Origin of the sequence: Brevibacterium limosum (assembly GCF_011617705.1) — a bacterium.
GTDB classification, from domain to species: Bacteria; Actinomycetota; Actinomycetes; order Actinomycetales; family Brevibacteriaceae; genus Brevibacterium; species Brevibacterium limosum.
Genome location: NZ_CP050154.1, coordinates 1,670,215 through 1,727,885 on the forward strand (window position 1 = coordinate 1,670,215; position 57,671 = coordinate 1,727,885).

A 57,671-nucleotide genomic window follows, 5' to 3' on the forward strand; every position below is an offset into this window, starting at 1 on the left:
TCGTCGGAATCTTCATCGCCCGCATCTCCCGTGGACGCACCATCCGACAGTTCGTCATCGGCGTGCTCGCTGTGCCCTCCGCGTTCTCGGTGCTGTGGTTCGGCATCTTCGGCTACGCCTCCTTCGACATCGAGCTCAACCAGGGTGGGGGACTGGTCGACCGAGTCGTCGACCAGGGAGATATTCCGGGTGCGCTGTTCGCGTTCCTCGACCACTATCCGCTGGCCGGGCCGATGTCGGTGATCGCGATCGTCCTCGTGGTGATCTTCTTCGTCACGTCGGTCGACTCCGCTGCGCTCGTCGTCGACACGATGAACAACGGCCACGAAGACTTCAACCCGCTGCCGCAGCGGATCTTCTGGGCGCTTGCCGTCGCCGTCGTCACCGCCGCACTGCTGGTGTTCTCCGGTTCCGGCGGACTCGAAGCGCTGCAGTCGACGATCATCCTCGTCGGTCTGCCGTTCTTCATCATCGCCTACTTCCAGATCTACGCCCTCATGCGAGCCCTGCGTGAGGACGCCGGCATACTGCCGCGTGTGCGCATGCGCCGCTGGAAGAAGGTCCTGCCGCCCGAAGAGGTCGAACGCCGTCAGGGCGGTGACGAACAGTTCGGCCACGAATACGACGAGCACGAGGAAGTCGTCACCGAACCTCAAGCGGTCGAACCGGCACCGGAGTTCCGGGATCCCTATATCGAGGCGCACGGGCATAAGGGCCGTCGCGAGGGGACACTGGCCAGCCGCACGGGCAGCCGCTCGACCAGTCGCAGCCGAGAAAAGGGCGACGACGCCGGCTGAGGCGGACGAGTCCCGAAGCGACAGTTGATTGTCGCAGCTGGGCATGACGAAGGGGGCGCTGCAATCGCAGCGCCCCCTTCGTTGATTCAGCTCAGGTCATCGAGTCAGCTCAGGGCCGCCTCGGTGATCTGAGCATCAGACGATTCGATGATCACTGACCGTTCTTGATCATCTCCGCGCACTTCTCACCCATCATCATCACGGTGATGTTCGGGTTGACCGTGGTGATCTCCGGCATCGCCGAGGCATCGACGACACGCAGACGGCCCACGCCCTTGACCCGCAGCTGAGGATCCAGCGGCGACGTCTGGTCATCGGCAGCACCCATGCGTACCGAACCGACCGGGTGGTAGACGGTGTTGTGGGTCTTGCTGATGTACTCGGCCAGGTCCTCATCGGTCTGGACGTCCTTGCCGGGGAACAGCTCCTCGCCGGCCCATTCGGACATCGCGTCCTGCGACACGATCTCACGCGCCTTCCGGATGCCGGCGATCATGACCTTCATGTCATAGCCCTCCGGATCGGTGAAGTAGCGGGGATCGAACTTCGGCTTGTCACGGAAGTCCTTCGACCGCAGACGCACCGTGCCCCGCGAACGGGCATGGGTGACGTTCGGGGTCAGGCAGAACGAGTTCTCCGAGGTCTTGAAGCCGTGACGCAGAGTGTGCATATCGAACGGCACCGAACCGTAGTGCATCATCAGGTCCGGGCGGTCGAGGCCGTCCTCGGTGGTGGAGAAGATGCCGATCTCCCACCACTGGGTCGACTCCTCGACCATCGGCTTCTTGGCCTCCCACGAGATGACACCTTCGGGGTGGTCGGCGAGGTTCTCGCCGACTCCCGGCGAATCCACGCGGGCCTCGATTCCCACCTCGGCGAGGTGATCCTTCGGACCGATCCCCGAGAGCATGAGCAGCTGCGGGGTGTTCACGGCACCAGCGGAGACGATGACTTCCCTCTTCGCTTCGATGCGGGTGGTCTTGCCGAAGGCGTTGTTGACCACGAGCACACCGGTGCAGTTGTCCGCATCATCGAACTCGAGCTCCTTGGCCTGGGTGTCGGTGAGGATTGTGAGGTTCTCACGATCGAGGACCGGGTGCAGGTACGACACCGAGGAGGACGAACGGGTGCCGTCTCCCTGACGGTTGATCTGGAAGAAGTTCGCACCCTTCGTGAACGTCTCGCCCTCGTTGAACTTAACGCGGGGGATGCCGGCCTGCTCACAGGCGTCGAGGAGGGCGACACCGCAGGGATCGGCCGGGGGCACATCCATGAGACTCACCGGACCGTCGTGTCCGTGGTGGTCACCGGGGCGCTCGTTGTTCTCGAGCTTCTTGTACAGGCCGAAGGTGTCCTTCGAACCCCAACCGGCGGCGCCGTGCTCGTTCTCCCAGTCGTCGAGATCCTCACGCGGGGCCCAGAAGGCGATGCACGAGTTGTGCGAGGAGCAGCCGCCGAGGACCTTCGCACGCGCCATGCGCATGAACGAGTTGCCGTTCTCCTGCTCCTCGACCGGGTAGTCCCAGTCGAAACCGGATTCGAGGAGCTCCATCCACCGGTCGAGGCTGAGGATGACGTCCTCATCCACATCGGTCGGGCCCGCTTCGAGCAGTCCGACGCTGACCTCGGGATCCTCGCTCAGGCGGGCGGCGACCGCGGCTCCTGCAGAGCCTGCGCCCACGACGACGTAGTCAAAGCTGTGAGTGGTCTTCACTGTCATTTCTCCTTATTCTGCGAAGTTCGTCTGCCGGGTCACCGAGTCACTTGGTGTGGTCGGGGAACCAACCGGTGACTGCCGGTTCGAGGTTCTGGTAGATGTGCTTGGCCTCCTGGTACTCGGCCAGACCCGTGGGGCCGAGCTCGCGACCGAAGCCGGACTGCTTGTAACCGCCCCATTCGGCCTGCGGCAGGTAGGGGTGGAAGTCGTTGATCCAGATGGTGCCGTGGCGCAGACGCTGAGCGACCAGCTGGGTCTTGCCCGCATCCTGGCTCCACACGGCTCCGGCCAGACCGTAGTAGGTGTCATTGGCGATCTCGACGGCCTCGTCGATCGTGGAGAAGGTCTCAACCGTGACGACAGGACCGAAGGCCTCATCGGAGACGACGGACATTCCGCGCTCGACCTGGTCGAGCACGGTGGGCAGGTAGTAGAAGCCGTCAGCCAGATCGCCTTCACCGAACGTGCCGCCGCAGCGCAGACGCGCACCTTCGGCGACACCCTTCTCGACATAGGCATGCACCTTGTCGCGGTGTGCTTCGGAGATGAGGGGACCGGTCTCGGCATTGTCATCGAAGGGACCGCCGAGGCGGATCTGCTCGGCACGCTCGACGAGGCGGTTGACGAATTCCTCGGCGATGGATTCCTCGACGATGAGTCGGGCACCGGCCGAGCACACCTGACCGGAGTGGACGAAAGCGCCGTTGAGCGCATTGTCCAGGGCCGCCTCGAAATCGGCATCGGCGAAGATGACGTTGGGGTTCTTGCCGCCGAGCTCGAGAGCGATCTTCTTGACCGTGTCGGCGGCGTTGCGCGCCAGCAGACGACCGGTGACCAGGCCGCCGGTGAACGAGACCATGTCGATGTCCTCATGGGTCGACAGCGGGGCACCGGCATCGGCACCCGCACCGAGGATGAGGTTGCCGACACCGGCCGGCAGACCGAGCTCTTCGAGCACCTGCATCGTGAGGATCGCGGTGTGCGGGGTCAGCTCGGCAGGCTTGAGGACGAAGACGTTGCCGGCGGCGATGGCCGGGGCGATCTTCCATGCGGCCTGCAGCAGCGGGTAGTTCCACGGCGTGATGAGCGCGCAGACGCCGACCGGTTCGTGCACGATCTTCGAGGCCACGGTGTCGGTGCCGGCATCGACGACACGGCCGGCGTCGTTTCCGGCGAGCTTGCCGAAGTAGTCGAAGCAGTTCGCGATGTCATCCATGTCGATCTGCGACTCGACGAAGCGCTTGCCGGTGTCCAGCGACTCAGCACGCGCGAATTCGTCCTTGCGCTCACGCAGAACGGCAGCGAACTTCAGCAGCAGGTCGCCGCGTTCGCTGGCAGGAACGGAGGACCAGACGCCGGAGTCGAAGGCACGGCGGGCGGCCTTGATCGCCAGCTCGGTGTCCGCGGGGCTGGCTTCGTCCACCTCGGCGACGAAGCTGCCGTCGGCTGGGTTGTGGATCTTCCGGGTTCCACCGTTGACGGCTGAAACCCACTGTCCGTCGATGAAGAGTGTGTTGGGCACGATTTCTCCTTTTCCTAGCGGGTGAACGATCATGAGCGATCATGTGATCTGAAGGGCCGAACGCGCAGTCGCGCCAGCGGGGCATGTGGTGTCACTGCGTTGCCTGGCGGCTGCGAATCTGCGTTCTGACCTGCGTTGCGAACTGCCTCGGCGGCATTGATTCGCATGCTTCCGGCAATCACAATAGGCGAAGTCAGGGACCGAATGCGCAATCGGATGATGCTGGTCACACAGGCAGGTGATATTGGTCATCACCTGCCGAGGGACTGCCGCTGACGGGGATGTGCCGTCGGTCGCGAACGACAGGGCGCCTCTCGTCAAAGACAGGGCGACCCTCGCGAGGGACAGAGGGGCGGTGGGGCCGGAAATTCTGCTCGTGGAGTCGCGGAGACGTCCGTCATCCGCACAATGGGCTTCCACGTCAGGTGTCATTCATCCCCTGGTGTCGAGGCGGCGCGGACATCCGCTGCCGCCGAACCTCTTCGAGGCCGTCGGCCGTTCCACTGGATTCGCCTTGATTCTAACAGAGCGCTGAAGCGGTGACCTGGGCATTGACTCACCGAGCAACGGGTGCAGCAACGGGCGGAATTCCTATGCTGACGTGTCCCCGCCCACAAGGCGACTCGGCGATGAGTGGACTAGAATAGAGCGGAACATCGAAAAGACTTCATAGGGAGAATCGTGGCCCAAGGGGATTCGCGAGACAGCCAGGACAACCGCCGCGCAGATGGCGGTCACCGCTCAGATCGCGACAACAATCGCAACCGTCGACCGGACAACCGGGGCGGCCGCGGGCCACGCCAGTCCGACCGCCGAGGCGGCTACCAAGGCAACCGTCGGAACGACGATGATCGTCGGGGCGGTTTCAACCGAGACCGCCGTGACGGCGACGACCGTCGTGGTGGTTTCAACCGAGACCGCCGGGATGGCGATGAGCAGCGCGGCGGATACCAGGGCAATCGCCGGAACAATGATGATCGCCGAGGCGGCTACGGCCAGAATCGCCGTAATGATGATGATCGTCGGGGCGGTTTCAGCCGGAATCGTCGTGACGGCGACGACCGCCGAGGCGGCTACCAGGGGAACCGTCGCAACGACGATGATCGTCGTGGCGGATTCAATCGCAATCGTAGGGACGACGACCGGCGTGGAGGCTTTGGTCAGAACCGTCGGGATGACGATCGTCGTGGCGGATACCAGGGCAATCGCCGCAACGATGACGACCGTCGCGGTGGGTTCAACCGGGACCACCGCGACGGCGACGATCGCCGGGGCGGCTACCGCGGAAACCGTCGGGACGACAATCGCGGCGGATACGGACGCAACGACAACGATCGCCGCGCATCCCGCAAGACCGACACCGGCGAATACGCACGCGACCAACGCGCCCGCCGTCCGCGCATTCAGGAACCCGAGATCCCCGAAGGCGTCACCGGCCGCGAACTCGACAAAGAGATCTCATCGCAGCTGCGTTCCCTCGACAAAGAGAACGCCGCCATGGTCGCCAAGCACCTCGTCGCCGCAGGCGGTCTGCTCGACCTCGACCCGGAACGCGCCCACGAACACGCCAAGGCCGCCATGGCCAGAGCCGGCCGTGTCGCCGTCGTCCGCGAAGCACTCGGTATCGCCGCGTACTACGTGGAGAAGTACGACGAAGCCGTCCGCGAGCTGCGCACCCACCGTCGCATCTCCGGCTCGAACGACAACATCGCGCTGATCGCCGACGCCGAACGCGGCCGCGGCAAGCCCGAGAAGGCCCTCGAACTGCTGAAGAACTCCGAGGAGCTCGACCTCGACCTCGACACCCACACCGAACTCGTCATCGTCGCGGCCGGAGCCAAGTCAGACCTCGACGACATCGCCGGTGCGCGCCGACTCATCGAGGCCGAGGACTTCACTCAGAAGCCCAGCGGCGGACTCGTCCGTCTCATGGCCGCCTACGCCGAGGTGCTGCGCATCGACGGCGAAGCCGAACTCGCCGACAAATACGAAGAGCTCTCCCGCCGAACCGCCAAGGCGACCGGCACACTCTTCGGCGATGAAGAGCCGGACCTCAACGCCGGCGTCGAAATCGAGACCGTCGAAGAGATCGAGGACGAGCCCGAGGCTCCCGAAGCCGAAGAATCCCCGGCCGAAGCCGACGCCGCTCGCGAAGCAGAAACTGCTCCCGAAGCAGGCGCAGCGTCGGAAGAGACAGGTGCGACGTCCGACGAGCCCGCCGCAGCTCCGAAGTCGAAGACACATGTCTCGGCGAAGGAACTGAAGTCAGTCACAATCACCGACGACGAAATCGAGTCCGAACTCGACGAGATCCTCGCCGAGGCCGACGGAGACAAGTGACACTGGCAGCCGAACAGAACCACTCAGCAGATGGGGCCACGCCCGAAGCATCGGGCGTGCCCATCGACTGTGTCCTGTTCGACCTCGACGGAGTCGTCTACCACGGCAGCCACGCCATCGACGGAGCCGCCGACGGCATCAACTGGCTCCATTCCCAGTCGATCCCCGTCAACTACGTCACGAACAACGCCACCCGCACACCCGAAGCCACTGCCGAGAAGATCACCGGAATGGGTGTCGACGCCTCGGCAGACGAGGTGACCACCTCGGCGCAGGTGCTCGCCGAACGTCTGGCCGAACGATTCGGACCCGGCGCACGCGTCCACCTGCTCGGCACGACCGGGCTGCGCACCGCGCTCGACGACGCCGGACTCGAGATCACGGACTCTCCGGAGGCGAATCCCGTCGCCGTTGCCCAGGGGCTCGACCCGGAGATCGACTACGCGAAGATCGTCCGCACCTGTGACATCATCCGCTCCGGTGCCGAATGGTGGGCGAGCAACCCCGACTACTCCCTCCTCACGGAGACCGGGAAAGTCCCCGGCAACGGTGCCTTCGTCGACCTCATCTCCCGACTCACCGACACCACCCCCGTCATCGTGGGCAAACCCGCCCCGCACATGATGGACTTCGCGGCCGGCCGTCTCGGTGCGCGTCGACCGCTCATGGTCGGCGACCGACTCAACACCGACATCGAAGGCGGCTGTGCCGCCGGCATCGACACGGCCCTCGTCCTCACGGGAATCCACGACATCCACGACGCCCTGCGCGCCGGAACCGAGAGCCGACCGACCTACATCCTGCCGAACCTGTGCGGACTCGAAGCCCTCATCACCGGCACCGACCGCGGCGAGTCCGCCCGGATCGAAGCCGAACTCCGTCGTGCCTGGGCGGCCATCGACGCGGGGGAGACCGACGCCGAGGCGGTCCTGGCCGAAGGACACCTGCCCCATCGGATCGGGGAGAACTCATGAGCGAGACCCCGACTCCGAGGCCCGGACCGAACCACGTGCCGAATCCAGGGGCGACTCCCGGCCCGACCCCCGCCTCGGTGAGCGGGGAGGTGCCGGTCGAAGCCTGGCGGGCCAGCCTCGCCGAAGCCAAAGCGGCACCGGCTGCCGAGCGCCACGAACGACTGAACTCCCTGCTGGGCGACCTCGACGCGCAGGTGGGCTCCTTGTGAGCAGACTCGACCGGGCACTCGTCGACCGCGGGCTGCTGAACTCCCGCTCCCGCGCGGCCCGCGAAATCGCCGCCGGCCGCGTCAGCATCAACGGCCGTACCGCCGCCAAGGCCTCCCACGAAGTGACCGACACGGACGAACTCACCGTCACCGAACCCGACCCCTGGGTCGCCCGCAGCGCCCACAAACTCCTCGGCGCACTCGACGCCTTCGACCTCACCGACCGACTGGGCCGGCTGACCGCCCTCGACGCGGGCGCCTCCACCGGAGGCTTCACCCAAGTCCTCCTCCATCACGGCGTTGACGAGGTCTGGGCCGTCGACGTCGGCCACGACCAGCTCGCCCCCGTCCTCCGCGACGACCCGCGCGTGCACGTCCGCGAAGGACTCAACCTCCGCGAACTGGCCGACTCCGACGTGCCCACCGTCGACCTCGTCGTCGCCGACGTCTCCTTCATCTCCCTGCGCCTGCTCATCGGCCCGCTGCTGACCGCCACGGCGGCAGCCGGGGAGCTCCTCCTCATGGTCAAACCCCAGTTCGAACTGGCACGCGCCTCCCTGGACAAACACGGAGTCGTCACCAGCCGGGACAGTCGCCGCCGCGCCATCGACTCCGTCCTCGAGTCCGTGAACGACAACGACGCCCGCGTCACCGACATCGCACCCTCACCGTTGCCGGGCCCCAGCGGGAACCGAGAGTACTTCCTGCGTGTTCGACGAGGCCGAACACATGACCAGTCCGATAGGCTCGACCAAGCAGACATCCCCGCCCACCTGGACGAAATGATGAGAGGAGAGTCGTGACCAGACACATCATGGTGCTGCTGCACCCCCAACGTGATGAGTCGGCCGTGGCCGCAGTCAGCGTGTGCAAGGCCCTCCTCGACGACGGAATCACCCCCGTCGTCCTCGCCGACGAGATCGTCGGCATCCGCGCCCGCCAGGCCGAAGCCGTCGACGACGAGCCCATCCTCCACCACTGCACCATCATCGACCCCTCCGAACTGGGGGAGTGGAAGGACGCCTGCGAACTCGTCATCGTCCTGGGCGGAGACGGCACGATCCTGCGCGCCGCCGAACGCTTCCACGGCTCCGGCGCCCCGCTCATGGGCGTCAACCTCGGCCACGTCGGCTTCCTCGCCGAAAGCGAGAAGGAAGACCTCGCCGAGGCGGTCCACCGTGCCTCCCAACGCGACTACTCCGTCGAGGAACGACTCGCCCTCGACGTGTCCGTCTGGCACGAGGGCGAGAACATCTTCAACGCCTGGGCGCTCAACGAGGCGACCATCGAGAAGACCTCGAAATCCCGGATGATCGACGTCGTCCTCGGCGTCGACGCCCGCCCCGTGTCCTCCTTCGGCTGCGACGGCGTCATCCTCGCCACCCCCACCGGTTCGACCGCGTACTCGTTCTCCGCCGGCGGACCCATCATCTGGCCCGAGGTCGAGGCACTCATCCTCGTCCCGATCTCCGCCCACGCCCTGTTCTCCAAACCGCTCGTCGTCAACCCGACCTCCCGCCTCGGCGTGGAGATCTCCCCGACGAACCCCGAATTCTCCGCCGTGCTGTGGTGCGACGGCCGCCGCGCCCTCGAACTGCCCTCCGGGGCCCGCGTGGAAGCCACCCGTTCGAAGTCGCCGATCCGACTCGCCCGCCTCCACACCGGCCCCTTCACCGACCGACTCGTCGCTAAGTTCCGCCTGCCCGTCTCCGGCTGGCGAGGACCGATCAAGGAGGCCTGAATGATCTCCGAACTGCGCATCTCCCACCTCGGCGTCATCGCCGAAGCCGCCGTCGAACTCGACACCGGCTTCACCGTCGTCACCGGTGAGACCGGTGCGGGAAAGACCATGTTCGTCTCCGCCCTGTCCCTGCTCATGGGCCGCAAGGTCGGCTCCGGAGTCGTGCGCAAGGGGGCGGAGAAAGCCGAAGTCGAAGGCATCTTCACCGGTGTCGCCGAGCCCGTGCGCGAACGCATCGAAGAGGCCGGCGGCAGCGCCGACGACGAAGCGATCATCTCCCGCACCGTGGCGCTCAAGGGCCGCGCCCGCGCCACCGCGGGCGGTCGCACCGTGCCGATCTCCGTGCTCACCGACATCTCCTCGGACCTCATCACCCTCCACGGCCAGTCCGAACAGCTGCGCCTCAAGGGCGCCGCCCAACAGCGTCACCTCCTCGACGCCGCCGGTGGGCCCGCGCTGACCGAGGTGGCCGACCGCTACCGAGCCGCCTTCGAGAACTGGCGCGAGACCGAAGCCCGCGTCACCCGCATCAAAGACTCCACCGCCGCCCGCCGCGAACGCATCCTGTGGCTGCGCGGCTGCCTGGAGGCCATCGACAAGGTCCGCCCCGAACCCGGGGAAGACGAGACACTGGCCGCACAGTCGGCGAAACTCGGTGCCGCCGCCGAGATCACCCGCGCCGTCGGCACCGCCCACGACCTGCTGCTCGGTTCGGAGATCGACGACGCCGGGGCCGCCGTCGACCTCGTCCATCAGGCCATCAGCACCATCGCCGATGTCGAGAATTCGGACCGAGAACTCGTCACCATCCGCGAAGCCCTGGGCGACGCTGTGCTGCGCCTGTCCGACTCCGCCGCGGAACTGTCGAACTACCTCTCCGGGTTCGACGAACTCGGCGAGACCTCGCTGGAAGAGACCGAAGCCCGGCGAGCGGAACTCGGCACTCTGGCCCCCTACGGCCAGGACGTCGCCGAAGTCCTCGACTTCGAAACCCGATCGGCCGCGGAACTGGCCGAACTCGAAGCCGAGGACCGCGACCTCGACGGACTCGACGCCGAACTCATTGAGGCCCGCGAGACCATGGAGCAGGCCGCCTCGGCGCTCACCGAGATCCGCCGGGCCACCGCTGACGAATTCTCCGCAGCGGTCAGCGACGAACTCGCCGCCCTGTCGATGCCAAAGGCGTCGGTCGCCTTCGAGATCTCCGACCGCGAACCCACCACCCACGGGGCCGACGAGGTCCGGCTGACGTTCGCCGCCCACGAATCCTCCCTCCCCGACGATATTGCGAAGATCGCCAGCGGCGGCGAGCTCTCCCGCGTCATGCTCGCCATCGAAGTCGTTCGAGCCGCCAGCGAATCCATCCCCACCTACGTCTTCGACGAAGTCGACGCCGGCGTCGGAGGCAAAGCGGCCGTGGAGATCGGCCGCCGACTGGCCAAACTCGCCCGCAATGCCCAAGTCATCGTCGTCACCCACCTGCCGCAGGTCGCCGCCTGGGCGGACACCCACGTGACCATCGTCAAGGACGATGACGCCGAGACCGTGCGCTCGGGCGTACAGGAACTGTCCGACGAGGACCGCGTCATCGAACTCTCCCGCATGCTGGCCGGAATGGACGACTCCGCCTCGGCGAAGGCCCACGCGGCCGAACTGCTCGACAATGCACGGCAGGTCAAGGACGCAGTCATCGGCGGCACATGAGAGGTCAAGGACGCTGTCATCGGCGGCACATGAGAGAATGGGCGGACCATGAAAGTGCGTAGACACCGCGAGAACCTCACCGCACCGACTCGGTCCGGTCCCGCCCCTGCCCGCCTGGACCGACGCACAAAAAATCTGACGAAACGCCTCCAAGCGGGCGACATCGCCATCATCAAACACGCCGACATCGACCGCATCTCCGCCGAAGCCCTCGTCGCCTGCCGGCCGGCCGCGGTGATCAACGCCGACAAATCGATCTCCGGCCGCTACCCGAACCTCGGCCCGAGCATCATCGTCGACGCCGGCATCCCCCTCATCGACGCCGCCGGAGCGGAGATCTTCGACACGGTCGACGAAAACGCCGAGATCTCCATCGAGGGCGCCACCGTGTACTCGGGTGACACCGAGGTGGCCACGGGGGTGCTGCAGACGGCCGAATCGATCGCCGAGGACATGCACGCCGCCGAAGCCGGAATGAACTCCGTGCTCGTGGACTTCATCGACAACACGATCGAATACATCCGCAAGGACTCCGACCTGCTCTCGGCCGAACTCGTCGTGCCCGAGGTGAAGACGACGTTCACCGACCGGCATGTGCTCATCGTCGTCCGCGGGTACCACTACAAGGAGGACCTGGCGATTCTGGCCTCCTATATCCGCGAATACCGGCCGCTGCTCATCGGCGTCGACGGCGGAGCCGATGCCATCATCGAAGCCGGCTACCGACCCGACATGATCGTCGGGGACATGGACTCCGTGTCCGACACCGCCCTGACCTCGGGAGCCGAGATCGTCGTCCACGCCTACCGCGACGGCACCGCCCCCGGCACCGAACGGGTCGAAGCCCTCGGCGTCGAATGTGTGGCCTTCGCGGCCTCGGGCACCAGCGAAGACATCGCCATGCTGCTCGCCGACGACAAAGGCGCCGAACTCATCGTCGCCGTCGGCACCCACGACACCGTCATGGAGTTCCTCGACAAGGGACGCAAGGGCATGGCCTCGACCTTCATCACCCGCCTGCGCGTGGGCTCGAAGCTCATCGACGCCAAGGGCGTGTCCCTGCTCTACCGGCAGCGCATCTCCAGCCTGCAGCTGGCCGTGCTCATCATCGCCGGGCTCGTCGCCCTCGGGGTGGCGATGACAGCGACCTCGGCCGGACAGACCTTCCTCGGCCTCATCGGCGCCCAACTCGACGGCCTCTTCGGCTGGATCGGCTCCCTGTTCGGCGGCGACCCCGCAGCATCGGCCGTCTCCGCCGGCCCCATCCAAGGACTGACTCGTGATTGACTTCCGCTACCATCTCGTCTCCCTCGTCTCGGTGTTCCTCGCCCTCGCCGTCGGCATCGTCCTCGGTGCGGGGCCGCTGAAGGAACCGATCGGGGAGTCCCTGCAGAGCCAGGTCGATGCCCTGCGCTCGGACCGCGACAATCTGCGGTCGGACCTCGATGCGGCCAAAGGCAATATCGACAAGCAGAACGAATTCGTCACCGCCGCGGCCCCGGAACTCATCGGCGGCATCCTCGACGGGCAGGAGGTGAGCATCATCGCCGGCCCCGAAGCGGACTCGGAACAGGTCGAAGAGGTCAGCAACCGGGTCAAGGAAGCCGACGGCACCATCGCCGGCGACGTCTCGTTCGTGCCGAACACGCTCAGCCTCGCCGATTCGAATCAGTTCCTCAAACAGTTGCGCACCCTCGTGCCGAACCTGCCGAAGGACGACTCGACCGCTATCCGCGCCGCCCTCGTCATCGCCCTGACCGGTGACGCCTCGATGCTCGAGGACGAAGAGGACCAGACCGAGGCGGAGAAGCAGGCGGCGAAACTCTACGACGCCTTCGTCGAAGCCGACCGTCTGCGCACCGACACCGACCACAAGACGACCTCGCTGTTCATCGTCATCGACGATGAGAACTCGACCCTGGCCGAGGACACTCAGCCCAGCCCGCAGGCCACCGACGACAAGGGCACCCGCACCCTCATCACCGACTTCATCACCGCACTCACCGCCGAAGCCACCTCGGTGGTCGTCGCCGGCGACGCTGGATCGGCCCAGAACGGACTCGTCAACGTGCTGCGGACGGAGAAATCCCGCGCCAGCACCGTCGACGGGCTCGGCCTCGGAGCCGGCCCCGTCATCACCGTGCGCGCACTGTCCGTCGGGGAAGCCGGAAGACACGGGCACTTCGGATTCGCCGAGGACGCCGAAGGCATCCTGCCGGCCAAGACCGAAGAGAAGCAGTCCGACGAGTCGAAGAAGGAGGATCCGCAATGATCCGCTCCATCGTCAGCACCGCCGTCGCCGGACTCGCCGGCTTCACCGCGACGAAGGCCGTGCTCAGATCGCGGCTGCGCACCCATGAGGCAGTGGTGCGCACCAACCACGCCGGGCACGAGGTCTCGCTCGCCGAAGGCCCCGCCGTCGCCGCGGGACTGCTGGCCGGCAGCCTGCTCATCGAAGACCCCCGCCAGCGGACGGCGAGCCTGCTGGCCACGGCCGCGGCGGGCGGCCTCGGCGCCGTGGACGACTTCTGCGAATCCGGATCCTCCAAAGGACTGCGCGGGCACCTGTCCGCCCTGGCCCGCGGGGAGATCACGACCGGGACGATCAAGGTCGCCGGCATCCCGCTCGCCTCGATCGCGGCCGCCGCGATCCTGCGCAGCCGAACCCGCCCGACCGGGGTCTTCGGCCGGAAAGCTGACCGTCCCTGGTACGCGGCGGCCGCAGATGTCGTCGTCACCGGGGGAGTGATCGCCGGATCGGCGAACCTGTTCAACCTCCTCGACCTCCGGCCCGGCCGGGCACTCAAGGCCGGAGCACTGACCCTGGCGTTCACCGACCACGATCGCCGTGTGTCCTGGGCTCCATCCGGAGCGATCGCGGGAGCCACGGCCGCAGCCTGGTCCGACGACCTCGCCGGTGACGCGATGCTCGGCGACACCGGGGCCAACGCCCTGGGCGCGGCGATCGGCGTGATCCTCGCCGAAACCGCAAGCCCCGCACAGCGTCGCCTCATCCTCGCCGTCCTCGCCGGACTCACCCTGGCCAGCGAGAAGGTGTCCTTCACCTCCGTCATCGAATCGACCCCGGGCCTGAGGGAGATCGACTCGTTCGGCCGCGAGGGCGTGTGAACAAGCTCGTTCGAGTCCTCGCCTCCACGGCGCTACTCGTCTCGATCATCACCCTGCTGACCCGACTGGTCGGCTTCCTGCGCTGGCTGGTGTTCTCGGCCACCGTCGGCGCCGGCACCGTCGGCACCGCCTATCAGAGCGCGAACCAGGTTCCGAACATCCTCTTCGAGGTCGTCGCCGGCGGGGCCCTGGCCGGAGCGGTCATCCCGCTGCTCGCCGTCCCCCTGGCCAGAGCAGACCGGGAGACCGCCGGACGCATCGCCTCCGGCCTGCTGACCTGGGCGATCAGCGTCACCCTGCCCCTGTCGATCCTCCTGGCCGTGTTCGCCCCGCAGATTGCGAACCTGCTCGTCGACACGAAGACCAGCGACGCGGGGGTGCAGGCGACCGTGGAGCTGCTGCTCATGTTCTCCCCGCAGCTCGTCCTCTACGGAATCGGCGCCGTGCTCACCGGAGTGCTGCAGGCCCACCGGAAGTTCCTGTGGCCGGCGTTCGCCCCGCTGCTCTCCAGCCTCGTCGTCATCGGCAGCTATATCGTCTACAGTTCCGTCGGCGGCAGCGACGATACCTGGCAGACCCACCTCGGCTGGCTCGGCTGGGGCACCACCGTCGGCGTCGCCGCCCTCGCTCTTCCCCTGGCCCTGCCCATGGCCTCGACCGGACTGAAGCTGCGCCCCACCTTCTCGTTCCCTCCCGGAGTCGCCCACCGTGCGCTGCGCCTGGCCGGAGCCGGAATGTCGGCCCTGCTCGCCCAGCAGGCCGCGGTGCTCGCAACCCTGAGCTTGGCAAACCACTCGGGTGGAGACGGCACGCTCGTGCTCTTCAGCTACATCAACGCCGTCTACCTCCTGCCCTACGCTGTGCTCGCCGTGACCGTGGCGACCGTGATCTTCCCGACGCTCTCAACCTGGGTGGGACGATCCACCGACCCGGAGGCGACCGAGCACAGACGTGCGGAAGCCGGTGTGCGGATGCGGTCGGTGACCTCGACGACGACGGCGCTCATCATCGCCATCGGCGGCCTCGGCGCGGTCATCCTGCTCTCGGCCGCAGGCCCCCTGCAGACCTTCTTCATCGCCATCGACGCCGAAAGCGAATCCGCCGCACCCTTCGACTCCATGGCCACAGCGATCATGGTCATGGCCTTGGCCGTGCCCGGATGGTCCTTCGTCGCGTGGGGCACCCGCGTCTTCTATGCAGTGGAACGTTCCCGCTTTTCGGCGGCAGCCACGACGACGGGGTGGATCCTCGTCATCGTCGGCATGATCGCGGCCATCCTCATCACGGGTGCGAACGGCAATCCTGGACTGACCCTCGTCTGCATCTGCAGCGGCTATGTGCTGGGCATGACCGTCGCCGGAGTGTTCCTGCTCGTGAACATGCGCCGTGTCCTCGGCCCCACCGGACTCGCACTCGTCGGGCGTCGGTCAGTGCTCGCTCTCGGGGCTGCCGTCGTCGCAGGCACAGCCGGAGTAGTGACCTCGCAGTGGTTCGGGGGGCTGCTCGACAACTCCGCGAGCTCCGCCGTCATCGCCGGAATCGTCGCAGCCCTCCTCGGCTGCGTCGTCTTCGGACTCATCGTGCTCATCGTCGACCGCGGCTTCCTCGGCGAAGTCCGCGGCCTGCTCGCCGACCGCAACCGGGCCGGCGTCAACGACGAGACGACCGTGCACGCAGCCGAAGCGAATTCGGCTGCAACAGGCATCACCACCGCCGACCCCGCCGGCCCCGATAGCAGACCCGCTGACGCCGGCAGCACCGCCGACGCCGACAGCACCACCGGCACGCACAACAGAGACCACGGCCCCAGTGACACCGACAGAGAGGGAGACTCATGAGGATCGTCTTCGTCATCGGCACCTCGACCGGGGGAGTCGGCACCCATGTGCGGGCGCTGGCCCGCGAGCTGACCGCCGCCGGTCATGAGATCGGCGTCATCGGACCCGCCGCCACCGACGAACACTTCGGCTTCTCCCTGCTGCCCGGAGTCCAGTTCGGCGTCCTCGAGCTCGGCACCGGAATCGGGGCCTCCGACGCCGCCCTCATCCGTCGGCAGCGCACACTGCTGCGCAGCTTCGCTCCGCAGATCGTCCACGCCCACGGCTTCCGGGCTGGGCTCATCACCCACCTGACCCTGCGCACGTTGAAGACGCGACCGAAATTCGTCCTCAGCCTCCACAACCGAGCCAGCGGGCACGGACTGCGCGGCAAGGTCGAAACCCGTGTCGAGAGGATGCTCGCCCGCGGAGCCGACCTCGTCCTCGGGGCCAGCACGGACCTCGTCGACCGTGCCCGCGGAATCGGCGCCCGGACCGCCCGGTTCCTCCCGGCCGCCGCACCCGAGGTGACCCCCGTGTCCGCTGAGGCGGCCGCCGCCACCCGCGCGACTCTGGCCGAGGAGTTCGACTTCGATCCCGGCGCACTCATCGTCCTCGCCGTCGGTCGCGTGGCCAAGCAGAAGAACTACCCGATGCTCGTGCGCGGGCTCGCCCGGCTCGGCGACGATCCGCCCGACACCGCGACCAACCCACCTGGCAGCGCTTCGCCGGCCCGCCTCGGCGAGGGGAATCGACAGGGAGACATCGTCGTCCTCATCGCCGGAGCCGCCGATGAGGTGGTGCTCGCCGACGTCCGCGCCCGATACGCCGACGCCGCAGCCGCCTCGGCGATTCCGGCCCTGCATTTCCTCGGACCGCGCGACGACATCGCCGAACTCGCGGCCGCCGCGGACATCTACGCGCTCACCAGCGTGTGGGAGGCCCGCGCGTTGGTCCTCCAGGAGGCACTCATCTCCGGCAAGGCGATCGTGGCCACCGCCACCGGCGGCAGCGCCGAACTCGTCGGCGACGCCGGGATCCTCATCGACGATGACGACGACGCCGCATTCGCCGCGGCCGTGGCCGAACTCGCCGTCGATCCCGCCCGCCGCGCCGCACTCGGAGCCGAAGCCAGGGCGCGCGGAGCGAAGCTTCCCGATGAGAGGGAAGTCGCCGAAGAACTCGCAGGTCTTTACACGGAACTCGTGTCTGCCCAGGTAGGCTAGAACCAGCGTCGAACGAAAGAAGAGGATGAGGAAATGAGCGAATCCGGCGAGGTCAACCCACTGAGCGCAGACACGAGGATTCTGCACGTGCTCGCCGATACCACCGGTCCCGTCGTCGAAGTGGCGAAGCTCGCCGTGCTCGGCCACCTCCGGGCCGGCTTCAAGGTCGCCGTCGCCGCGCACCGGTCACTGCTGGGCACCTTCGGCGTTCCCGAGGAACTGGCCGGCGAATTCCGTGAGATCGAACTCGCGGCACGCAGACGCTTCTCGATGGCCGACCCGAACACCGCCTTCACTCTTCACAAGTACTACCAGCACGTGGACATCGTCCACGCGCACGGACTGCACGCCGCGACGCTCGCCGGTCTGGCCTTCACAGGCCTGCCCGCCCGCCTGCACCCGAAGCTCGTGGCCACCATCGAATCCTTCGACTCCGCGAACGTCATCGAGAAGACCGGAGCCGAGATCGTCGGCCGCACCGCCACCGCAGTCCTCGGCACGACCGAACCCGTCGTCGACTACTACGGCGGCCGCATCCCCGTCGTCGAACGCGCCGAACTCGTCCACCCGGACATCGACGTCGACCTCACGGTGCGCACACCGCGGGCCGAGGTCCGCAGCGAACTCGGCGTCGCGCAAGGCACCTGGATGGTCGCCAGCCCCATCGCCCTGCGCGACCACACGGCCCTGGCGACGGTGCTCGACGCCGCCGACCAGATCAACGGCCGACGCCGCGACCGCAACGTCGTCTTCGTCCTCACCGGCACCGGCAAGGACCGCTCGACGATCGCCCGCGAATTCGCCGACCGCGGGGTCCTCGTCGCCCCCGCCGGCGATCTCGTCGATGTGGCGGCCGCCGCCGACGTCGTCATCGCCAGCGAGACCATGACGGGTCTGTCCCACGAAGACCTCATGCAGCTGTCGAAGCCGGCCGTCTTCATCGGCAGCGAACGCCGCGCCGGCATCTGGGGAGAGGCCGCGAAGGCCGTTCCCGCCGATGACACGGACGCGCTGCTGCGTGAGATCAATCATCTTCTCGACGACCCGGCCGGACGCGGAACCTCCGCTGTGGCAGCGAAGAAGCGGGTCATCGACGTGAGCAACGGGGCGGCGATCTCCGAAACGCTGCTCGATCTGTACGCCGAGGTCGACGCCGTCTCGGACTCGTGAGCCGGACTTTGATAGAATCAAATCCCGTGGTGAATCGAACTGGCCCTGGCGGCACACATACGGCAAAGCACATCTTCGTCACGGGAGGCGTCGCCTCCTCGTTGGGCAAGGGTCTGACGGCATCGAGCCTCGGCCATCTGCTCACTCAGCGCGGCCTCACCGTGGCCATGCAGAAGCTGGATCCCTACCTCAACGTGGATCCCGGCACGATGAACCCCTTCCAGCACGGTGAAGTCTTCGTCACCGAGGACGGCGCAGAGACCGACCTCGACATCGGCCACTACGAGCGCTTCCTCGACAACAGCCTCGACGGTGCCGCGAACGTGACCACCGGGCAGATCTACTCCTCGGTCATCGCGAAGGAACGCCGCGGCGCGTACCTCGGCGACACCGTTCAGGTCATCCCGCACATCACCGACGAGATCAAGGCGCGGATGCGCGCCCAGGCCGAACGCCCCGAGGCGGACCGCCCCGATGTCATCATCACCGAGATCGGCGGCACCGTCGGCGATATCGAATCCCAGCCCTTCCTCGAAGCGGCCCGCCAGGTCCGCCACGACATCGGCCGGGACAACGTGTTCTTCATCCACGTCTCCCTCGTGCCCTACCTCGGGCCCTCCGGCGAGCTGAAGACGAAGCCGACCCAGCACTCCGTGGCGACTCTGCGCTCCATCGGCATCCAGCCCGATGCCATCGTGCTGCGCTCCGACCGCGAGCTGCCGGACTCGATCCGCGCGAAGATCGCCGGCGCCTGCGACGTCGAGACCGAAGCGGTCGTGTCCTGCGTCGACGCCCCGAGCATCTACGACATCCCGAAGGTCCTCCACGACGGCGGCCTCGACGTATTCGTCATCCGCAACCTCAACCTGCCCTTCCGCGACGTCGACTGGACGAAGTGGGACTGGGTGCTCGAACGCGTGCACAACCCGTCCCGGGACGTCACGATCGGCATCGTCGGCAAGTACATCGACCTGCCCGACGCCTACCTCTCCGTCACCGAGGCGCTGCGCCACGGCGGTTTCGCCAACGACGCGAAGGTCAGGATCAAGTGGATCCAGTCCGATGACTGCTCCACCGAAGCCGGGGCCGCGGCGGCACTGGACGGTCTCGACGCGGTCTGCGTGCCCGGCGGCTTCGGCATCCGCGGCATCGAAGGCAAGCTCGGAGCCCTCGAATACACCCGCACCAACGGCATTCCGACCCTGGGTCTGTGCCTGGGTCTGCAGTGCATGGTCATCGAATACGCACGCAACGTCGCCGGCATCGAGGCGGCCTCGTCGTCCGAATTCGACCCCGAGACCACGGCTCCGGTCGTCGCGACCATGGCCGAGCAGCTCTCGATCGTCGAAGGCGAAGGCGACCTGGGCGGCACCATGCGCCTGGGCACCTACGAGGCGAAGCTCACCGAAGGCAGCGTAGTGGCCGGCGTGTACGGGGCGACGACGATCAGCGAACGTCACCGTCACCGCTACGAGGTCAACAACACCTACCGCGACCAGCTCGCCGAGGCGGGGCTCGAATTCTCCGGTACCTCACCCAACGGTGAGCTCGTCGAGTTCGTCGAACTGCCTACGCATCCGTTCTACGTCTCCACTCAGGCGCACCCCGAGCTGAAGTCGCGTCCGACCTCACCGCATCCGCTGTTCGCCGGTCTGGTCGCCGCCGCACTCGAACGTCAGTGACCGTTGTCCATGAACACTGGGAATGCCGCCGGCGAGAACGCCGGCGGCATTCGCCGTTCCACCACCGTCGATGATCAGGAAGGCACTCCATGAGCTCTGCACACGATGAGGTCCTGCAGGACGAACCGGTGACCCCGCCGATCTCCTCGTCCGAAGTCGTCTACGAAGGCGCAGTCTGGGACATCCGCAAGGAGACCTTCGACCTGCCCGAGGCGTCCGGACTCGTCCGCGATCTCATGGCGCACACCGGTGCCGTCGGCGTCGCCGTCATCGACGATCGGCAGCGGATCCTGCTGGCCCAGCAGTACCGGCACCCCGTCCGGGCCCGCCTGTGGGAGGTCCCGGCCGGTCTGCTCGACATCCCCGGGGAGGACCCGCTCGATGCGGCGAAGCGGGAACTCGTCGAGGAGGCCGACCTCACCGCCGCACAGTGGGAACTCCTCAGCGACTCCTGCCTGACCCCGGGTGGCAGCTCCGAGACGATGCGCCTCTACCTGGCCCGCGAGCTCTCCTTCGTCCCCGAGGCCGATCGTCACGAACGCGGCGAGGAAGAGGCGGGGTTCCGCTTCGCATGGGTCGACGTCGACGAAGCACTCGAGGCCGTGGCCGATGGACGGATCACCAACGCGATCGCCCAGCTCGCGATCTTCCAGGTCGACCGGGTGCTGCGCGCCGAAGCGGCGCGAGCGCCAGTGGAGCTGCGCCCGGTCGATGCGCCCAGGCGACTCGTCGACGGCCGTCCCGACTTCGGCCGCGGTGCGACGGTCGGGACGACCGGTTCAGGTGGCGGGGATGGGCTGCCCACACAGGTCGGCCCGAGCGAGGACTGATCTCCTGTGGCTCGGCACGGGGCCGAACTGCTGCCGGAGGACCTGCCCGAGGACCTGCGGCGCGCATTCGAGTCCTATCTCGCCTCCCTGCGGTTCGAGCGGGGACTGTCGATGAACTCCATCGACGCCTACGCCCGTGACCTCGCCCGGTACGGAACGTGGCTGAGCGACGACGGGGTGAGCCGCCTCGGCGAGGTCGATCGACGGAAGGTGGAGAGCTATGGCCTCCACCTGCTCGATTCGGGACTGGCGCCGCGGAGTCGGGCACGCGCACTCGTCGCGGTGCGACGATTCCACACCTTCGCGCTGGGGGAGAACCTCGCGTCCACGGACCCCGCCTCCGAGGTCAGCCCACCGCAGGAGGGACTGCGCCTGCCCAAGGCCCTCGCGCTCGATGACATCGAAGCGATGATCGCGACCACGGACGGCCAGGAGCCGGTGCAGATCCGGGCCGCGGCCCTCCTCGAACTCCTCTACGCCACGGGGGCGCGCATCTCCGAAGCCGTGGGGATCGACCTCGATGACCTCGACCTCGACTCCGGGCTCGTCCGGCTCTACGGAAAGGGCGGGAAGGAGAGGATCGTGCCCTTCGGATCCCACGCCGCCCGAGCCCTGGGAGCGTGGGTGGCCCGAGCGCGGCCGGCGATGGCGGCGAAGGCAAAATCCTCGTCCGCAGGTGCACTGTTCCTCAACGCACGCGGCACCCGGCTCTCCCGGGTCTCGGCGTGGCAGATCGTCAAGGACGCAGGTCAGGCGGCGACGATCGACGCAGAGGTCTCCCCACACACATTCCGGCACTCCTTCGCCACGCATCTGCTCGAAGGAGGGGCGGACATCCGCGTCGTACAGGAGCTGCTCGGACATGCCTCGGTGACGACGACGCAGATCTATACGAAAGTCTCCGAGGAGACACTGCGGGAAGTGTACGCGACCTCGCACCCTCGGGCGCGGTAGGGTTGGACGTAGAGCAACGAAAGGTGGCCATCCGAGTGATGAATACGCAAGAGGCGTTGGATATCCCCCAGCAGCGGACCGCAAGCGAGCCCCAGGAGTATCCGGAGCCGGCACCCCTGGATTCGCATGGGCCCGCCCGCATCATCGCGATGGTCAATCAGAAGGGCGGAGTCGGGAAGACGACCTCGTCGATCAACCTCGGAGCGGCCCTGGCCGCCTACGGCCGCAAGATGCTGCTCGTCGACTTCGACCCGCAGGGCGCACTGTCCGTCGGACTGGGACTCAACCCCTATGAGCTCGACATCAGCATCTACAACCTGCTGATGAACCCGCGACTCGACCCGCACGAGGTCATCGTCGAAACGGACTTCGACAACATCGACATCCTGCCGGCGAACATCGACCTCTCCGCGGCCGAAGTCCAGCTCGTCGGCGAGGTCGCCCGCGAGCAGGTGCTCGCTCGTGCCCTGTCGAAGGTCGCCGACGAATACGATGTCATCCTCATCGACTGCCAGCCCTCGCTCGGACTGCTCACCGTCAACGCGCTGACGGCCGCCCACGGTGTCGTCATCCCGCTCGAGACCGAGTTCTTCGCACTGCGCGGCGTCGCCCTGCTGGTCGAGACGATCGAGAAGGTCCAGGACCGGCTCAACCCCTCACTCGAGGTCGACGGAATCCTCGCCACGATGTTCGACTCGCGGACCCTGCACTCGAAGGAAGTCATGTCGCGGGTGACCGAGGCCTTCGGCGACAAGGTCTTCGAGACCGTCATCAACCGCACCGTGAAGTTCCCCGACGCCTCTGTGGCGGCCGAACCGATCACAAGCTTCGCACCCAAACACGCCGGCTCCGAAGCCTACCGTCGACTGGCCCGGGAGCTCATCGCCCGCGGAGGCGCACCCTGAGCGACTTCGTAGTCCACGAGGAGGAAGCGGCACCCGTTTCAGGAGAGGCCGTTTCTGGCGAAGCATCCGCGGAGGCCGAAGTCGTCTCCGGCGATGACACGACGACCGGCGATGGCACTGCATCCGGCGATGACGCCGCGCAGGGTTTCCAGGTGCGGTTGGAGAACTTCACCGGCCCCTTCGACCTGCTGCTGGGTCTGATCTCGAAACGCCGCCTCGACGTCACGGAGATCGCGCTGGCCGAGGTGACCGATGAGTTCATCGCCTACACCACCGAACTCAAGGATCAGGCGAACCTCGCCGAGATCTCCCAGTTCCTCCTCGTCGCCGCGACCCTGCTCGACCTCAAGACCGCGCGACTGCTGCCGCACGAAGACGGTGAGGAGGTCCTCGACCTCGAACTGCTCGAGGCCCGCGACCTCCTCTTCGCCCGACTGCTGCAGTACAAGGCGTACAAATCCGTGTCCGGATACCTCGCCGAGGCGATGGCCGCCGGGTCGATCCGCGCCCCACGCGATGTCGGACTCGAAGCCGAGTTCCAGGACGTGCTGCCGCCGTTGGAGCTCAACATCGGCCCAGGAGAGCTGGCCGGAATCTTCGCCACGGTGCTCCAGCGCGACCACACCCCGCCGAGCGTGGCCGTCGACCACATCCACTTGCCGCTGGTCAGCGTGTCCGAACAGCGCGGGCACATCCTCGCACTGCTGCGCGCCGGTGACGTCGACTTCCAGGATCTGCTCGAAACCGCCGAGAACACTCTGGTGGTCGTGGCGAGGTTCCTCGCCCTGCTCGAACTGTTCAAGGTCGGACTCTGCGACTTCGACCAGCCCGAACCCCTGGGCCGGCTGCTCATCCACCGCACCGAGATGAACGAGGACGGGGTCGACCTGCGCACCGAAGGCGCCTGGAGCGCCGACGAAGACGACGATGGGGGAGTGCGATCATGATCGACGACGAGGTCCTCGCCGGCATCGAAGCCGTCCTCATGATCACCGATTCGGCCGTCAGCGCCGACGACCTCGCAAGTTCTCTCGGCCTCGACGAGGACACGGTCCTCGAAGCCGTCCAGACGCTCAAGGCCGACTACGACGGGGATGAGAACCGGCGACAGCGCGGGTTCGAGATCCGCCACGTCGCCGGAGGCTTCCGCATCTTCTCCCGCGGCGACTACCACGAAGTCGTCAAGGACTTCCTCACCGCCGGGCAGAGCGCGAAGCTCTCCCAAGCCGCACTCGAGACTCTGGCGGTCATCGCCTACCGGCAGCCGATCTCCCGTCCCCGCATCGCCGCCATCCGCGGAGTCAGCGTCGACGGCGTCATCCGCACCCTGCTGCTGCGCGGACTCATCGTCGAAGCCGGCAAGGAGGCGTCCACCTCGGCGCTGCTCTACGCCACCACCCCGCAGTTCCTCGACACGATGGGCATGAACGCGATCGATGACCTGCCCGATATCGCCCCCTACCTGCCCGAAGACGCCGACGTCGCCGAACTCGGCGCGGAAGACACCGAGGTGCTCGCCGAAATCGACGGCGCCCTCGAAGACGATCTCGACGACGATCCCGATTCGGCCGCCGAGATGTCACGAGTCGGTGATTGATTTGAGAGAATGGATGTATGAGTCCCTACCGTGATCACCGCGCCCCCGGCGGGCGCCAGAACCGACCCAGCCGAAAACAGCGCGCAGCGACGGCCGATCAGGCCTCCGACAAGGGCGGTTCGGGTGCCGGTCAGACATCGGACGCCCACGTCAGCGGGGGTGTGCGGTTGCAGAAGGTGCTCGCCGAGGCGGGCCTGGGATCACGTCGTGCCTGCGAACAGCTCATCGTCGACGGCCGAGTCGAGGTCGACGGCAGCATCGTGACCGAACTGGGCACCCGGATCGACCCCGAAACGCAGTCCGTGTACGTGGATACAGTGAGAATTTCGACACAGACCAAGAAGGTCTACCTCGTGCTCAACAAGCCCGCGGGGGTCGTGTCGACCATGAGCGATCCCGAAGGCCGGCCCTGCCTGGCCGACTACGTGCGCAACAACAACGAGCGCCTCTTCCACATCGGCCGCCTCGACACCGAGACCGAAGGCATCATCCTGCTCACCAACGACGGGGAGCTGAGCAACCGCCTGGCCCACCCGCGCTACGAGATCCCGAAGACCTACCTCGCGAAGGTCAAGGGCCAGCTGGCGAAGGACGCCGGAGCCATCCTCAAGGCCGGAATCGACCTCGAAGACGGATTCGTCAAGGTCGATGACTTCAGACTCGTCGATTCGACCCCGGGCAAGTCCGTCGTCGAACTCACCCTCCACTCCGGCCGCAACCGCATCGTGCGCCGCCTGCTCGCCGAGATCGGCCACCCGGTGGAGCGCCTCGTGCGGCTGAAGTTCGGACCCATCGTCCTCGACGAGCAGAAGCAGGGCAAGATCCGCCCGCTGCGCTCCGATGAGGTCGGCGCACTGTTCGAGGCCGTCGGTCTGTGAGAGTCCACATCATCGGCACCGGCCTGCTCGGTGCCAGCCTGGGTTTGGCGCTGAGCGCACAGGGCCATCAGGTGACCCTCGAAGACACCTCGCCGACCGCGCAGCAGCTCGCCGCTGACCTCGGCGCCGGTCAGGTCGTCAACCCGACCGATGCCTTCGCCGAGGAGGCCGGCCCGACCGATGCCACCGATGTGTCGGCGCCCGCACACCCGGACATCGTCGTCGTCGCGACCCCGCCCGATGTGGCCGCCTGGGTCATCGCCGCGGCACTCGAGGACTACCCGAACGCCACGGTCACGGACGTCGCCAGCGTCAAGACCCGCCTGCTCGAAGCGGTGCGCGAACTGGTCACCGGCACTCGGCTCGATCGCTACATCGGCTGCCATCCGATGGCCGGACGCGAGAAGTCCGGAGCGATCGCCGCCCAGTCGGACCTCTTCACGGCCCGGCCCTGGGTGATCTGCTCGGATGAGGACACACCGGCCGACCGCCTCAGCGAGGTCATCGCTATGGCCGAGGACACGGGCGCCTCGGTGCTCCACCTCGACCCGCGCATCCACGATGCCGCGGTCGCGAAGGTCTCGCATGTGCCGCAGATCGTGTCCTCCCTGGTGGCCTCCCAGCTGCGCCATGCGCCCTTGGAGGAGATCTCGCTGGCCGGGCAGGGACTGCGCGATGTCACCCGCATCGCCGCCTCGGATCCGGGCCTGTGGACGCAGATCCTGACCGGCAACGCCGAGGAGGTCCGGTCCGTGCTCATCGATCTGCGCACCGAACTCGACGAGGTCATCGGCGCCCTCGAACTCGGGCCCGGGTCGACCGGGCTGCTCGCGAAGGCGATCGCCCTGGGCAACGAGGGCCACGACCGGATTCCCGGCAAGCACGGGCAGCCGCCGACCACCTATGCTGTTGTCACGATCCTGGTTCCGGATACCCCCGGTATGCTGGCCCGGCTGTTCAAGGACATCGGCGACCTCGGCGTCAACGTCGAAGACTTCAGGATGGATCACGCCTCCGGTCGGAAACTGGGCATGGTCGACGTGTCCGTGGTCCCGGCCATCCAGCAGGAGCTGGAGATCGGATTGCTGTCGAAGGGATGGCAGATCCCCGAATCCGCCATCGAGAGAGAAGGAACTGCATGAGCGTCGTAGCCATTGACGGACCGTCCGGAGTGGGCAAGTCGAGCACCGCCAAGGAGGTGGCGCGTCGGCTGGGCTACCAGTACCTCGACACAGGGGCGATGTACCGGGCGATGGCGTGGCTGTGCCGGGGCCGCGGGGTCACCGACCCCGTCGACGTGCTCGAACAGGTGCGCGGTGCGGATCTGGAGATCTCGCTGAGCCCCGACGAATTCTTCGTCTCCGTCGACGACATCGACGTCACCGAGGACATCCGCGGTGAGGACGTCTCGTCGAATGTGCAGACGGTCTCCGGCGTCATCGACGCCCGCGAGGAGCTCATCGAGATGCAGCGGTCCTATATCGCCGCCGCCTCCGAGGGCATCGTCGTCGAAGGCCGGGACATCACGACCGTGGTGGCCCCCGACGCCGATGTGCGCATCCTCATGACCGCCCGCGATGAGGTCCGTGTGGCCCGCCGGGCCAAGGAAGTGCACGGCAATGCCGAGGCCGAGGCGATCGCCGCCACCCAAGCCCTCGTCACGGGCCGTGACGCCAAGGACTCCGCCACGACGAGCTTCCTCGAGGCCGCCGACGGAGTGTACACACTCGATACCAGCGACATCGACTTCGACCAGGTGGTCGAGACGGTGCTGCAACTGGTGAAGGACTCACAATGAGCGAATCCGAATTTCACGAGACACCCGACGACGACCTCGTCGACCGTGTCGAGAGCATCAGCGATGAGGAGGCCGAGCAGCGGGCGACCGCGCTCGAGGCCGGACTCGAAAGCTATGAGCTCGAAGACGAGGACCGTGCGCTGCTGCGCGCCTACGGCTTCGACGAAGACGACGACGAAGAGCTCGGTGCCGCACCGGTGCTGGCCGTCGTCGGTCGCCCCAACGTCGGCAAGTCGACGCTGGTCAACCGCATCCTCGGCCGCCGCGAAGCCGTCGTCGAGGACGTTCCGGGAGTCACCCGTGACCGGGTGAGCTATCGGGCGGAATGGAACCGACAAGAATTCACCCTCGTCGACACCGGCGGTTGGGATCAGGACTCGAAGGGCATGGCCTCGCGCATTGCGATCCAGTCCGAGATCGCCGTGGACATGGCCGACGCCGTCCTCCTCGTAGTCGACGCCACGACCGGTCCGACCTCGACCGATGAGATGGTCGTGAAGATGCTGCGTCGGAAGAAGAAGCCGGTCCTCCTCGCCGCGAACAAGGTCGACGACGAGCGCGGCGAGCTCATGGCCGCCGAACTCTGGGGCCTGGGCCTCGGCCAGCCCTGGACGGTGTCGGCTCTGCACGGTCGGGGAGTCGCCGACCTGCTCGACGAAGTGCTCACGATCCTGCCCGAGGTCTCGGCCGTCGACACCCGCGTCGAAGAGGGCGGACCGCGTCGGGTGGCCCTCGTCGGTCGTCCGAACGTCGGCAAGTCCTCCCTGCTCAACCAGCTCATCGGCAGCGACCGTGTGCTCGTGGACAATGTCGCCGGCACCACCCGTGACCCCGTCGACGAGCTCATCGAGCTCGGTGGGAAGCAGTGGCGGTTCGTCGACACCGCCGGTATCCGCCGTCGTGCCCATCAGGCCAGCGGCGCCGATTTCTATGCCGCGCTGCGCACGCAGACCGCGCTCGAACGCGCCGAGGTGGCCCTCGTCCTCATGGAGGTCCAGGATCCGCTGAGCGAGCAGGACGTGCGCATCGTCATGACCGCCGTCGAGGCGGGTCGTGCCGTGGTGCTGGCGTTCAACAAGTGGGATCTGCTCGATGACGAACGTCGCTTCTATCTGGAGCGGGAGATCGAACGGGACCTCGGCCATGTGGCTTGGGCGCCGCGCGTGAACATCTCGGCGAAGACCGGACGTCACGCCGAGAAGCTCGTACCGGCGATGGAAACCGCTCTCGAAGGCTGGGACACCCGCATTCCGACGGGTCGGCTCAACGCGTTCCTCGGCGAACTCGTCGCGGCCAACCCGCACCCGGTGCGCGGCGGCAAGCAGCCGCGTATCCTCTTCGGCACTCAGGCGCAGTCGCGTCCGCCGAAGTTCGTGCTCTTCACCACCGGCTTCCTCGATCCCGGCTATCGCCGGTTCATCACCCGTCGTCTGCGTGAGACGTTCGGCTTCAAGGGCACGCCCATCGAAGTGTCGATGCGCATCCGCGAGAAGCGTCGGGGACGCTGAATGAACGAGGACGAGCAGACGGCGACATCGGGCGCCGCTGACGGTGCCGGCGGCACAGCCGGCGATGCCGCGTGCCCGACCGCGTCTGCGCCGTCCTCAGGATCGGTGACGGAGTCCGGACCGGACTCCGCGAGGGAGTCTTCCGGTCCTGCCACCTCCACGGGGGCGCGGAGCGGCGGGGCCGCCTCGGCGACAGAGGAATCCACCTCAGCATCCGGTGAGGAATCGGACGCGGTCGACGGAGCACGGCCCTGGCATGCGCGCCCACCGGCACGGGCGCTGATGATCGCAGTGACCCTGGCGGGGTTGGCCTACGCGCTGATGTTCTTCCGCGGGCTCCAGGACATCGTGGCTCCGGTGTTCCTCGCACTGAACTTCTACATCGTCGTCTACCCGGTGCAGCGGATGCTCACCCGGATCAAGGTGCCGCGGGCGATTGGAGCGTGCATCTCGGTCGTGCTCGTGCTGTGCATGATCTTCGCGTTCTTCGGACTCACCGCATGGTCGGTGGCCGAACTCGTCATCCTCATCCCCAGCTACAGCAACGAACTCGTCAACACGTACCAGAATGCCTTGGCGCTGCTGTCGGACATCGGAGTGACCTCCTCGGTGATCCAGCAGCAGCTCTCAGCTTTCGACGTCCGCTCCGTCCTCGACGCGATCTACCCGCTGCTGACGAACGTGTCCTCGGTCGCCGGGCTGCTGACCACGGTGATCATGGCGGTGTTCTTCGTGGCGATGGATTCGATGGGCATCGACAGGCGGATGGGGATGCTGCTCGACGTGAAGCCCTCGCTGTCGGCGTCGATCGGCGACTTCGCGGGCGGTGTCCGCCGCTACTGGGTGGTGGCCACGATCTTCGGCCTCATCGTCGCATTCCTCGACGTCATCGCCTTGGCGATCATCGACGTTCCGCTCATCTGGGTGTGGGGCGTGCTCGCTTTCCTGACGAACTACATCCCGAACATCGGCTTCGTCATCGGCCTCGTCCCGCCGGCGCTGCTGGCGCTGGTCGACAGCGGGTGGCAGTCGGCCCTGTGGGTGGTCATCGCCTACAGCGTGCTCAACTTCGTCATCCAAGCGATCATCCAGCCGAAGTTCACTGGCGAATCCGTCGGCGTCACCCCGCTGGTGTCGTTCCTGTCGCTGCTGTTCTGGGTGTGGATCCTCGGCTGGCTCGGCGCCCTCCTGGCACTGCCGGCGACCCTGCTGATCAAGGCACTCCTGGTCGACGCGGACCCGAAGGCCAGGTGGGTGAATATCCTTCTCGCGTCGGATCCGGACACCGGTCGGGCCGAACTGGTCAAGGGACTGAAGAAGCCCGCTGCCGCGGTCTGAAGAAGAACCCGGTCTCGGTCGGACGAGCGGCTGTCCGTCAACCCCTCGCACTGTGAACGCTGAGTGGTTAGCATGAAGTATGGCGACACTACTGAATATCCATCCGGAGAACCCGCAGGATCGACTGATCGACAAGGCCGCTGAGTCCCTCAGGAGCGGTGGCCTCATCGCCTATCCGACGGATTCCTGCTATGCCCTCGGCTGCGCCTTGGACAACAAGGAAGGCATCGAGCGGATCACCCGCATCCGGCACCTCGGCTCGAAGCACCATTTCACGCTGATGTGCCACGACTTCGCCCAACTGGGCCAGTTCGTCATCGTCGGCAATTCCGATTTCCGTGCCATCAAGTCGATGACGCCGGGGCCGTACACGTTCATCATGAAGGCGACGAAGGAAGTTCCGCGCCGGATGATGCACCCGAAGAAGCATTCGGTCGGTGCGCGGATTCCGCAGAACGTCACGGCACTCGCCCTCGTCGAGGCGATGGGGGAGCCGATTCTGTCCTCGACGCTGCTGCTGCCCGGCGATGAGGATCCGCTGACCCACGCCGAAGATGTCATGGACCAGCTCGGCCATGACCTCGACATCGTCATCGAGTCCGGTGTCCCCGGAGTCGTGCCGACCTCGGTCATCGACTTCACCGGCAGATTCCCCGAGGTGGCCCGTGTCGGAGCCGGGGATGTCTCCCGGTTCGTCGACGAGTGAGACGGCTGACGACGGCTCAGATTTCGTTGCGACCTTCCTGCCTCCCTGAGCTGAAGAGCCGTACGTGTTCCTCAGAGGCCGAGGTAGGCGGCCTGAACGTCCGGGTTGTCGAGCAGCCGTGAGGCATCATCGGCGAGGACGATCCGCCCCTCAGCGAGGACGTAGCCTCGGTGGGCAATCGCCAATGATGCCTTCGCGTTCTGCTCACTGAGCAGGACTCCGATCCCGTTGCGGTTGATCTGGGCGACCGATTCGAGGACCTGCTCGACGACGATGGGAGCCAAACCCATCGACGGCTCATCCAGGATCAGCAGGCTCGGATCCGACATCAGCGCTCGACCGACCGCGACCATCTGCTGCTGTCCTCCGGACAGGGAGCCTGCCGGCTGCTTCGCCTTCTCCTTGAGGATCGGAAACAGGTCGAGGACCTCAGCATAGATCTCTTCGGTTCGAGAACCGTTCCGGTGAGGGTAGGACCCCAGACGCAGGTTCTTCTCCACCGACATCTTGCCGAACAGATGGCGACCTTCGGGGCAGTGCGCGATACCGGCCTTGACGATCGCGTTGGGACGGGCTCGATGAAGCTGTCGTCCCTCGTAGGCGATCGACCCGGCACGTACACGCATCAGTCCGCTGATGGTTTTGAACAGAGTGGTCTTGCCGGATCCGTTCGCTCCGAGGATGACGGTGAGCTCGCCGGGTCGAGCAGTGATGCTCACGCCATGGAGCACATCGGCGGCATCGTATCCGGTGCTGACGTTGTCGAGCGTGAGCATCAGTTCTCCTCCTGTGCTGTCGAACCGAGGTACGCGCGGATGACGTCCGGATTCGACTGGATCTCCGCCGGCGCACCGAGCGCCAGCTTCTGCCCGTGGTCGAGGACGAGGATCGTATCTGCGAGGTCCATGATCATCGTCATCTTGTGTTCGACGAGGAGGACGGAGATCCCTCGCTGCGGCAGCGAACGGATGAGATTGCCGAAATCGACCGTCTCCTCTTCGGGGATGCCGCCGGCGGGTTCATCGAGCAGCAGCAGCTCAGGCTCGGTGGCCAGCGCCATTGCCACTGCGGTGCGCTTCTGCACCTCTTGGGGAACATTGGACGCCAGATCGTGCCGATACTCCGCGACCCCGCAGAACTCAAGAGCTTCCATAGCCCTGTCCTCGTTGATGCGTGATTCTCGTCGGTGGCGAGGCGTGTGGAAGACGGCATCGAAGACATTGGACTTCGAACGGACGATCCGACCGGCCAAGACGTTCTCCAACAGGGTGCTGTCATCGAACAGGTTCGTTGTCTGGAATGTGCGGGCAATGCCGTCGGCGACCGTATTGTGCGGGGAGGAATGAGTGATGTCCTCACCCTTGAAACTGATGGTCCCTGCCGTGGGTCGATAGAAGCCGTGGACAAGGTTGAACAGGGTTGATTTTCCTGCTCCGTTGGGGCCGATCACCGCGGTGATCCGACCCTCCTCGACGTCCAGGCTCACGTCCTTGACCGCATCGAGTCCGCCGAAGCGCTTACCGAGGCCGCGTATTTCAAGCAATGTCATTTCGTCTCCTCGGAAGAGGTGGTGCCTCCGGACCGGCCGGCATTCGTTTCGGCCCCGCCCGCGACGTTCCGTTCGGGCCGGACGTCTGACCCGTCGGAGTTCGAAGAGTCTGCCGAATCACGATCGTCTTCGGCTCCGCGAGCCTCTTCCACCCTGCGTCGTCGATTGCGTCTGTCGACGAACCCGCCGAGGTAGCCGATGATTCCCCGCGGTGCGAAGATCACGAGGGCGACGATGATGGGGCCCAGCACGATGAATCGATAGGCCTGGAAGTCCTGGAACAGTTCGAACAGGAACGTCACGATCATGCTGCCGAGCAGAGGGCCGGCGACCGTGCCCATTCCTCCGACGAGAATGAACATGAGGAACTCGAAGGTCTTGTCGATCGATGCCGAATCGGGTCCGATGAAGCCGACCACAGTGGCATAGAGGCCTCCGCCGATACCTCCGAAGACGGCCGATGCGGCGAACGCGAGCTGTTTGCTGAAGCCGACGCGCACACCGATCGCATCCGCCAGATCCTCACTCGTCCTGATGGTCAGCAGTGTGCGGCCCACGCTGGAGCGGCGAATCGCATAAGTCGTGTAGACACAGACGAGCAGGACGGCGAAGACGAGGTAGAACATCGCAACCGGAGACTCGAAGTCGACGAGTCCTCCGCCTTCGGGGAATTTCACATTGTTGACTCCGGAATGTGCGTGGGTGACGGACTCCCAGCGGCTGATGACGAGGAAGATGATGAAGCCGATGGCCATCGTGAAGATGGCGAAGTACTCATCCTTGGTCCGCAGCGCAAGCAGCCCGCAGAGGTAGCCGATCACCGCGGTTCCGATGACGGACACGACGAAGGCGGCCCAGAACGTCCAATCGTAATCGGTGGTGAGCAGTCCCACCCCATAGGCGCCGATGCCGAAGAATCCGCCTTGGGCCAGGTTCAGCTGTCCCGTGAAGCCGAGGATGATATTGAGACCGTAGACAGCGATCGCCGCACACATGCCGACGGTGATCACTCGCATCGTGTAGTTCTCCTGCGCAAACGCCAATGGTGTCAGGCCGAGCAGGATGATGACGGCGATGGTGCCGATGATTCGAGGATTCTTCAGTGAGTTCATCGCTGCACTGCCTTCGTGAACAGGCCGTTGGGTTTGATGGCCAGCACGGCGACGAGAACGATGAAGGCCACGGTCTCGCCGACTGCCGAGGAGATGTAGGTCGCTGTCATCGTCTCGGCGATCGCGAGTGCGAAGCCGCCGACAATGGCGCCCGGAAGTGATCCGAGCCCGCCGAGGATGATGATGGCGAACACCTTGAGATTGAGTGCGTCGCCCATCGTCGGAGACAGGAGATTGATCGGTGCGACGAGGCCGGCCGCGATGGTGGCCAGAAGGGCCGAGAGCCCCAGCGTCAGCATCGACACCATCGAGGGGTTGATGCCGACCAGAGATGCTCCGACGCGATCCTGTTCGATCGCCTCGATCGTCTGACCATGGATGGACCGCTTGATGAACCACGCCAACAGCGCCAGCACGATCACAGCGGTGACGATGATGATGATCCGCTGCGCAGAGATCTCGGCACCGAGGATTCGGAGCTCGCCGGTGACCGGTGTGTCCATGCGGCGGAAGTCGGCACCCCAGATCGCTTGGGCCAGTGCTTGGAAGAAGAACATCGCACCGACGGCCGCGATCATGTGGTGGGTGTGCGGGGAGTTGCGCAACGGGTGGAATACGAGGCGCTCGAGCCCGACGCCGACGACGAAGAGCATGATCGCCGCAATGCCGATCGCGGCGATATAGGGAACACCGACGGTGGTGAGGAAGAAATAGGTGATGTAGGCGCCGAGCATATACAGCGCACCGTGGGCCAGGTTGGGAATGCGCAGCACTCCGAATACCAATGTCAGACCGATCGCGGCCAGGCAGTAGACGCCGCCCAGCGCGAGGCCGTTGAAGAGCTGTTGGATGAAGAGGGTCATGATGATTCGGGTCCTCTGCAGGCATGAGTGCGGCCCGGGGTGAGGCAGATCGAAGAGCCTCACCCGCGGATGTGCCGCAGACGGGAATTACTTGTCGTCGGATACCTGTTCGATCGGCACCTTCGTGTACTTGCCGTCCTCATCGAGGAAAGTTGCCTCCAGGTTGGGATTGAGGAGGTGGCCCTGTTCCGTGATCTCATCGGGGAAGCCATTGACCTTGTACTTGTCATCGACTTCCGGCAGCGCTTCACCGATGGCTTCGCGGATCTTCTCGGGGTCGTCCGTCGTCCCCGCGACCTCCATCGCCTTCGCGATGATCGCAATTCCTTGGTAGTTCAGCGCCGTCTCGCTGGTCGGGACCTTCTTGTCACCGGCCTTCTCCGCGAACTTCTTCAGGAAGTCCTCGGTGCCCGGATCCTCATATTCGGAGACGGGCAGGACTCCGACCGAGTTCTTGAGATTGTCGAGCTTCGTCACCGTCGCCATCTCATCCAGTTTCGCCTGATCCATGACGAGGAAGCTGCCCTCGAAGCCCTGCTTGCGAGCTTCTTCCATGATCAGAGCAGTCGGTTGGGACGGTCCGCCGACGAAGATCGCGTCAGGCTTCTCTGCCAGGGCTTTCGAGACGGGGCCTGCGAAGTCGGACACGGTGGCGTAGTCGACGCTGTTGTCTCCGCCGACCTTCCCACCTGCTTCGCTCCACGCGTCCTTGATCGACTTCGTCCACTGCTGCCCGTACTCACTCTGGGTACCGAGCAGAGCGAGCTTCTTGCCTCCGTGCTCCATGGCGGTTTCGGAGAACTCCTCAGCGTAGGATTCGAAGTTCGGAGGAATCATCATCGTCAGAGGGTTGTCCGCCTGCATGATCGCCGGATCCGAGGTGTACGCAGAGATGAGGAAGTTCGACCTGCCGCTGTTGATCTGCTGAATCGCCTTGATCGCTCCGGCGTTCGGCGAGACGACGACCGGGGCCTTGTCCTGATCTGCCAATCGTTGTGCATTGCTTGCGGCAGTGGACGGCGCGTATTTGTCGTCGAGGGACTTCAGCTCCAGCGTGACGGGATTGCCATCGACTTCGACACCATCTGCATTGAGGTCGTCGATGACCATCTCGAGGCCGATCTTCACATTCTCGCCGTAGGCGGCACCCCCTCCGCTGAGCGGGCCGGTGTAGCCGATCACGACTGTGTCGCCCTCGCCTGAGCCACCACCGCCGCCGCATGCTGTGGCAGTCAGTGCGATCGCACCCAAGACTGCTGCTGCCGAAAGTCCGCGGCGGCGACTTCGCGAGACAGAGTTCATCTTTTCTCCTTTGAAAAGCTCTTGGAACGTGACCGTTCCACACGGTGTCCGAGTCGTCGTCAGTGACAGTGCTCGGAGTCGTCGTCAATCCGAAATGGACTTCGACTGATGTGAACACTTCCAAATCACCCTGGTGAAGTCAATGGTTTTGGGCTAGATTTTTGAACGTTCGATAATCTTCAGGGCCGAAGCAGGATCGGGGAACATCAGTCGAGGTCGGGAGACATGCGAGCCGAGATCTGTGATTGGAGTTCGAAGTGCCGAAGCCTTCGACACGGCTAAATGTCTGACAGGTGAGCAATCAATCGTTCAGTGTCAGAATTGGTCTAGAGTGGGCATAGATGCATGGGAGACCTCTGTCACATCGGATCCCATGCAGACGCGAACCGCAGTTGCGACTCGGTTCCCCACGGCAATGACGCACTATCATCTTGAGGAGCTTGTTCATGACTCGTACAGCAATCGTCACCGGTGGAGGCCGCGGCATCGGCGCCGCCATCGCCAAGCGGCTCGGAGCCGACGGACACAAAGTCGCCATTCTCGATATGGGCCCCACCGATGAGACTGTTGCCGCCATCAGGGAAGACGGTGGCGAAGCTCTCGGCCTCGAAGCCGATGTCTCCGATGAGGACTCGGTCAATGCTGCGGTCAAACAGGTCGCCGAGACCCTGGGCGCGCCGACCGTTCTGGTGAACAACGCCGGCATCCTGCGCGACAACCTGCTGTTCAAGATGACGCACGAAGAGTTCACCAAGGTCCTCTCCGTCCACCTCGGCGGCGCTTTCCTCATGGCTCGGGCCGTACAGTCGTACATGGTCGAAGAGAAATTCGGCCGCATCATCTCGATGTCCTCCACCTCGGCACAGGGCAACCGCGGACAGACGAACTACTCCGCCGCCAAGGCCGGTATCCAGGGCATCACAAAGACCTGGGCGATCGAGCTCGGCAAGTTCGGCATCACTGCGAACGCCATCGCTCCCGGCTTCATCGAAACCGACATGACCAAGGCGACTGCTGAGCGAGTGGGTATGGGCTTCGAAGAATTCGTCGAAGCGTCGGTCAAGCAGATTCCTGTCGCCCGTTCGGGCAAGCCCGAGGATATCGCCCACACGGCGTCGTTCCTCGCCTCCGAAGGCTCCGGATTCGTCTCCGGCCAGGTCATCTACGTTGCCGGCGGACCGAAGGACTGACCGTCAGCATCACCTACGAACTTCCGGTTCGAAGCTCGATATCCGACGAACTCGCAATGCGCTGTTCGACAATGTGGAAGGGACAGACCCATGAGAGAAGCAGTCATCGTCTCGACGGCGCGCACGCCGATCGGCAAGGCATACCGCGGTGCCTTCAATGACACCCAGGCCCAGGAACTCGCGGGCCACGCGATCAAGCATGCCGTGGAGCGTGCCGGCTTGGAAGGAGGCGAGGTCGAGGACGTCGTCTTCGGCGCGGCTCTGCAGCAGGGCAGCCAAGGTACGAATGTGGCTCGGCAGGCAGCTCTGCGGGCCGGCCTGCCTGTGACGGTTCCCGGAATGTCGATCGACAGGCAGTGCTCATCGGGGCTGATGGGCATTGCGACTGCGGCGAAGCAGGTCGTCTTCGACGGCCAGGAGGTCGTCGTCGGCGGAGGTGTCGAATCGGTCTCACTCGTCCAGAACGACATGATGAACATGTTCAGGGCAAAGGATCCGTGGCTCGAAGAGAACGTTCCCGGAATCTACTATCCGATGTTGGCCACCGCCGAGGTGGTGGCTGAGCGCTACGGCGTCAGCCGTGAGGCACAGGACGAGTACTCTCTGTCCTCGCAGCAGCGGACCGCCGCTGCTCAGGAGGCCGGCCGCTTCGATGAAGAGATCGTTCCTCTGCCGACGACGAAGGTGGTCGTGGACAAGGAGACGAAGGAGACTTCGCGACAAGACGTTCTTCTCGAAGCCGACGAGGGCAATCGTCCGTCGACGACTCTGGAAAGCCTGGCCAGCCTCAACCCGGTGCTCGAGCCTGGTGTGGCGTCGAAGGTTCCGAGCATCACTGCCGGAAACGCGTCTCAGCTCTCCGACGGCGCGTCGGCCTCTGTGGTCATGTCCAGCGACGAGGCCAGCAGGCGCGGACTCGAGCCGATGGGCATCTATCGCGGCATGGCTGTGGCCGGCTGTGCGCCCGACGAGATGGGCATCGGCCCAGTGTTCGCGATCCCGAAGCTGTTGAAGACTCAGGGCCTGTCGATCGACGACATCGGTCTGTGGGAACTCAATGAGGCGTTCGCCGTGCAGGCACTGTACTGCCGTGACCGTCTCGGAATCGACCCGGAGAAGTACAACGTCGACGGCGGTGGAATCTCAGTCGGTCATCCCTACGGAATGACGGGTGCCCGCCTCGTCGGGCACGCTCTCATCGAGGGACGTCGTCGCGGAGTGAAGTACGTCGTCGTCACGATGTGCATCGGTGGCGGACAGGGCGCAGCCGGACTGTTCGAAGTCTGCTGAAGCATCCGGTCAGCCGTTCAGCAGGAACTTTGCAAGGGCCGATCGCTTGAAGCGGAGAGACGGTGCTGCTGAAACGGCGCGGATGTGCTGCTGGAACTGCGTGGCAGTGCTGCTGGAACTGGGTGGCAGTGCGGCTGAGAACGAAGGGCCGACGATATTCGGGTGGATTCTGATCCTCATGTCGTCGGCCCTTTCTGAGTTCACCATCGGCGCGGAGCCGGTCTTCTTGGTGATGCTCAGTCGGTGTAGTGTGCACGTCGCGGCATTGTTGTGCGTATGACGAAAGCCTGGGCGGCCGTGCGGAGACCGCCTTGCTGGAGTCATCTCAGAATGGTGGGGACTCGCCGGAGTTCCAGCAGAGACAGCCTTGCCGGAGACATCTCAGAACGGAGGGGGCTCACCGGAGTCCCAGAACCAGTCGCGCAGCTCGGTGCTGTCATCGTCTGCCTGCGCTGGGCCGGAGGTTTCGCTGGCATTGCACGTCGCAGTCTTGGGGGTGAACGCGCAGAGATCCGCGGCATCGAGTTCCCTCCAGCCGGGGTTTCCGTCGGCCGCAGCTGGTTCGGGGCATGCTCGCGCCTGCTTCCGATCACCGGGGGCGGGGTGATCAGCGTCTGCATGGACGTTGCGGGCAGACGATGACTCAGCGTCTGCATCGACGTTGTGGGCAGACGATGCTTCAGCCTCAGACGGTTGCTCAAGGGCTGAGGCATTCTCATCGGCAGGTGGGCGCTCGGTGCCCGACTGCTCCGCAGTGACTGCTCGAGCCGGACATGACCGCGCACTGCCGAAACGCTCGAGGAACAGCCGCGCGTGTTCAACGCTGATGGGGTTATCCGGGGAGACGACCTCAACGGTGGCACCCTTGCGGAAGACGTACTCAAGGTGGCCGGGCTCGGCCATTCGTACGTCGAAGTTTCCGTTGGTCTTCTGCATGTGGTGGGCCTTGCACAGGCAATGGAGGTTGCCGAATCGGGTGAGACCGCCCTGACTCGGATCGGAGTGATTGAATGGATCGATATGGTCGATCTCAGTCACCTCGGCAGGTTGAGTGCACCCGGGGAAGGTGCACGTCACGAACTGAGCGACGAGGGTTTTGCGAACGCTGTTGGGAATTGCGTAGGACGTTGCCTTCGCATCGACAGGTGTTCCCGTCGCGGGGTCGGTCAGCATCCGGGTCCATGTGGTGGAGTAGCCGGCGACCCGCCTTGCCATGTCGGCCGGGATCGGTGACCCGTCGGGCAGCATACCCGCCAGATCGCACACCTCGTCTGAAGGCAGCGGTCCGTCAGGAGCTGTCGGCTCGGTGGAGAGCGTGGGCGTTGGGGCTGAACGGGAGTTCGCAGGTGCGGATGCCGGCGACATCGAGTTGGTGGGTGCAGACGCTGGTGGCGTTGGATCTGCAAGCGGTGAGGTTGATTCGGTTGGTGGTGGCTGCTGCTCGGTTGGTGGCGGCGCAGGTGGCTGGGCGGACTGCGGCGGCGGATCGTCGTCGTTCGATTGGAACTGACTGAGCAGAGTCAGCAGAGGAACGGTGATGAAGGTGCTGGCCTGATTCGCCAGCCAATACTCGCCGGTCGGCATGTCGAGAAGGAACTCGAAGCTGATGCGGCGCTCGCCCATATCGCGGATGGGATTGCCGAAGGCGTCGGCAGCACCCGATGTCGCAGCTCCGGTTCCCGCGGCAGCGGGGCGAGTTCCGCTGGCACGCGAGCCGATGAGAGCTGAGAGCGCTTCGGACGTGTCACGATCCGTGGTGCTGTTGCTGCTGAGGATGGCCTCGAGGAGCTGGGATTCGAAGGTGCGGTCGGCCGGTGTGGTGGGCGCCGTCCGGATGGACTCACTCCACAGGGTGGAGGTTGCGTGGGCGGATTCGCCCTGCAAAGTGCAGGTTCCGTGAGCGGAATCACCCTGCGATGCGGACGCCTGGTGGTCGGCGTCACCCTGTGCGGAGTCGGCCGAATCTATCGGCGCATGTTGTTCTGGTCCCGCGTACCCGGTTTTGTCCATGTCGTCGAATACCCGCTCGATGTAGTCGAGGAGGGACTCACCATCGTGCATCGGAGTGCCGTCGGGGCCGGCAAAGAGTCCGTCGAGGGAGAAATCAGTGCTTGTCTCCGTGCCGTCGGACTCGTTCGAGCTGATGATGCGCAGCTTCAGCTGCGGGCGTGTGCGGGTGAGAATGTCGAACATCAGCGCCGAGATCGAACGCTCCTCATCAAAGCAGTCTCCCGCCTTCAGCTGAGTCGAGAACGCACTCGTATTGTTCTTATGGACGGCCCGTGCGAAGGCATCGAGCCTTCTGAAACAGGCCTGAAGTTCGGGCGCTGGCCCGGTCAGCGTGAGGTAGGCAGTTCCATCGTCGCCGGTGCTGAAGTCGACTCGACGCCGCAGGGCAACGCTTTCCACAGTGTCCTCGGAGGGCTGAATCACGGAGATCTGCAGAGCGACCGAGCGTTTGAACGTCTCGATCGTGATGTCGGCGCGCCTGTGAGCCAGATAGTCGTCGAATGCCGGCAGGTGTTCGAAATGCAGGTCACGACACGCGCGAGTCACACAGTCGACGTGCTCTATCGTGAAGTCCCCGTCCAGGCACCGCTTGAGGAACTTCGGCAGTCCGTGGGTCAGCGTCATAGACGAGGTCATGTGCCTCAGCGAATTGCTCGTCGTTGCGCCGAGAAGGCTCGAATACACTCCGGCCTCGGTCGGTTCGATATTGCCGCGCAGCCACGTGAAGAAGGTCAGCTTCGGGTCGTAGCCGGGAAAGTCAGGCAGGAGAGCGGGGTCGGTCAGCAGCTCCACGGCCAACTTCCACACTCGACGACGGCGGCGGCCGGCGGCGCGGTCCTTCTTCCGGCCCCTATCTATGCCGATCTTCGTCCCGGTTTCGGCTTCGACCTTGGCGACTGCCTGTGTCCATGCGAGTGTTTCTCTGCGTGTCCAGGTTCTGCGCGACGAGAACGCGTCGTCGGCGGGAACGTCGACGGTGCAGTCGTTGCTGTTGGGCTCAGCATCGGCTCCCTTGTTCTCGGGTAGTCGGTGGCGCGCAGCAGTCCTGGTGAAAGACGCGAACTCATAGACCGAGTCGGGCTGACTGCCCTTGAGCCCGAGGGCATAGGCGACGTCCTGAGCGACGACATGACTGGTGGCGATGAAGGAATTGATCTGTGCGAGGCTGCTCTGAGCATAGGCATTCAGCAGGTCGACGAGCTCATTGTCCTCGGCAATCTCCAAGCGACGTCCATGAGCCCGGCGGAATTGGGACAGGCTCCGGCCATCTGCCTTCGCAGGGGGAGCGGCAGGCAGGCTCGATGCCCGTCCGTCGTTGTCTCCGATGTTCCTCATCGGGCTTTCACCTCTCCACGCCTCTGTGGAAGTTGATCGTCGGGGAAGTCACCTATCTCAATTATAAGGTCTAGAGATAGGTATTAATGTCACAATACGATTACAAATAGAACGAGAGCTCGAATACTGGAAGTGCAAACTGGTTAACCTGCCTCTGGATCGGTATTGATCTATTTGTCCTCTGACTCTACATTTCGGCACTGACACGAAAGTGGGATGAGTTTTTCGTCGGTTGGCGTCGCATCCGTGTATCGCCGTTCGAGAATGGCGGGTATCGCCAGTGCTGGACCGCCCCAGCCGACCTGGGACCGCCCCAGCCGACCTGGGACCGCCCCAGCCGACCTGGGACCGCCCCAGCCAGCCTCGCCGGCGCCGAGCGTGCCAGCCCCAGCCGACCCTGCCCCGCCCTAGTCAGCCGGGCCGGCTCCGACCCCGGCACGCTCCAGCCGGCCCCGTCGGCTCCGAACCGGGCGCGCCCCAGCCAGCCTGCCGGCCCCGACCCTCGCCCGCCGACCAGCATCCACCCGGTCTGCGCGGATCGGGTTCGCTAGAATCGAGGACGTGGCAGCGATCGACAAAGACATTCTCCGTTTGGCTCTCCCGGCGCTCGGAGCACTGATCGCCGAACCCATCTTCCTGCTCACGGACACGGCTATGGTCGGCCACCTCGGTGCCGGTGCCCTGGGATCGCTGGCGATCGCCTCGACGATCCTGCAGACGGTGCTCGGTCTGATGATCTTCCTGGCCTATGCCACCACACCACGCGTGGCGAAACGGATGGGATCGGGCGACCGACCGGGCGCGATCACGGCCGGATTCGACGGAATCTGGCTGGCACTGGGCACCTCGGTGCTGCTCATCATCATCGGACTGCCCCTGCTGAATACAGCGATCGACGCATTCGACCCGGATCCAGCGATCACGGACGGTGCGCATTCCTACCTGGCGATCTCATGGTGGGGTCTGCCGTTCATGCTCATGGTCATCGCGGCCACCGGACTGCTGCGCGGACTCCAGGACACGAAGACCCCACTGGTCGTCGCGGCTGCCGGGTGCATCGCCAATATCGGACTCAACGCACTCTTCATCTACGGCCTCGACATGGGTGTCGCGGGATCGGCGATGGGCACGGTCATCGCGCAGGCCGGAATGTGCGCGGTCTACCTCACCATCTCCATCCGCGCAGCCCGCCGCCTCCACGCAAGCATCCGCCCCGACTGGACAGGCGTGTTCACCTCGGCGAAGACCTCCGGGTGGCTGCTGGTGCGCAACGCCTCACTGCGTGCGGCCCTCATCCTCCTCGTGTTCCTGGCGACGGCGATGGGCACGACAGACCTCGCCGCGATCCAGGTCGCTCAGAGCATCTTCTTCGCGCTCGCGCTCGCCCTCGATTCCTTGGCCATCGCGGGACAGGCGATGATCGGCCTCGAGCTGGGCGCGAAGAACACCGAGGCGGTCGCCGCAATCAACCGCCGCCTGTGCCTGTGGGGGATCGTCTTCGGCATCGTCGTCGGCATCGTCCTGTTCGCCGGCTCCGGAGTCATCCCCCGCGCCTTCGCCTCCGACCCTGCGGTGGTGTCGGCGCTGGCCGCGCTTCTGCCGGTGCTGGCTCTGAGCATGCCGATCGCCGGGTACGTCTTCGTCCTCGATGGCGTGCTGATGGGAGCCGAGGACGCGAGGTACCTGGCTCTGGCACAATTGGTCGCTGTGATCGGTTACGCGATTCTGCTCGTTCCGATCATCAGCATCTGGCCGGGAGCCCCCGGGCTCTGGGCCGGCTTCTGCATCGGATTCGTCGGTTTCCGCGCCCTGACACTGGGCTGGCGAGTACGCAATCGTGCGTGGATCGATCGCGCCGTCGAGAAAGGAATCTCATGACTGCTGAGAAGAACGTCGCGAATGATTCGCAGAACACCTCCGCCGCGGCGGCCGCCGCCTCCCTGCGCGGACGGATCCGTCCGCTGACGGCCGAGACCGACGACGAGACCTTCCTGCCGTTCATCGATCTGTGCTTCAACTGGTCGATGGACAGACCCCGCATCGAGATCGACGACCTCCGCCACCGCAGCGATGCCGTCTTCTACTTCCGCGACTGGGGCCGCGACGGTGACATCGCCGTCGCCGCTCATGCCGAAGCCGATGCGCAGTCGCCGATCATCGGACTCGCCTGGGTGCGTCTGGCCGATATCACCGATGTCATCGGGAGAGCCGATGAGCGGGTGAGTGGGGACTTCGCCGCGGCCCTGGACAAGACGGGCACGGAGATCGTCCGCAGCGAAGTCGTGCCCGAGGCCGACTCGGAGACTGACTCCAAGGCCGACTCGGGGACCGACTCCGGGACCGACTCCGGGACTGATTCGGGGGCCGACCCCGGGTCAGATGCGACGGCCGGGACTGCACCCGGGATTGGGGTTGCCGCCGGAACGGACGGAGCCGCCGAGGCGGACGACGGAAGCGCGAAGACAGCCGTCGCCGATATGACGCCGACGGACGATCAGGTGCCCTTCACCGGGTACGGCTGGGTCGCAGCCGACATCCCCGAGCTCTCGATGGCCGTGCTGCCCGACCATCAGGGGCAGGGAATCGGCGGAGCCCTCCTCGACACAGTCTGTGCGTTGGCTCGGATGAGCGGCTTCCCCGCCGTGAGCCTGTCAGTCGAAGACGGCAACGGTGCGGCGAAACTCTACGCCGATCACGGTTTCGTGTCCGTCGGACGCAACGGCGACGCGGACGTGCTCGTCCGGCGACTCGGCTGAAGCGCGGCCGAATCTCAAGGCAGCCGGGTGAACCTCAAAGCGGCCGGCCGAACCTCAAGGCAGTCGGCGATACCCCAAGGCAAAGAGCCGACCCCTAAGGCAGCTTCGGGAGTTCGAACTCCTCGAGCCAGGGAGGAACCACCTCGGCGATATCGCGTTCGGCCACGTCGGAGACGCAGCCGAGCCGTGGTCACGACACAGACGTCCGTGATAGATGTGAGTAGACGGTCGTCCACGGCCGCCCAGCTGATTTTCAACGATGAGGAGCACGCCCCATGACCACAGTCCTGACCCATGCCACCGTCTTCGACGGAACCCGCTTCCTGCCCGGGACCCGGGACGTCGTCATCGACGGGGGACGAATCACCTCGGTGGCGGAAGGGGGACAGGGATCGCACAACGCCGGAGACGACTTCATCGACTGCACGGGGAAGACGATCATCCCCGGAGTCATCGACTGTCACGTCCACCTCACGAGCTCCGGTGCGGCATCGACCTCGAACTTCCATGACCCGTTCTCGCTCCAGTTCTATGGTTCCGTCGCCAATATGGAAGCCACGCTCAAGGGCGGGGTGACCACGGTCCGCGACGCCGGCGGCACCGACCTCGGCGCGAAGGTCGCCGTCGAGACCGGCGTGGTCCGCGGGCCCAGGCTGAAGATCGCGGTCAACATCATGTCGCAGACCGGCGGTCACGGCGACTTCCGCCTCGTCTCCGGAGCCGAATCGCCGTTCCTGGCCCCGCACCCCGGGCGACCCTCAGGCGTAGCCGACGGACTCGAGGGCGTGCAGAAGAAGACCCGCGAACTGCTCCGGGCCGGCGCCGACCACATCAAGATCTGCTCGACCGGGGGAGTGCTGTCGCCGCGGGACGACCCCCGCCACTCCCAGTTCACCGAGGCCGAGATCGCCGTCATCGTCGCCGAGGCGGCCGCCCAAGGCGCTCATGTCATGTCCCATGCCCAGGGAGCACCGGGAATCAAGAACGCCGTGCGCGCCGGGGTGCGCTCGATCGAACACGGCATCTACCTCGACGACGAAGCCATCGACCTCATGCTCGAACACGGCACCTGCCTCGTCCCGACTCTGCAGGCCCCGCAGGCCGTCATCAAGGCCGCCGACACCGGTGCGGGCCTGCCCGCCTCCGTCGTGGAGAAGGCCCGTCGCGTCGTCGAAGCCCACCAGGAGTCGATCGCCCGGGCCCACGAGGCAGGAGTCCCGATCGCTCTGGGCACCGACGCCGGAGTCGGCCCGCACGGGGAGAACCTCGAAGAGATCAGCCTGCTGGCCGAGGTGGGACTCTCCACTGCAGAGGCGCTCGCCGCCGGAACCTCCGTGGCAGCCCGCCTGCTCGATGACGATCGGGTCGGTCACCTCAGCGAGGGCGGACTGGCCGACCTCGTCGTCGTGGACGGTGACCTGCGCACGGCCGACGTCCGCGGAATCGAGTCCCGAGTCAGCGCCGTCTACCTCGAAGGCGAGCTCGTCTGAGCGGGTCAGCTGATCGCAGCGCCGCCGAGGCGGTGCCCGGCGTTCCCCGGCACCGCCTCGTGCCTGCGCGAGAAGCAGGACCTCCTCGGCGAGTGAGATCCGTCTCGACCGATCGTCCGCTGAGGGAAACCTAACCTAACAGGGTTATGATGGGAGAGATCAGAGCCGCAGCGCAACAGTGCGGCGGGAATGTCCGGAAGGGAGTGCGCCTCAACGATGAATCCGCTCGACTGGTCGTTTCCGATCGCCGTGACCTGGCTGATCATGTTCGGCATCATCATCTGCCGCGCTGGCGGCACCTTCCTCCTCGGACGCTTCGCCCGCAAGGGGATCCGCAAGTTCGACCGGGTCGAGAAGATCATGGCCGGACCGAAATACCGGCGCGCCGAGGACACGATCGACCGCTTCGGGGCGTCCGTCGTGGCACTGAGCTTCCTCACCGTCGGACTGCAGACTGTGGTCAACCTCGCCGCCGGAACCACGGGGATGCGATACCGACGCTACGTCCCGGCGCTCGTCATCGGCGGTTCGCTGTGGGCGCTCATCTACTCGACCGTCGGCTTCCTCGGCTTCAAGGCGGTGGCCAGGGCCTACCAGGCCGAACCGGGACTGACCGTGGGGCTCGGCCTCGTCTTCGTCGTCGCGGTCGTCGGTCTGCTCATCGGGCTGCGCAAGGATCGATCTCCCGCCGAGGAGGCGGCCGCCACCTCGGCGAACTGATCGTCGCGGTTGCACGTCCATCCCGATCCGAGTTCCTCCTGCTGCCCTGTTCGGCGCCCCTATCGCAGGGCTGGGGGCTTCCTGAGTCCGTCTGACACGCCGTGGTCCGATTCGCTGCGGGCGTTCAGTAGAGTGGGACAGCGTCAGCGTCGACAGGACGAGACTGCTCGTCGACAGTGAGTAAAGGAGTCCCCGGATGGTCGTGGCCTGGTGGAGCATCATTCCGTTCGTTCTGCTGCTCGGGTGCATCGCGGTGCTCCCACTCATCCCGGCCACTGAGAAGATCTGGGACCGCAACCTCGTCAAACTCATCGTCGCTCTCATCCTCGGTGTGCCGATCGCCGTGTGGTTCCTGCTCAGCGGAGAGACGACGACCGTCATCCACGCGCTGCTCGAGTACTTCCAGTTCATCATGCTCATCGGCAGCCTCTTCGTCGCCTCGGGCGGCATCTTCCTCGTCGGCGACATCAAGGCGACACCGCGCAACAACACGATCTTCCTCGCCGTCGGCGGTGTGCTGGCCTCATTCATCGGCACCACGGGTGCGGCGATGCTGCTCATCCGCCCGATCCTCAACACGAACCAGGACCGCCGGCACCGCACTCACACGGTCATCTACACGATCTTCATCGTCGCGAACTGCGGTGGACTGCTCACACCATTGGGTGACCCGCCGCTGTTCCTCGGCATGCTGCGCGGTGTGCCCTTCGAATGGACGTTCGGGCTCTGGCCGTACTGGCTGTTCGTCAACGCCCTGCTGCTCATCAGCTACTTCGCCCTCGACACGAAGATGTATGCGAAGGAACCGGCCGAAGCCCTGGCAAAGGACGCCGAGTATGCGACGAAGCTCGGCCTGCGCGGTGCCAGCGGTCTCTTGTTCCTGGCGATCATCATCGTCGCCGTCGCGTTCATCCCCTCGGTCGACATGCATGCGATCGAAACGGGGCATGCGAGCGCCTCGGACTTTGTGCCGTGGCGTGAACTCGTCATGCTCGTCTCGGCAGCTGCCTCGTTCCTCGTCGGTGATCGCGGTGCCCGCTTCAACCTCAACAAGTTCACGTGGACGCCGATCCTCGAGGTCGGGGCACTCTTCATCGGCATCTTCCTCACCATGATGCCGGCACTGCAGTACCTCAGCCAGGTCGCCCACAGGATCCCGCTGAACGAGATCTCCCTGTTCATCTTCACCGGTGGTCTCTCCTCCGTCCTCGACAACGCCCCGACGTATGTCACCTTCTTCGAAATGGCCGCTCAGGTGCCGGGCGAGCCGAGGGTGGCCGGAGTGCCCGAGGCTCTGCTCATCGCGGTCTCGCTCGGTGCCGTCATGGGTGGGGCCATCACCTACATCGGCAACGGACCGAACTTCATGGTCAAATCCGTCGCGGATTCGGCGAACGTGGCGATGCCGAGCTTCGGCGGCTACGTGTGGTGGTCGCTGCGCCGCCTCGCGCCGATCCTCGCCTCGATGGTGCTCATCTTCATGACCGGTTCCCTGTGGTGGATTCTGCTCGGAGTGCTGGTCGCCCTCGTGATCCTCGGACAGGCCGGGCGAGACCTGCGCGCGGCGAAAGTCGTGAAGGCAGAGTGAGAGCCGCTGCCGGAGTCGGCCTCTACTTCACCGGCAACGGCGCCGTCTTCGCGGCTCTCCTGCCGTGGTATCCGCTGCTGGTCGAACGACTCGGGCTGAGTTCGTGGCAGTTCGGCCTCGTCGTCGCCTGCTTCGCCGTCGGATCGCTGCTGTCCTCGGCCCTGCCTGCCGCGCTCATCGCCCGATTCGGCGCCCACCGAGTCGTCATCGGCGGGACGGTGATGCTCGGTGTGGCCGCCTCGGCGACGGCCTGGTCGGTCAACGGCGTGATGATGGCGATCTGCCTGCTCCTGCTGGGGTGCTGCGATGCGATCGTCGATGTCGCTCAGAACGTCGTCGGCATCTCCGTCCAGGAACGGTCCGGTCGGACGATCCTGTCGTCGATGCATGCGCTGTGGAGTCTCGGCGGGCTGGTCAGCGGAGCCGCCGCCACCGCGGCCGCCAGTGCGAGCTTCGACATGCGAGTATGGCTGGCCCTCATCGGCTTCGCCGCAGTGATCATCACGATCGCGGGGCGTCGCCTCATCGGCGGCTATGCCTCGCCGAGGCGGGTCGCCGATTCCGATGCGGATCCGGACTCCGGTTCCGGCGCGGATCCGGACTCCGGTTCCGAAGCCGGGGGACCGGCCGACTCCGACCGGCATGGCAGGGGCGGACATGGCCGAGGCGGGGCCGCGGGGCGCTCGAAGCGGGCGATCCTCTTCGCGGCGCTGCCCTTGGCGATCGTGGCGATCTGCGGTGCCGCGGTCGAGGACATTGCGAACAACTGGGCGGGGCTGGCAGCGGTCGAGTTCGCGGACGTTCCGGCCGCCTCGGCGGGGATCGCCTTCAGCATCGTCATCGGCAGCCAATGCCTCGGACGCTTCAGCGGGGACCTGCTCGTGACGAGGTTCGGGGCCGGCCGGATCGCTCGCCTCGGCGGCGGGCTCATCGCGCTCGGGGGGATCGGCGTCGTCGTCGCTCAGGAACCCGTTCTGCTGCTCGTCTCGATGGGAGCACTCGGATTCGGCTCGGCGACGCTCGTGCCCGGTGCACTCGGAGCGGCCGCCCGTCTGCCTGGGGTCGGGCGGGCCGGGGGAGTGACGCTCGTGAACTGGCTGATGCGTGTCGGCTATCTCGGCACGAGCCCGCTGGTCGGAGTCGTCGCCACCGGAGCCGGACTGCGGTGGGGCCTCGGCATCCTCGTGCTCGTCGGCGCTCTGACGATGATCTTCGCGAACCGCCTCGGCGTCCGACGGGACTGAATCGTCGGCATGTCACACGGCTGACGATGACGTGTCTGAATGGAAGCGCGACAGGTGCAGAAAGAATCCGGATGCGGAAAATGTGCCGGACACGAAAAATGTGCCGCGGCTTCGTGTGGACGAAGTGGCGACACATGACCCAGCTAGCGGGTGGTACCCCTGGTGGTCGGGCTAGCGGGATTTGAACCCACGACCTCTTCACCCCCAGTGAAGCGCGCTACCAAGCTGCGCCATAGCCCGTTACCGTACTCCCTCGTGGGCAACGAGAACTAGCTTATACCGATCAGGCGCCAACTGCCAAAACCGCGTTCCGTGACCTTCGAAAAACAGGTATCATCCCAGGTAGATACCGAAGAAGCGGGACTTGCAGATGCCTGAGAGGGTGACTCGGTAACATTTCCGTTTCGTGATTGTTATGAAAGTGGCCCAGGCGGCTATGCTTGGTACACCGACAAACTAGAGGAGTCGACATGGCAGATCTGGATTATCCAGTGTCTTTGCGGTACTCGCGCGACCATGAGTGGGTTGCGACCACGGATGACAACGCAGTAGTCCGTGTGGGTATCACTGATTTCGCCCAGGAACAGCTGGGTGACGTCGTCTATGTCGACCTGCCTGAAGCTGGGGATTCGGTCACCGCTGGGGAGTCCTGTGGCGAAGTCGAGAGCACGAAGAGCGTCTCTGACCTGATCGCCCCTGTGTCCGGGACCGTCACCGAGGTCAACGATGCGCTCGACGATTCACCTGAGACCGTGAACTCGTCGCCCTTCGAAGACGGGTGGATGTACCTCGTCGAACTCAGTGAACCCGAACAGCTCGAATCGCTGATGGACAGCGAGGCGTACAAAGAGCTCATTCAGAGCGAGGAGGCGTAATGTCGCAGAATCACGATCAGAATCGTCCGACCCCCTCGCAGCCCTGGTATGACAACGGACAGGTCCCGCAGTCGAAGAAGTTCCCGTTCGGGGCAGCAAACGGCAACGGCGGCGACGAATCGGCGACTCGGGTGAACCCGCAGATCGACCAGAACGGTCAGGGGAACACCCCTCCCTATGGTCAGCAGCCGGCCGAAGGAGCCCCGCAGGCCCCGCAGTCCGGCAACGGCCAGAACTTCGGCGGCACCCCGCAGGGCGGACAGCCGTACGGCAACGGTCAGCAGTTCGGCGGCACACCGCAGGGCGGACAGAACTTCGGTGCGTCCCAGCCGGCCAACCAGCCCTATGTCGGAAACGGTCAGGGCAGCCAGGGTCAGCCGCAGTATCAGCCTCAGCAGAATCAGTATCCGCCGCAGAACTATGGCCAACCGCAGAGCGGTCAGCCTCAGGGCAGCCAGGGTCAGCAGTTCGGAAATCATCCGCAGCAGGGCGGCCAGCAGCAGTACGGTTCGAATGATGCCGGCCAGTACGGTCAGTTCGATCCCAACCAGCAGCAGGGAAGCCAGCCCGGTCCGGGCCAGTATGGCCAGCCGCCCCAGCCCGGCCCCGGGCAGTACGGCCAGCCCCAGTCCGGTCAGCCCCAGGGTGAGCCTGCGAACGGCGGTCGGGATGCGATGAGCGATTCGGGCAGCCAGCAGTTCCAAGGCATCCTGGATCCGCACACCGGCGAGATCCACCCGGTACCCGACCTCGAAGGTCTGCAGGATGCCGATGCACTGCTCGTCGTCGTCTCCGGACCGGACTCCGGTTCGCAGATCCTGCTCGACACCGATGTGGTCACAGTCGGCCGCAGCCCGAATGCCGATATCTTCCTCGATGACGTCACCGTCTCGCGTAAGCATGCTGAGTTCATCCGCACGCCCAGCGGTTTCACGCTGCGCGACACGGGCTCGCTCAACGGCACCTATGTGGGGCGTCAGCTCATCGACTCCATCGAACTGCAGAACGGAGCCGATGTGCAGATCGGCAAGTTCCGAATGATCTTCCAGCAGCGTCCGCGCTCCTGACCGGGGGATAATGTCAAAAGTTGAAGTCGAGGTTGTCGGCGTCCGCATCGAAATGCCCGCCAACCAACCGATTCTCCTGCTCAAGGCCAGCGAACCTGCCTACTATCTGCCGATCTGGGTCGGGGCGATCGAAGCCAATGCGCTGTCGATCGCGCAGCGGGGGCTGACCCCGCCGCGTCCGATGGCTCATGCTCTGCTGCTCGACGTCCTCGAGAAGTACGACGCCGAGCTGCAGGACGTGACGATCACCGGCAAGGACGGTCAGATCTTCCTGGCCGAGCTGCACACGAACGACGGGAAGTCGATCTCCGCACGCCCCTCGGACGCGGTGACCCTGGCGCTGACAGCGCACTGCCCCGTCTTCGTCGAAACGCAATTGCTTGAAGAATCCGGAATCGAAGCCCCCGAGGCCGACGAAGAGGAAGTCGCACAGTTCAGAGACTTCCTCGACAATGTCTCGGCCGAGGACTTCGAGACCGGCACCGAAAATCCATGAAAGTGAAACATTGAGTCTCCACACCGATCCGGTCCTGTCCAACAGAGAAATCGCCGCTGCCGGCAATGACAGTCTGCGCGGTCTCGATGACTGGCGAGAGATGAACCCGAAGCAGCAGCCGACTTATCTCGACAGCACCGCGCTCGAAGAGGTGCTCACCGATCTGCGCAGCTCTCCGCCGTTGGTCTTCGCCGGTGAAGCCGATGTGCTCAAGCAGCGCATCGCTGCCGCTTCGCGCGGAGAGGCCTTCGTTCTCGCCGGCGGCGACTGCGCCGAATCCTTCGACGGAGCCCAGGCGGATAAGATCCGGGCCCGGGTGCAGACGGTTCTGCAGATGGCGGCCGTGCTCACCTACGGCGGTTCGATGCCCGTGGTGAAGATCGGTCGCATGGCCGGTCAGTTCGCCAAGCCGCGTTCTACCGATATGGAGACCCGCGACGGCGTCACCCTGCCCTCGTTCCGCGGCGATATCGTCAACGGCTACGAGTTCACCGAGGACTCCCGCCGTCACGATCCCGAGCGTCTGCTCAAGGCGTACCACATCTCCGCCTCCACGCTGAACCTCATCCGTGCATTCACCCAGGGCGGCTTCGCCGATCTGCGCTTCGTCCACGACTGGAACCGCGGTTTCCTCGCGTCGAACCCCGGTTACCAGCGCTACGAACAGACCGCTGCCGAGATCGACCGCGCCATCCGCTTCATGGATGCCTGCGGAGCCGATTTCGATGCTCTCAAGACCACTGAGTTCTACGCCGCCCACGAGGCGCTGCTGCTCGAGTACGAACGGGCACTGACCCGCATCGACTCGCGCACCGGCGAAGCCTACGACGTGTCGGGCCACTTCCTGTGGATCGGTGAGCGCACTCGCGAGATCGACGGCGCCCACGTGGACTTCCTGTCGAAGGTGCGCAACCCCATCGGCGTCAAGCTGGGACCCACGGCCACCGCTGACGATGCTCTGGCCCTGGCCGAGAAGCTCGATCCGGATGCCGAGCCCGGCCGTCTGACCTTCGTCACCCGCATGGGTGCCGGCCAGATCGGTGAGGCACTGCCGGCACTGCTGTCGGGAATCGGCGACCGGCTGCCGCACGTGACGTGGGTCTGCGACCCGATGCACGGCAATACGATCACGTCGAACACCGGGTACAAGACCCGTCGCTTCGAAGACGTCATGGCCGAAGTCGAAGGCTTCTTCAACGCTCACCGCGATGCCGGCACCATCCCCGGCGGACTGCACATCGAGCTCACCGGCGACGACGTCACGGAGATCATGGGCGGAGCCACGGAGATCGACGACGAAGGTCTGCGTCGGCGCTACGAGACCCTCGTCGACCCGCGCCTCAACCACGACCAGTCGCTGGAGATGGCGTTCCAGGTCGCCGAGTACCTCACCCGCAGGCAGTGACAGACACCACTGAGAATGCCGGGGGCTCCGCAGAGATTCTGCGGAGCCCCCGGCATTCTCAGTGGCCGAACGGCCTCACTTGTCCTTGTCGCTGTCCTTCTTGTCGTCGTCCGACTTCTTGTCCTCGGAATCGCCGTCCTTGGACTTCTCGTCCTTCTTATCGTCCTTCGAATCGGAGTCTTCCTTCTTCTCCTTGCCCTTGGACACCCGGACGATGATGAGTGTGTTCGCAGGCTTCGCCTCGGTGCTCTTCGGGAACTGCGAGACGACCTTGCCCTTGGGCACGTCGTCGGAGAACACTTCGTCCTTGCCGACGCGGAACCCGCGCTTGGCCAGGGTCGCATAGGCGGCGTCGAAGGTCAGGCCCTCAACGTTGGGAACCGGGATCGGTGCGACACCCTTGGAGACGACGAGATCGATCTCCTCGCCCTTCGACAGCTTCGTCCCGGGCTTCTGCGAGGCCGAGATGATCTGGTCGTTGCCGACCGAGTCGCTGTACTTCCCCTCGACCTTGCCGACGGCGAGGTTCGCCTTCTTCAGCGCCGTCTCGGCGTCGGAGCGGCTGAGTCCTTCGAGCTTGGGAACAGCGAACTTCTCCTCGCCCTTGGACACGACGACCGTGACGGTCGAATCCGGGGCGAGTTCGGAACCGCTGACCGGTTCGGTGCCGATGACCTCGCCCGCCGGAACGGAGTCGTCGAAGACCTCCTTGGGCTCGGCCCTGAGGTCATTGTCCTCGAGCTGCGAGGTGACCTCGTCGACCTTCTTGCCGGCCAGCTGGCCGGGCACGATCGAGGTGGGTTCAGGCAGGTTCGCGATCACGAGCCAGGCCACGAGTGCCAATACGGCGACGACGGCGACGAGTGAGACGAGCACGCGGCGACGTCGAGGATGTGTTTTCGCCGAGGTGGGGGCGGCAACGGCCGCGACCGCGGCTTTGTCATCGTCATCCGATTCGTTCGCGTCGCCGGGCCCATCCGCCGAGTCGCCACCGGAACCGGAACCTGAACCGCTGCTTGCGGCAGCGCCCGCTGCGCCGGCTCCGGCGGCGACGCCGACTGCCGCGCCGACCTCGTCGCCGCGGTGATCGCCGGTGCTGTCGTCGTCCGACGTTTCGGCAGGGGACCCTGAGGAACCGTAGGCGGTTGGTTCGGCATCGGAGTCGCTGTCGTCCTCCGACTCGTCTCCCGAGGTCACGGCGGTGGTGACGCCGCCGATTCCGGCAGCGGCGGCGACCCCGGCTCCTCCCGCCGCACCCGACGGCGCGTCAGCACTGTCGTCATCGGCCGCCTCGGCGCCGGTCTCGTCGTCCTCACCCTCGAGGTACGGGATCTCGTCCGTCCGGGACTTCTTCTCCTTCGGGACTTCCTCGCCGAGGTCGATGCTCGCGGTGAGTGCGGGGGAGTGCTCACCGGCAGCGATCTGCGGATCGCCGAGGTCGAGCTCGGCTTCGCTCATCTCCGCACGCGCTTCGGCCAGCGCCAGACGGAACTCGGCGGCATCGGCGGGACGATCCTCGGGATCCTTCGACGTCGCCCACAGAACGAGCGCGTCCAGGCGCGGACTCAGCCGGTCAACGACGTCCGACGGAGGCGGAACGGTGTCGTGGACGTGACGGTACGCGACCTGGATCGGCACATCGTCGGTGTACGGCTGAGCGCCGGTGAGCATCTCGTAGAACATGATGCCGACCGTGTACAGGTCGGTGCGGGAATCGGCTCCGGCCCTGGTGACGAGCTCGGGAGCGACATAGCCGACGGTGCCGATCAGGGTCTTCGTCGTCGTCGCCGTGGTCACGGCACGGGCCAGACCGAAGTCGGCGAGCTTGACCTGGCCATCCGTGCCCAACAGCACATTGTCGGGCTTGAGATCACGGTGGATGATGCCCGTCGAGTGCACGGCTTCCAGCGCGGCGAGGATCGCGTCGAGGACGACGATCGCCTGGCGTGGGGTGAAAGTGCCGCGGTGCTTGAGCTCACGGCGCAGCGTCACCGAGGGCAGGTACTCCATGACGAGGTAGACGATATCGCCGTCACGAGCCTGATCATGGATGGCCACGAGGTTCGGATGGGTGAGCCGACCGGCGTTGATGGCCTCCCGGCGGAAGCGTTCGACGAACGTGTCATCGGAGATGAGGTGCTCGTGCATGACCTTGATCGCGATCTCACGGTCGAGTCGCAGGTCGGTGCCGCGGTAGACCATGGCCATGCCGCCGCGGGCGATCTTGGCATCGATGCGGTATCGGTCATTGAGCACCGTGCCGATGAGGGGATCTCGGCGGGCGGTCACAGCGCCTCCTGCAGACGCGCACGCTGCAGCTGGACGGCCCGGACGAAGGCCTTCGTCTCCGGCAGCAGTCCGTCGGCGCGAACCGAGCGCAGGTCCTGGTAGTAGCCGGCGACGGCTTCGTTCTCGGATTCGGCTGTCTCTATGAGCCAACCGAGGATGACGGTGCCGGCGACGATATTGTCCTCGATGTCGAGCAGGTCGAGTCCGCGGCCGACGATATCGGACGCCCAGCGACCGGAGCGGGGAGTGATCTGCATGATGCCGATCGCGTTGCCGGCCGAGACTGTCGTGTGCTGGAAACCGGACTCCTGCGCGGCGACAGCCTGCATGAGGGCAGGATCGGCGCCGAGTTCGACCGACAGAGAGGCGACGAGCAGCTTCGCCTGTGCCGGGGCCGGATGACGACGGTGCAGCAGAGTGTATTTGTTCAGCCGTGCCGCGTGGAGCACAGAGGGACGGATGCCTTCGACCTGCGCGCTGGCGGCGACGCGGGGGATATCACTCGGCGCTTCAGGTGCGGTGCGACGCGGGCGGGCCTTCGACGGGCGCAGCAGAAGCAGCTCACCGACCGTGATGAATGAGTCATCACCCATGGCGTTGGCCTGCCGCAGGGTCGCCGGTGTGATTCCGTGCCGAGCGGCGATTGTCTGCAGGGTCTCACCGGGGGCGACGACGTGCGAGGGATCATCATCGGGCAGGTCGTTCTTCTCCGGCAGGGACAGGACCTGACCCTGGTGGAGGTTCTGACGCGGCGAGATGCGGTTGAGCTCGGCCAGTGCGGGCACGGAGACGCCGTGTTTGCTGGCCACACCGTAGAGGGTGTCGCCCTGCTTGGCCTTGTACGTGCGCCCGCCGTGGGTGACGGGAACGGTCGCGCCCGCGGTGCCCGAGATCCACTGCGGCCCGGTACCAGCAGCCGCGAGGTTCTCGTCATCGGACGTGCGGCCGGAGACGTCGTCGGCCGGTTCGTCGGACGGCGTGGACTGATCGTCGGACGACGTGGACTGATCGCCGGAGGACGGGAGCCGATCCTCGGAGGATGCGGGCCGATCGCCGGTCGCCGGGGACGAGTCCGAGTCCGGCGATGTCGCCGAGGCGGCCTGTGCGTCGGAGGATGCGTTCTCGTCGGGGGATTCGGTGATGGGGGCCACCTCGGTGGCGGATTCGTTTTCGGGGTCGACCCGTTCGGCTCCTGGGATCGGACCGGTCGAATTCACCTTCGATGCGGCGCGGATGTCAGGAGCGGCGGTGACGGGCTTGTGCCGTCGCGGTCGTGTCATCTGTCACCTGTTGACTTCATGTCGAGTGGGGAAGCTACGGTCTCAAGCCTAACGAGTAGGCGGGCCCGACCCGAGCATTCGGCGCCGCATGGCGAGGTGTTTCTGCCGAATATTGCTACGCTTGAGGACGTGAATACCGAAGAACTCGTCCAGGACTGGGCCCCGCTGCCCGACATCGCAGAACTCACCGGGCTCGGCATCTCCCAAGTGCGGAGGCTGCTCGAAGACGGTGCCATCTGCGGCATCAAGATCGGCACGCCGAAGGTTCTTCGGGTGCCCTTGGCTTTCTTCGTCAACGGTGAGGTCGTCAAACCGCTCAAGGGCACCCTGCACACCCTCTACGACGCCGGATTCGACTACGAAGAAGCCATCGTGTGGCTCTTCACCCACGACGAGTCCCTGCCCGGTCGTCCCATCGACCTGCTTCGCGCCGGCAACAAGAAGGAAGTGCGCCGCCGCGCTCAGGCCCTCGCGTTCTGATCCACGCGATGCTCCTTCTCGGAGGGCGCTCACAGCGAATGGGCTCAGCTGGAGCGGTAGCTCAGCGCTGTCGCGAATCCCTTGAGTCTGTCCTGCGCCGCCGATCCGATGCGCACCCGCGCCGAGGCGTCCGACACTGCCGCTGACACGGCACCTGAGCCGCTTCGCGCCCACGTGTCGACGACCGTCGCTGCGTGGGCGTGTTTGTCGGCGATGAAGGATTCGACGGCGGCGAGGCCTCCCGAGTCGGTGATCATGTCAACGCATTCGGCCACCTCGGCGTCGGTGAGATCCGGAACGCCCAGACGTGAGGCGAGGACCTCGAGCTGGTCGGCCGAGATCCGGGCCGCGGTCTCGGCGATGAGCACGGTCCGTTTGCCTTCGCGGATATCGTCGCCGGCGGGTTTGCCCGTGGCCTGCGGGTCGCCGGCGATGCCGAGGACATCGTCGCGCAGTTGGAACGCCTGCCCCAGGGGGAGGCCGAAGCCGGAGATCTCCGCGAGCAGATCTTCGTCCGCCCCGGTCAGCGCCGCGCCGAGGAGGAGCGGCTGTTCGACCGAATACTTCGCTGACTTGAAGCTGAGGACCTCCCACGCGCGATCGGCGATCCGGTCGTCGTCGAGGGGGATGACCTCGGCGAGCACATCGAGGTACTGGCCGACCATGACATCGCGGCGCACGGTTCCGCGCAGTTCGCGGGCCGGGCGGCTGCCGCCCAAGGCCTCCTGCGAACGTTCGAAGAGCTCTTCGCTCAGCGCCAGGCAGATATCGCCGATGACGATGGAGGC

At 65.6% G+C, this 57,671-nt stretch carries 50 protein-coding genes and 1 tRNA gene (2 of these 51 only partly in view); 38 read left to right on the top strand and 13 right to left on the bottom strand.

The genetic code is table 11. From position 1 onward, the window contains the following. Positions 1-797 carry the final stretch of a BCCT family transporter gene (locus GUY37_RS07450; protein ID WP_166824025.1) on the top strand. Its footprint begins 1,006 nt before the window's first position, so 797 of the gene's 1,803 nt are visible here — the last part of the coding sequence; its start codon lies off the left edge, out of view; its stop codon occupies positions 795-797. Between the two features lie 151 nt (positions 798-948). Here the strand turns inward: GUY37_RS07450 and GUY37_RS07455 are convergent, their stop codons facing one another. From GUY37_RS07455 to GUY37_RS07465, 3 genes are all read right to left on the bottom strand, one after another. Then, positions 949-2,517, bottom strand: coding sequence for a GMC family oxidoreductase (locus GUY37_RS07455; protein WP_166824028.1), 1,569 nt, complete (start codon positions 2,515-2,517; stop codon positions 949-951). A gap of 40 nt (positions 2,518-2,557) precedes the next feature. After that, entirely contained in the window at positions 2,558-4,069 is a 1,512-nt protein-coding gene (locus tag GUY37_RS07460; RefSeq protein WP_166824031.1) for an aldehyde dehydrogenase family protein, read from the bottom strand. A 708-nt stretch (positions 4,070-4,777) separates the two neighbouring features. Continuing rightward, a complete protein-coding gene (locus GUY37_RS07465; protein WP_166824034.1) occupies positions 4,778-5,419 on the bottom strand; it encodes a hypothetical protein in 642 nt (213 codons plus the stop codon). Between the two features lie 114 nt (positions 5,420-5,533). Between GUY37_RS07465 and GUY37_RS07470 the strand changes: the two genes are divergently transcribed. The 24 genes from GUY37_RS07470 to GUY37_RS07585 all read left to right on the top strand — a co-directional run bounded on the left by GUY37_RS07470 (position 5,534) and on the right by GUY37_RS07585 (position 30,542). After that, positions 5,534-6,376, top strand: coding sequence for a hypothetical protein (locus GUY37_RS07470; protein ID WP_228278422.1), 843 nt, complete (start codon positions 5,534-5,536; stop codon positions 6,374-6,376). Further along, entirely contained in the window at positions 6,373-7,350 is a 978-nt protein-coding gene (locus GUY37_RS07475; RefSeq protein WP_228278423.1) for an HAD-IIA family hydrolase, read from the top strand. Before GUY37_RS07470 ends, GUY37_RS07475 begins: the two co-directional genes overlap by 4 nt. Further along, positions 7,347-7,559 carry a hypothetical protein gene (locus GUY37_RS07480; RefSeq protein WP_166824037.1) on the top strand — a complete coding sequence of 71 codons (213 nt, stop codon included), beginning with the start codon at positions 7,347-7,349 and terminating at the stop codon, positions 7,557-7,559. The genes GUY37_RS07475 and GUY37_RS07480 overlap by 4 nt, the downstream gene beginning before the upstream one ends. Continuing rightward, entirely contained in the window at positions 7,556-8,362 is an 807-nt protein-coding gene (locus GUY37_RS07485; RefSeq protein ID WP_166824039.1) for a TlyA family RNA methyltransferase, read from the top strand. Before GUY37_RS07480 ends, GUY37_RS07485 begins: the two co-directional genes overlap by 4 nt. After that, positions 8,359-9,300 carry an NAD kinase gene (locus tag GUY37_RS07490; RefSeq protein ID WP_208094791.1) on the top strand — a complete coding sequence of 314 codons (942 nt, stop codon included), beginning with the start codon at positions 8,359-8,361 and terminating at the stop codon, positions 9,298-9,300. Before GUY37_RS07485 ends, GUY37_RS07490 begins: the two co-directional genes overlap by 4 nt. After that, complete coding sequence (recN, locus tag GUY37_RS07495; RefSeq protein ID WP_166824042.1) at positions 9,301-11,004, top strand: DNA repair protein RecN; 1,704 nt, start codon at positions 9,301-9,303, stop codon at positions 11,002-11,004. It abuts the gene before it with no gap. Between the two features lie 48 nt (positions 11,005-11,052). After that, complete coding sequence (steA, locus tag GUY37_RS07500; protein WP_166824044.1) at positions 11,053-12,291, top strand: putative cytokinetic ring protein SteA; 1,239 nt, start codon at positions 11,053-11,055, stop codon at positions 12,289-12,291. After that, complete coding sequence (locus GUY37_RS07505) at positions 12,284-13,276, top strand: copper transporter (protein WP_166824046.1); 993 nt, start codon at positions 12,284-12,286, stop codon at positions 13,274-13,276. The genes steA and GUY37_RS07505 overlap by 8 nt, the downstream gene beginning before the upstream one ends. Continuing rightward, a complete protein-coding gene (locus tag GUY37_RS07510; protein ID WP_166824048.1) occupies positions 13,273-14,133 on the top strand; it encodes a hypothetical protein in 861 nt (286 codons plus the stop codon). Before GUY37_RS07505 ends, GUY37_RS07510 begins: the two co-directional genes overlap by 4 nt. After that, a complete protein-coding gene (gene murJ / locus GUY37_RS07515) occupies positions 14,130-15,971 on the top strand; it encodes a murein biosynthesis integral membrane protein MurJ (protein ID WP_166824050.1) in 1,842 nt (613 codons plus the stop codon). Before GUY37_RS07510 ends, murJ begins: the two co-directional genes overlap by 4 nt. Then, a complete protein-coding gene (locus tag GUY37_RS07520; protein ID WP_166824052.1) occupies positions 15,968-17,176 on the top strand; it encodes a glycosyltransferase family 4 protein in 1,209 nt (402 codons plus the stop codon). The genes murJ and GUY37_RS07520 overlap by 4 nt, the downstream gene beginning before the upstream one ends. Positions 17,177-17,209: 33 nt before the next feature. Further along, positions 17,210-18,346, top strand: coding sequence for a glycosyltransferase (locus GUY37_RS07525; protein ID WP_152348876.1), 1,137 nt, complete (start codon positions 17,210-17,212; stop codon positions 18,344-18,346). Positions 18,347-18,354: 8 nt separating this feature from the next. Beyond that, the gene (locus GUY37_RS07530) at positions 18,355-20,028 is read left to right on the top strand and encodes a CTP synthase (protein ID WP_407645399.1); all 1,674 of its coding nucleotides are present in this window, start codon (positions 18,355-18,357) and stop codon (positions 20,026-20,028) included. An 89-nt stretch (positions 20,029-20,117) separates the two neighbouring features. Further along, positions 20,118-20,858, top strand: a complete 741-nt coding sequence (locus GUY37_RS07535; RefSeq protein ID WP_166824056.1) for an NUDIX domain-containing protein — start codon at positions 20,118-20,120, stop codon at positions 20,856-20,858. 6 nt (positions 20,859-20,864) lie between these two features. Then, entirely contained in the window at positions 20,865-21,812 is a 948-nt protein-coding gene (gene xerD, locus GUY37_RS07540; protein WP_166824058.1) for a site-specific tyrosine recombinase XerD, read from the top strand. 38 nt (positions 21,813-21,850) lie between these two features. Beyond that, positions 21,851-22,717, top strand: coding sequence for a ParA family protein (locus GUY37_RS07545; RefSeq protein ID WP_152348872.1), 867 nt, complete (start codon positions 21,851-21,853; stop codon positions 22,715-22,717). Between the two features lie 152 nt (positions 22,718-22,869). After that, positions 22,870-23,664, top strand: coding sequence for a segregation and condensation protein A (locus GUY37_RS07550; RefSeq protein WP_228278424.1), 795 nt, complete (start codon positions 22,870-22,872; stop codon positions 23,662-23,664). After that, positions 23,661-24,314: an SMC-Scp complex subunit ScpB gene (scpB, locus tag GUY37_RS07555; RefSeq protein WP_166824060.1), complete on the top strand. Its 654-nt coding sequence runs from the start codon at positions 23,661-23,663 to the stop codon at positions 24,312-24,314. The genes GUY37_RS07550 and scpB overlap by 4 nt, the downstream gene beginning before the upstream one ends. Positions 24,315-24,331: 17 nt before the next feature. Next, on the top strand, positions 24,332-25,192 hold the full coding sequence (locus tag GUY37_RS07560) for a pseudouridine synthase (protein ID WP_166824062.1): 861 nt from the start codon (positions 24,332-24,334) through the stop codon (positions 25,190-25,192). Next, positions 25,189-26,334 (top strand): prephenate dehydrogenase, encoded by a 1,146-nt coding sequence (locus GUY37_RS07565; protein ID WP_166824064.1) that lies wholly within the window; start codon positions 25,189-25,191, stop codon positions 26,332-26,334. The genes GUY37_RS07560 and GUY37_RS07565 overlap by 4 nt, the downstream gene beginning before the upstream one ends. Further along, positions 26,331-26,990, top strand: a complete 660-nt coding sequence (cmk, locus tag GUY37_RS07570) for a (d)CMP kinase (RefSeq protein WP_166824066.1) — start codon at positions 26,331-26,333, stop codon at positions 26,988-26,990. The genes GUY37_RS07565 and cmk overlap by 4 nt, the downstream gene beginning before the upstream one ends. Beyond that, on the top strand, positions 26,987-28,498 hold the full coding sequence (der, locus tag GUY37_RS07575) for a ribosome biogenesis GTPase Der (protein ID WP_166824068.1): 1,512 nt from the start codon (positions 26,987-26,989) through the stop codon (positions 28,496-28,498). The genes cmk and der overlap by 4 nt, the downstream gene beginning before the upstream one ends. Then, positions 28,499-29,836, top strand: a complete 1,338-nt coding sequence (locus GUY37_RS07580; protein WP_228278425.1) for an AI-2E family transporter — start codon at positions 28,499-28,501, stop codon at positions 29,834-29,836. A 79-nt stretch (positions 29,837-29,915) separates the two neighbouring features. Next, positions 29,916-30,542 carry an L-threonylcarbamoyladenylate synthase gene (locus GUY37_RS07585; RefSeq protein WP_152348866.1) on the top strand — a complete coding sequence of 209 codons (627 nt, stop codon included), beginning with the start codon at positions 29,916-29,918 and terminating at the stop codon, positions 30,540-30,542. A 71-nt stretch (positions 30,543-30,613) separates the two neighbouring features. On the opposite strand, the gene GUY37_RS07590 is transcribed toward GUY37_RS07585, so the two are convergent. From GUY37_RS07590 to GUY37_RS07610, 5 genes are all read right to left on the bottom strand, one after another. Next, positions 30,614-31,318 carry an ABC transporter ATP-binding protein gene (locus GUY37_RS07590; protein ID WP_166824070.1) on the bottom strand — a complete coding sequence of 235 codons (705 nt, stop codon included), beginning with the start codon at positions 31,316-31,318 and terminating at the stop codon, positions 30,614-30,616. Continuing rightward, entirely contained in the window at positions 31,318-32,091 is a 774-nt protein-coding gene (locus GUY37_RS07595) for an ABC transporter ATP-binding protein (RefSeq protein WP_152348864.1), read from the bottom strand. Before GUY37_RS07595 ends, GUY37_RS07590 begins: the two co-directional genes overlap by 1 nt. After that, on the bottom strand, positions 32,088-33,203 hold the full coding sequence (locus tag GUY37_RS07600; RefSeq protein WP_166824072.1) for a branched-chain amino acid ABC transporter permease: 1,116 nt from the start codon (positions 33,201-33,203) through the stop codon (positions 32,088-32,090). The genes GUY37_RS07595 and GUY37_RS07600 overlap by 4 nt, the downstream gene beginning before the upstream one ends. Then, positions 33,200-34,066 carry a branched-chain amino acid ABC transporter permease gene (locus GUY37_RS07605; protein WP_166824073.1) on the bottom strand — a complete coding sequence of 289 codons (867 nt, stop codon included), beginning with the start codon at positions 34,064-34,066 and terminating at the stop codon, positions 33,200-33,202. Before GUY37_RS07605 ends, GUY37_RS07600 begins: the two co-directional genes overlap by 4 nt. A gap of 87 nt (positions 34,067-34,153) precedes the next feature. Continuing rightward, positions 34,154-35,368: an ABC transporter substrate-binding protein gene (locus GUY37_RS07610; protein ID WP_166824075.1), complete on the bottom strand. Its 1,215-nt coding sequence runs from the start codon at positions 35,366-35,368 to the stop codon at positions 34,154-34,156. A gap of 446 nt (positions 35,369-35,814) precedes the next feature. On the opposite strand from GUY37_RS07610, the gene GUY37_RS07615 reads away from it, so the two are divergent. Beyond that, entirely contained in the window at positions 35,815-36,558 is a 744-nt protein-coding gene (locus GUY37_RS07615; protein ID WP_166824077.1) for an SDR family oxidoreductase, read from the top strand. A gap of 90 nt (positions 36,559-36,648) precedes the next feature. After that, the gene (locus GUY37_RS07620; protein WP_166824079.1) at positions 36,649-37,848 is read left to right on the top strand and encodes an acetyl-CoA C-acyltransferase; all 1,200 of its coding nucleotides are present in this window, start codon (positions 36,649-36,651) and stop codon (positions 37,846-37,848) included. Between the two features lie 381 nt (positions 37,849-38,229). Here the strand turns inward: GUY37_RS07620 and GUY37_RS07625 are convergent, their stop codons facing one another. Continuing rightward, entirely contained in the window at positions 38,230-41,193 is a 2,964-nt protein-coding gene (locus GUY37_RS07625) for an HNH endonuclease signature motif containing protein (protein WP_166824081.1), read from the bottom strand. Positions 41,194-41,754: 561 nt separating this feature from the next. On the opposite strand from GUY37_RS07625, the gene GUY37_RS07630 reads away from it, so the two are divergent. The 6 genes from GUY37_RS07630 (at position 41,755) to GUY37_RS07655 (ending at position 48,991) form a co-directional block, all read left to right on the top strand. Beyond that, complete coding sequence (locus tag GUY37_RS07630; RefSeq protein WP_166824083.1) at positions 41,755-43,071, top strand: MATE family efflux transporter; 1,317 nt, start codon at positions 41,755-41,757, stop codon at positions 43,069-43,071. Beyond that, positions 43,068-43,949 (top strand): GNAT family N-acetyltransferase, encoded by an 882-nt coding sequence (locus GUY37_RS19155; RefSeq protein WP_228278426.1) that lies wholly within the window; start codon positions 43,068-43,070, stop codon positions 43,947-43,949. Before GUY37_RS07630 ends, GUY37_RS19155 begins: the two co-directional genes overlap by 4 nt. 275 nt (positions 43,950-44,224) lie before the next feature. Next, positions 44,225-45,439 carry a metal-dependent hydrolase family protein gene (locus GUY37_RS07640; protein WP_166824085.1) on the top strand — a complete coding sequence of 405 codons (1,215 nt, stop codon included), beginning with the start codon at positions 44,225-44,227 and terminating at the stop codon, positions 45,437-45,439. Between the two features lie 216 nt (positions 45,440-45,655). Beyond that, positions 45,656-46,159 carry a DedA family protein gene (locus GUY37_RS07645; RefSeq protein WP_166824087.1) on the top strand — a complete coding sequence of 168 codons (504 nt, stop codon included), beginning with the start codon at positions 45,656-45,658 and terminating at the stop codon, positions 46,157-46,159. 196 nt (positions 46,160-46,355) lie between these two features. Next, entirely contained in the window at positions 46,356-47,747 is a 1,392-nt protein-coding gene (locus GUY37_RS07650) for a sodium:proton antiporter (RefSeq protein WP_166824089.1), read from the top strand. After that, positions 47,744-48,991: an MFS transporter gene (locus GUY37_RS07655; protein ID WP_166824091.1), complete on the top strand. Its 1,248-nt coding sequence runs from the start codon at positions 47,744-47,746 to the stop codon at positions 48,989-48,991. The genes GUY37_RS07650 and GUY37_RS07655 overlap by 4 nt, the downstream gene beginning before the upstream one ends. Positions 48,992-49,154: 163 nt before the next feature. Here GUY37_RS07655 and GUY37_RS07660 read toward each other — a convergent pair. After that, positions 49,155-49,231 (bottom strand) — tRNA-Pro (locus GUY37_RS07660). Positions 49,232-49,461: 230 nt separating this feature from the next. Between GUY37_RS07660 and gcvH the strand changes: the two genes are divergently transcribed. The 4 genes from gcvH to GUY37_RS07680 are packed head-to-tail and all read left to right on the top strand — an operon-like array spanning position 49,462 to position 52,834. Next, a complete protein-coding gene (gene gcvH / locus GUY37_RS07665; RefSeq protein ID WP_193627426.1) occupies positions 49,462-49,866 on the top strand; it encodes a glycine cleavage system protein GcvH in 405 nt (134 codons plus the stop codon). Then, positions 49,866-50,933, top strand: a complete 1,068-nt coding sequence (locus tag GUY37_RS19485) for an FHA domain-containing protein (protein ID WP_166824093.1) — start codon at positions 49,866-49,868, stop codon at positions 50,931-50,933. Before gcvH ends, GUY37_RS19485 begins: the two co-directional genes overlap by 1 nt. Before the next feature lie 10 nt (positions 50,934-50,943). Further along, positions 50,944-51,429: a bifunctional nuclease family protein gene (locus tag GUY37_RS07675; protein WP_152348850.1), complete on the top strand. Its 486-nt coding sequence runs from the start codon at positions 50,944-50,946 to the stop codon at positions 51,427-51,429. A 10-nt stretch (positions 51,430-51,439) separates the two neighbouring features. Beyond that, positions 51,440-52,834: a class II 3-deoxy-7-phosphoheptulonate synthase gene (locus GUY37_RS07680; protein WP_166824095.1), complete on the top strand. Its 1,395-nt coding sequence runs from the start codon at positions 51,440-51,442 to the stop codon at positions 52,832-52,834. Positions 52,835-52,909: 75 nt separating this feature from the next. Here GUY37_RS07680 and GUY37_RS07685 read toward each other — a convergent pair whose 3' ends face one another. Continuing rightward, on the bottom strand, positions 52,910-55,123 hold the full coding sequence (locus GUY37_RS07685) for a protein kinase domain-containing protein (RefSeq protein WP_166824098.1): 2,214 nt from the start codon (positions 55,121-55,123) through the stop codon (positions 52,910-52,912). Continuing rightward, the gene (locus GUY37_RS07690) at positions 55,120-56,403 is read right to left on the bottom strand and encodes a lytic transglycosylase (protein ID WP_166824101.1); all 1,284 of its coding nucleotides are present in this window, start codon (positions 56,401-56,403) and stop codon (positions 55,120-55,122) included. The genes GUY37_RS07685 and GUY37_RS07690 overlap by 4 nt, the downstream gene beginning before the upstream one ends. A gap of 129 nt (positions 56,404-56,532) precedes the next feature. Between GUY37_RS07690 and GUY37_RS07695 the strand changes: the two genes are divergently transcribed. Continuing rightward, a complete protein-coding gene (locus tag GUY37_RS07695; RefSeq protein ID WP_152348847.1) occupies positions 56,533-56,883 on the top strand; it encodes an Rv2175c family DNA-binding protein in 351 nt (116 codons plus the stop codon). Positions 56,884-56,927: 44 nt separating this feature from the next. Here GUY37_RS07695 and GUY37_RS07700 read toward each other — a convergent pair whose 3' ends face one another. Next, positions 56,928-57,671, bottom strand: partial view of a polyprenyl synthetase family protein gene (locus GUY37_RS07700; RefSeq protein ID WP_166824104.1) — the 3' portion only. 561 nt of this gene lie beyond the right edge of the window; 744 of the gene's 1,305 nt are visible here — the last part of the coding sequence; its start codon lies off the right edge, out of view — the gene reads right to left on this strand; it ends in the stop codon at positions 56,928-56,930.

Bases quoted from the DNA above. Each gene is read 5' to 3' on its own strand.
- GUY37_RS07595 (WP_152348864.1), bottom strand. From the start codon at position 32,091: ATGACATTGCTTGAAATACGCGGCCTCGGTAAGCGCTTCGGCGGACTC.
- GUY37_RS07455 (WP_166824028.1), bottom strand. From the start codon at position 2,517: ATGACAGTGAAGACCACTCACAGCTTTGACTACGTCGTCGTGGGCGCA.
- GUY37_RS07625 (WP_166824081.1), bottom strand. From the start codon at position 41,193: ATGAGGAACATCGGAGACAACGACGGACGGGCATCGAGCCTGCCTGCC.
- GUY37_RS07690 (WP_166824101.1), bottom strand. From the start codon at position 56,403: ATGACACGACCGCGACGGCACAAGCCCGTCACCGCCGCTCCTGACATC.
- GUY37_RS07675 (WP_152348850.1), top strand. From the start codon at position 50,944: ATGTCAAAAGTTGAAGTCGAGGTTGTCGGCGTCCGCATCGAAATGCCC.
- GUY37_RS07535 (WP_166824056.1), top strand. From the start codon at position 20,118: ATGAGCTCTGCACACGATGAGGTCCTGCAGGACGAACCGGTGACCCCG.
- GUY37_RS07460 (WP_166824031.1), bottom strand. From the start codon at position 4,069: ATGATCGTTCACCCGCTAGGAAAAGGAGAAATCGTGCCCAACACACTC.
- GUY37_RS19485 (WP_166824093.1), top strand. From the start codon at position 49,866: ATGTCGCAGAATCACGATCAGAATCGTCCGACCCCCTCGCAGCCCTGG.
- GUY37_RS19155 (WP_228278426.1), top strand. From the start codon at position 43,068: ATGACTGCTGAGAAGAACGTCGCGAATGATTCGCAGAACACCTCCGCC.
- GUY37_RS07650 (WP_166824089.1), top strand. From the start codon at position 46,356: ATGGTCGTGGCCTGGTGGAGCATCATTCCGTTCGTTCTGCTGCTCGGG.
- GUY37_RS07470 (WP_228278422.1), top strand. From the start codon at position 5,534: ATGGTCGCCAAGCACCTCGTCGCCGCAGGCGGTCTGCTCGACCTCGAC.
- GUY37_RS07520 (WP_166824052.1), top strand. From the start codon at position 15,968: ATGAGGATCGTCTTCGTCATCGGCACCTCGACCGGGGGAGTCGGCACC.
- gcvH (WP_193627426.1), top strand. From the start codon at position 49,462: ATGGCAGATCTGGATTATCCAGTGTCTTTGCGGTACTCGCGCGACCAT.
- GUY37_RS07560 (WP_166824062.1), top strand. From the start codon at position 24,332: ATGAGTCCCTACCGTGATCACCGCGCCCCCGGCGGGCGCCAGAACCGA.
- GUY37_RS07600 (WP_166824072.1), bottom strand. From the start codon at position 33,203: ATGAACTCACTGAAGAATCCTCGAATCATCGGCACCATCGCCGTCATC.
- cmk (WP_166824066.1), top strand. From the start codon at position 26,331: ATGAGCGTCGTAGCCATTGACGGACCGTCCGGAGTGGGCAAGTCGAGC.
- recN (WP_166824042.1), top strand. From the start codon at position 9,301: ATGATCTCCGAACTGCGCATCTCCCACCTCGGCGTCATCGCCGAAGCC.
- GUY37_RS07545 (WP_152348872.1), top strand. From the start codon at position 21,851: ATGAATACGCAAGAGGCGTTGGATATCCCCCAGCAGCGGACCGCAAGC.
- GUY37_RS07620 (WP_166824079.1), top strand. From the start codon at position 36,649: ATGAGAGAAGCAGTCATCGTCTCGACGGCGCGCACGCCGATCGGCAAG.
- der (WP_166824068.1), top strand. From the start codon at position 26,987: ATGAGCGAATCCGAATTTCACGAGACACCCGACGACGACCTCGTCGAC.
- GUY37_RS07480 (WP_166824037.1), top strand. From the start codon at position 7,347: ATGAGCGAGACCCCGACTCCGAGGCCCGGACCGAACCACGTGCCGAAT.
- scpB (WP_166824060.1), top strand. From the start codon at position 23,661: ATGATCGACGACGAGGTCCTCGCCGGCATCGAAGCCGTCCTCATGATC.
- GUY37_RS07580 (WP_228278425.1), top strand. From the start codon at position 28,499: ATGAACGAGGACGAGCAGACGGCGACATCGGGCGCCGCTGACGGTGCC.
- GUY37_RS07590 (WP_166824070.1), bottom strand. From the start codon at position 31,318: ATGCTCACGCTCGACAACGTCAGCACCGGATACGATGCCGCCGATGTG.
- GUY37_RS07615 (WP_166824077.1), top strand. From the start codon at position 35,815: ATGACTCGTACAGCAATCGTCACCGGTGGAGGCCGCGGCATCGGCGCC.
- steA (WP_166824044.1), top strand. From the start codon at position 11,053: ATGAAAGTGCGTAGACACCGCGAGAACCTCACCGCACCGACTCGGTCC.
- GUY37_RS07585 (WP_152348866.1), top strand. From the start codon at position 29,916: ATGGCGACACTACTGAATATCCATCCGGAGAACCCGCAGGATCGACTG.
- GUY37_RS07605 (WP_166824073.1), bottom strand. From the start codon at position 34,066: ATGACCCTCTTCATCCAACAGCTCTTCAACGGCCTCGCGCTGGGCGGC.
- GUY37_RS07640 (WP_166824085.1), top strand. From the start codon at position 44,225: ATGACCACAGTCCTGACCCATGCCACCGTCTTCGACGGAACCCGCTTC.
- GUY37_RS07610 (WP_166824075.1), bottom strand. From the start codon at position 35,368: ATGAACTCTGTCTCGCGAAGTCGCCGCCGCGGACTTTCGGCAGCAGCA.
- GUY37_RS07510 (WP_166824048.1), top strand. From the start codon at position 13,273: ATGATCCGCTCCATCGTCAGCACCGCCGTCGCCGGACTCGCCGGCTTC.
- GUY37_RS07645 (WP_166824087.1), top strand. From the start codon at position 45,656: ATGAATCCGCTCGACTGGTCGTTTCCGATCGCCGTGACCTGGCTGATC.
- GUY37_RS07525 (WP_152348876.1), top strand. From the start codon at position 17,210: ATGAGCGAATCCGGCGAGGTCAACCCACTGAGCGCAGACACGAGGATT.